General features: G+C 67.7%; 47 protein-coding genes (1 of these 47 running past the window's edge). 17 read left to right on the top strand and 30 right to left on the bottom strand.

What is annotated here, in order from left to right:
• From ACIBCN_RS24585 to ACIBCN_RS24575, 3 genes are all read left to right on the top strand, one after another.
• On the top strand, window positions 1-331 hold the end of the coding sequence (locus ACIBCN_RS24585; RefSeq protein ID WP_396993995.1) for an ABC transporter permease. It extends 386 nt beyond the left edge of the window; only the last 331 of its 717 coding nucleotides appear in the window; its start codon lies beyond the left edge, outside the window; its stop codon occupies window positions 329-331.
• Window positions 332-570: 239 nt separating this feature from the next.
• Entirely contained in the window at window positions 571-1338 is a 768-nt protein-coding gene (locus tag ACIBCN_RS24580) for a PadR family transcriptional regulator (protein ID WP_396993994.1), read from the top strand.
• Window positions 1335-2816, top strand: coding sequence for a DHA2 family efflux MFS transporter permease subunit (locus ACIBCN_RS24575; RefSeq protein ID WP_396993993.1), 1482 nt, complete (start codon window positions 1335-1337; stop codon window positions 2814-2816). Before ACIBCN_RS24580 ends, ACIBCN_RS24575 begins: the two co-directional genes overlap by 4 nt.
• 114 nt (window positions 2817-2930) lie before the next feature.
• Here ACIBCN_RS24575 and ACIBCN_RS24570 read toward each other — a convergent pair whose 3' ends face one another.
• From ACIBCN_RS24570 to ACIBCN_RS24540, 7 genes are all read right to left on the bottom strand, one after another.
• A complete protein-coding gene (locus tag ACIBCN_RS24570) occupies window positions 2931-3581 on the bottom strand; it encodes a Uma2 family endonuclease (RefSeq protein WP_396994373.1) in 651 nt (216 codons plus the stop codon).
• Window positions 3582-3655: 74 nt separating this feature from the next.
• Window positions 3656-5308: a molybdopterin-dependent oxidoreductase gene (locus tag ACIBCN_RS24565; protein WP_396993992.1), complete on the bottom strand. Its 1653-nt coding sequence runs from the start codon at window positions 5306-5308 to the stop codon at window positions 3656-3658.
• A 141-nt stretch (window positions 5309-5449) separates the two neighbouring features.
• The gene (locus ACIBCN_RS24560) at window positions 5450-6106 is read right to left on the bottom strand and encodes a hypothetical protein (protein WP_396993991.1); all 657 of its coding nucleotides are present in this window, start codon (window positions 6104-6106) and stop codon (window positions 5450-5452) included.
• A gap of 194 nt (window positions 6107-6300) precedes the next feature.
• Window positions 6301-8094, bottom strand: a complete 1794-nt coding sequence (locus ACIBCN_RS24555) for an AMP-dependent synthetase/ligase (RefSeq protein WP_396993990.1) — start codon at window positions 8092-8094, stop codon at window positions 6301-6303.
• Between the two features lie 118 nt (window positions 8095-8212).
• Window positions 8213-9127: an alpha/beta hydrolase gene (locus ACIBCN_RS24550; RefSeq protein ID WP_396993989.1), complete on the bottom strand. Its 915-nt coding sequence runs from the start codon at window positions 9125-9127 to the stop codon at window positions 8213-8215.
• A 14-nt stretch (window positions 9128-9141) separates the two neighbouring features.
• Window positions 9142-9972, bottom strand: a complete 831-nt coding sequence (locus ACIBCN_RS24545) for an SDR family NAD(P)-dependent oxidoreductase (RefSeq protein ID WP_396993988.1) — start codon at window positions 9970-9972, stop codon at window positions 9142-9144.
• Window positions 9969-11504, bottom strand: coding sequence for a flavin-containing monooxygenase (locus tag ACIBCN_RS24540; RefSeq protein WP_396993987.1), 1536 nt, complete (start codon window positions 11502-11504; stop codon window positions 9969-9971). The genes ACIBCN_RS24545 and ACIBCN_RS24540 overlap by 4 nt, the downstream gene beginning before the upstream one ends.
• 74 nt (window positions 11505-11578) lie before the next feature.
• Here ACIBCN_RS24540 and ACIBCN_RS24535 point away from each other — a divergent pair, with 74 nt between their 5' ends.
• On the top strand, window positions 11579-12205 hold the full coding sequence (locus tag ACIBCN_RS24535; RefSeq protein ID WP_396994372.1) for a TetR/AcrR family transcriptional regulator: 627 nt from the start codon (window positions 11579-11581) through the stop codon (window positions 12203-12205).
• Window positions 12206-12357: 152 nt separating this feature from the next.
• Here the strand turns inward: ACIBCN_RS24535 and ACIBCN_RS24530 are convergent, their stop codons facing one another.
• From ACIBCN_RS24530 to ACIBCN_RS24495, 8 genes are all read right to left on the bottom strand, one after another.
• The gene (locus tag ACIBCN_RS24530) at window positions 12358-13047 is read right to left on the bottom strand and encodes a hypothetical protein (RefSeq protein WP_396993986.1); all 690 of its coding nucleotides are present in this window, start codon (window positions 13045-13047) and stop codon (window positions 12358-12360) included.
• Window positions 13048-14087: 1040 nt separating this feature from the next.
• Window positions 14088-14489, bottom strand: coding sequence for a contact-dependent growth inhibition system immunity protein (locus tag ACIBCN_RS24525; RefSeq protein WP_396993985.1), 402 nt, complete (start codon window positions 14487-14489; stop codon window positions 14088-14090).
• Window positions 14490-14657: 168 nt separating this feature from the next.
• Window positions 14658-18437, bottom strand: coding sequence for a multifunctional oxoglutarate decarboxylase/oxoglutarate dehydrogenase thiamine pyrophosphate-binding subunit/dihydrolipoyllysine-residue succinyltransferase subunit (locus tag ACIBCN_RS24520; protein ID WP_396993984.1), 3780 nt, complete (start codon window positions 18435-18437; stop codon window positions 14658-14660).
• 161 nt (window positions 18438-18598) lie between these two features.
• Complete coding sequence (locus tag ACIBCN_RS24515; RefSeq protein WP_396993983.1) at window positions 18599-22276, bottom strand: ABC transporter ATP-binding protein; 3678 nt, start codon at window positions 22274-22276, stop codon at window positions 18599-18601.
• 53 nt (window positions 22277-22329) lie between these two features.
• Window positions 22330-23112, bottom strand: coding sequence for an ABC transporter permease (locus ACIBCN_RS24510; RefSeq protein WP_396993982.1), 783 nt, complete (start codon window positions 23110-23112; stop codon window positions 22330-22332).
• Window positions 23109-24113: an ABC transporter ATP-binding protein gene (locus ACIBCN_RS24505; RefSeq protein ID WP_396993981.1), complete on the bottom strand. Its 1005-nt coding sequence runs from the start codon at window positions 24111-24113 to the stop codon at window positions 23109-23111. The genes ACIBCN_RS24510 and ACIBCN_RS24505 overlap by 4 nt, the downstream gene beginning before the upstream one ends.
• Window positions 24114-24186: 73 nt before the next feature.
• Window positions 24187-24918 carry a hypothetical protein gene (locus ACIBCN_RS24500; RefSeq protein WP_396993980.1) on the bottom strand — a complete coding sequence of 244 codons (732 nt, stop codon included), beginning with the start codon at window positions 24916-24918 and terminating at the stop codon, window positions 24187-24189.
• Window positions 24919-25017: 99 nt separating this feature from the next.
• Window positions 25018-26040: a glutathione S-transferase family protein gene (locus ACIBCN_RS24495; protein WP_396993979.1), complete on the bottom strand. Its 1023-nt coding sequence runs from the start codon at window positions 26038-26040 to the stop codon at window positions 25018-25020.
• Window positions 26041-26078: 38 nt separating this feature from the next.
• Here ACIBCN_RS24495 and ACIBCN_RS24490 point away from each other — a divergent pair, with 38 nt between their 5' ends.
• Window positions 26079-26873, top strand: a complete 795-nt coding sequence (locus ACIBCN_RS24490; RefSeq protein WP_396993978.1) for an enoyl-CoA hydratase/isomerase family protein — start codon at window positions 26079-26081, stop codon at window positions 26871-26873.
• Between the two features lie 92 nt (window positions 26874-26965).
• Window positions 26966-28231 (top strand): class I adenylate-forming enzyme family protein, encoded by a 1266-nt coding sequence (locus ACIBCN_RS24485; protein WP_396993977.1) that lies wholly within the window; start codon window positions 26966-26968, stop codon window positions 28229-28231.
• A 7-nt stretch (window positions 28232-28238) separates the two neighbouring features.
• Here the strand turns inward: ACIBCN_RS24485 and ACIBCN_RS24480 are convergent, their stop codons facing one another.
• Entirely contained in the window at window positions 28239-28985 is a 747-nt protein-coding gene (locus tag ACIBCN_RS24480; protein ID WP_396993976.1) for a tyrosine-protein phosphatase, read from the bottom strand.
• A 416-nt stretch (window positions 28986-29401) separates the two neighbouring features.
• Between ACIBCN_RS24480 and ACIBCN_RS24475 the strand changes: the two genes are divergently transcribed.
• Window positions 29402-29881, top strand: coding sequence for a TetR family transcriptional regulator (locus tag ACIBCN_RS24475; RefSeq protein ID WP_396993975.1), 480 nt, complete (start codon window positions 29402-29404; stop codon window positions 29879-29881).
• Between the two features lie 109 nt (window positions 29882-29990).
• Window positions 29991-31196 (top strand): amino acid deaminase/aldolase, encoded by a 1206-nt coding sequence (locus ACIBCN_RS24470; RefSeq protein ID WP_396994371.1) that lies wholly within the window; start codon window positions 29991-29993, stop codon window positions 31194-31196.
• On the opposite strand, the gene ACIBCN_RS24465 is transcribed toward ACIBCN_RS24470, so the two are convergent.
• From ACIBCN_RS24465 to ACIBCN_RS24455, 3 genes are all read right to left on the bottom strand, one after another.
• Window positions 31193-31747, bottom strand: a complete 555-nt coding sequence (locus tag ACIBCN_RS24465) for a DUF234 domain-containing protein (protein WP_396993974.1) — start codon at window positions 31745-31747, stop codon at window positions 31193-31195. The two genes, ACIBCN_RS24470 and ACIBCN_RS24465, sit on opposite strands and share 4 nt — an antisense overlap.
• A 150-nt stretch (window positions 31748-31897) precedes the next feature.
• Complete coding sequence (locus ACIBCN_RS24460) at window positions 31898-35281, bottom strand: AAA domain-containing protein (RefSeq protein WP_396993973.1); 3384 nt, start codon at window positions 35279-35281, stop codon at window positions 31898-31900.
• A gap of 258 nt (window positions 35282-35539) precedes the next feature.
• Window positions 35540-37333, bottom strand: a complete 1794-nt coding sequence (locus tag ACIBCN_RS24455; protein ID WP_396993972.1) for a DEAD/DEAH box helicase — start codon at window positions 37331-37333, stop codon at window positions 35540-35542.
• Between the two features lie 62 nt (window positions 37334-37395).
• Between ACIBCN_RS24455 and ACIBCN_RS24450 the strand changes: the two genes are divergently transcribed.
• Both ACIBCN_RS24450 and ACIBCN_RS24445 read left to right on the top strand, forming a co-directional pair.
• Window positions 37396-38244 carry a carbon-nitrogen hydrolase family protein gene (locus ACIBCN_RS24450; RefSeq protein WP_396993971.1) on the top strand — a complete coding sequence of 283 codons (849 nt, stop codon included), beginning with the start codon at window positions 37396-37398 and terminating at the stop codon, window positions 38242-38244.
• A 40-nt stretch (window positions 38245-38284) separates the two neighbouring features.
• Window positions 38285-38908 (top strand): phosphoribosyltransferase, encoded by a 624-nt coding sequence (locus ACIBCN_RS24445; RefSeq protein WP_396993970.1) that lies wholly within the window; start codon window positions 38285-38287, stop codon window positions 38906-38908.
• Between the two features lie 75 nt (window positions 38909-38983).
• On the opposite strand, the gene ACIBCN_RS24440 is transcribed toward ACIBCN_RS24445, so the two are convergent.
• The 5 genes from ACIBCN_RS24440 to ACIBCN_RS24420 all read right to left on the bottom strand — a co-directional run bounded on the left by ACIBCN_RS24440 (window position 38984) and on the right by ACIBCN_RS24420 (window position 42903).
• Entirely contained in the window at window positions 38984-39508 is a 525-nt protein-coding gene (locus ACIBCN_RS24440) for a gamma carbonic anhydrase family protein (protein ID WP_396993969.1), read from the bottom strand.
• Window positions 39509-39610: 102 nt separating this feature from the next.
• On the bottom strand, window positions 39611-40378 hold the full coding sequence (locus ACIBCN_RS24435; RefSeq protein ID WP_396993968.1) for an ESX secretion-associated protein EspG: 768 nt from the start codon (window positions 40376-40378) through the stop codon (window positions 39611-39613).
• Window positions 40375-41706, bottom strand: coding sequence for a WXG100 family type VII secretion target (locus tag ACIBCN_RS24430; protein ID WP_396993967.1), 1332 nt, complete (start codon window positions 41704-41706; stop codon window positions 40375-40377). The genes ACIBCN_RS24435 and ACIBCN_RS24430 overlap by 4 nt, the downstream gene beginning before the upstream one ends.
• Window positions 41699-42139, bottom strand: a complete 441-nt coding sequence (locus ACIBCN_RS24425; protein WP_396993966.1) for a hypothetical protein — start codon at window positions 42137-42139, stop codon at window positions 41699-41701. Before ACIBCN_RS24425 ends, ACIBCN_RS24430 begins: the two co-directional genes overlap by 8 nt.
• Before the next feature lie 38 nt (window positions 42140-42177).
• Window positions 42178-42903 carry an alpha/beta hydrolase gene (locus ACIBCN_RS24420; protein WP_396993965.1) on the bottom strand — a complete coding sequence of 242 codons (726 nt, stop codon included), beginning with the start codon at window positions 42901-42903 and terminating at the stop codon, window positions 42178-42180.
• Window positions 42904-43072: 169 nt separating this feature from the next.
• Between ACIBCN_RS24420 and ACIBCN_RS24415 the strand changes: the two genes are divergently transcribed.
• Window positions 43073-43999 (top strand): SMP-30/gluconolactonase/LRE family protein, encoded by a 927-nt coding sequence (locus ACIBCN_RS24415; RefSeq protein ID WP_396993964.1) that lies wholly within the window; start codon window positions 43073-43075, stop codon window positions 43997-43999.
• Between the two features lie 3 nt (window positions 44000-44002).
• Here the strand turns inward: ACIBCN_RS24415 and ACIBCN_RS24410 are convergent, their stop codons facing one another.
• Window positions 44003-44974 carry a helix-turn-helix transcriptional regulator gene (locus ACIBCN_RS24410; RefSeq protein WP_396993963.1) on the bottom strand — a complete coding sequence of 324 codons (972 nt, stop codon included), beginning with the start codon at window positions 44972-44974 and terminating at the stop codon, window positions 44003-44005.
• Window positions 44975-45069: 95 nt separating this feature from the next.
• Here ACIBCN_RS24410 and ACIBCN_RS24405 point away from each other — a divergent pair, with 95 nt between their 5' ends.
• Entirely contained in the window at window positions 45070-46215 is a 1146-nt protein-coding gene (locus tag ACIBCN_RS24405; protein ID WP_396993962.1) for an epoxide hydrolase family protein, read from the top strand.
• A 43-nt stretch (window positions 46216-46258) separates the two neighbouring features.
• Here ACIBCN_RS24405 and ACIBCN_RS24400 read toward each other — a convergent pair whose 3' ends face one another.
• Window positions 46259-47143, bottom strand: a complete 885-nt coding sequence (locus tag ACIBCN_RS24400; RefSeq protein ID WP_396993961.1) for a hypothetical protein — start codon at window positions 47141-47143, stop codon at window positions 46259-46261.
• 299 nt (window positions 47144-47442) lie between these two features.
• Here ACIBCN_RS24400 and ACIBCN_RS24395 point away from each other — a divergent pair, with 299 nt between their 5' ends.
• A complete protein-coding gene (locus ACIBCN_RS24395) occupies window positions 47443-48615 on the top strand; it encodes an acyl-CoA dehydrogenase family protein (protein ID WP_396993960.1) in 1173 nt (390 codons plus the stop codon).
• Between the two features lie 9 nt (window positions 48616-48624).
• Window positions 48625-49824, top strand: coding sequence for an acyl-CoA dehydrogenase family protein (locus tag ACIBCN_RS24390; RefSeq protein ID WP_396993959.1), 1200 nt, complete (start codon window positions 48625-48627; stop codon window positions 49822-49824).
• Between the two features lie 39 nt (window positions 49825-49863).
• Here ACIBCN_RS24390 and ACIBCN_RS24385 read toward each other — a convergent pair whose 3' ends face one another.
• Window positions 49864-50391 carry a hypothetical protein gene (locus tag ACIBCN_RS24385; RefSeq protein WP_396993958.1) on the bottom strand — a complete coding sequence of 176 codons (528 nt, stop codon included), beginning with the start codon at window positions 50389-50391 and terminating at the stop codon, window positions 49864-49866.
• 291 nt (window positions 50392-50682) lie between these two features.
• Between ACIBCN_RS24385 and ACIBCN_RS24380 the strand changes: the two genes are divergently transcribed.
• Together ACIBCN_RS24380 and ACIBCN_RS24375 are read left to right on the top strand one after the other, a co-directional pair.
• On the top strand, window positions 50683-50976 hold the full coding sequence (locus ACIBCN_RS24380) for a hypothetical protein (RefSeq protein WP_396993957.1): 294 nt from the start codon (window positions 50683-50685) through the stop codon (window positions 50974-50976).
• 119 nt (window positions 50977-51095) lie between these two features.
• Window positions 51096-51929, top strand: coding sequence for a GNAT family N-acetyltransferase (locus tag ACIBCN_RS24375; RefSeq protein ID WP_396993956.1), 834 nt, complete (start codon window positions 51096-51098; stop codon window positions 51927-51929).
• Window positions 51930-52372: 443 nt separating this feature from the next.
• Here the strand turns inward: ACIBCN_RS24375 and ACIBCN_RS24370 are convergent, their stop codons facing one another.
• The 3 genes from ACIBCN_RS24370 to ACIBCN_RS24360 all read right to left on the bottom strand — a co-directional run bounded on the left by ACIBCN_RS24370 (window position 52373) and on the right by ACIBCN_RS24360 (window position 56383).
• Window positions 52373-53050 (bottom strand): serine/threonine-protein kinase, encoded by a 678-nt coding sequence (locus tag ACIBCN_RS24370; RefSeq protein ID WP_396993955.1) that lies wholly within the window; start codon window positions 53048-53050, stop codon window positions 52373-52375.
• A complete protein-coding gene (locus ACIBCN_RS24365) occupies window positions 53026-54879 on the bottom strand; it encodes a serine/threonine-protein kinase (protein WP_396993954.1) in 1854 nt (617 codons plus the stop codon). Before ACIBCN_RS24365 ends, ACIBCN_RS24370 begins: the two co-directional genes overlap by 25 nt.
• Before the next feature lie 133 nt (window positions 54880-55012).
• Entirely contained in the window at window positions 55013-56383 is a 1371-nt protein-coding gene (locus tag ACIBCN_RS24360) for a serine/threonine-protein kinase (RefSeq protein WP_396993953.1), read from the bottom strand.
• Window positions 56384-56495: 112 nt separating this feature from the next.
• Here ACIBCN_RS24360 and ACIBCN_RS24355 point away from each other — a divergent pair, with 112 nt between their 5' ends.
• Window positions 56496-57266, top strand: a complete 771-nt coding sequence (locus tag ACIBCN_RS24355; RefSeq protein WP_396993952.1) for a deoxyribonuclease IV — start codon at window positions 56496-56498, stop codon at window positions 57264-57266.
• The last annotated feature ends 405 nt before the right edge of the window (window positions 57267-57671 follow it).

The following is a 57671-nucleotide window of genomic DNA, read 5'->3' as shown; positions in this document are numbered from 1 at the left end:
CGAGACGCAGATCCTGTTCCGCGTCGAGGTGCCCAACGCGCTGCCCATCCTGCTCACCGGTCTGCGCGGTGCCACCCTGCAGGTGATCGCCACCGCGACCATCGCGGCCTACGTCAACCTCGGCGGCCTCGGTCGCTACATCTTCGACGGCATCAGCCTCTATCGGTACGACCGGGTGCTCGTCGGCGCGCTGCTGGTCGCCGTCCTGGCCATGGCACTCGACGGGCTGCTCGCCTGCGCGGTCTGGGCCAGCACCCCCGGCACCGGGCGGCTGCGTCGCGCCGGCGCCATGCCGGTGGCTCCTGATCTCAGCGTGCGATCCGCCGACTGAGCTGCCGCTCGATCCACTGGTGACCGGCTCCGATTGATGTCGGGGCCGGTTTGCTGTGCGCGTGATCACCCTTGTGCACGACGGATCGATCTTGCCTCCCGATTGATCCGCGCCGTATATTCCACGTGGAATATTAAGAGCGGAGCATGTCGGAGTGCGGGGCTAACGTTCGCCCCGTCGGTCGATGGCTCCGGCTCGCGCGAGGACCGTGCGCGGGCGATGTGCGGGAGGTGACGGAAATGGCGCAGCAAGCGCGTCAGGCGGTGACGCCCTTGGCGATCGCTGTGCTCGCGCTGCTCGAAGAGCAGCCGATGCATCCGTACGAGATGTTTCAGCTGCTGATCGCGCGCCGCGAAGACGCACTGGTCAAGGTGCGGCCCGGTTCGCTATACCACACGGTGGCGCGGCTGGCCGAGCAGGAATTGGTGCTGGCCGAAGGGGTCGACCGGGCGGGCAACCGCCCCGAGCGCACCACCTATCGGATCACCGAGCGCGGCCGAACGGCGCTGCGCACTCGGGTCGCCGAGATCCTGCGGTCGCCCTCGCCCGAGTACCCGGTGTTCGACATCGGGCTCGCCGAGGCGCACAACCTGCCCAAAGCCGACGTGCTCGCGTTGCTCGGAGAGCGGCTCGCGCAGCTGGAAGGCCAACTCGCCGAAGTCGGGATGCTGATCGGCTGGGCGGCCGAACGCAAGGTGCCGCGCCGCTACGTCGTCGTGCTCCCGTATCGGCAGGCCGTGCTCGGTGCCGAGGTCCGCTGGCTCACGGACTTCCTCGCCGAACTGGCTGGTGGCGACCTGGAATGGGACGAGTTCGACGCCGTCACGGGTGACCGGATCGCGAAGGACCCGCATCACCACACCTGGGTCAGCGGCAACCAGCTCGCGCCGCCGTCCACGCCGCACTTGGAGCGGCTGACGCGCCACCACGACAGCGCGTCCACGCACGCGTCCCACGTTCTTCCCCCCGCACTGGGAACATCCGAGATAGGAACACCGAATCCATGACCACTCAACGCAATCCGTGGCTGGCGCTCACCGCGCTGGTTGTCGGCTTCTTCATGATCCTGCTGGACATGACGATCGTCGCGGTCGCCAACCCGGCCATCATGACGGATCTGCACGCCGACATCTCCAAGGTGATCTGGGTGACCAGTGCCTACCTGCTCGCCTACGCGGTGCCGCTGCTGGTCACCGGCAGGCTCGGTGATCGCTTCGGGCCCAAGAACATCTATCTGATCGGCCTCACCGTGTTCACGGCGGCCTCGCTGTGGTGCGGTCTGTCCGGCACCATCGGCATGCTGATCGCCGCGCGCGCCGCCCAGGGCATCGGCGCCGCGCTGATGACGCCGCAGACCATGGCCGTGATCACCCGCACCTTCCCGCCGGACAAGCGCGGCGCGGCCATGGGCCTGTGGGGTGCGGTAGCCGGTCTCGCCACGCTGGTCGGACCGATCCTCGGTGGTGTGCTGGTCGACGGTCTCAGCTGGAAGTGGATCTTCTTCGTCAACGTCCCGATCGGCATCGTCGCGTTCGCGCTCGCCGCCTGGCTGGTGCCCGCGCTGCCGACCAATCAGCACAAGTTCGATATCCCCGGTGTGCTGCTCAGCGGCATCGGCATGTTCCTGGTGGTCTTCGGCATCCAGGAAGGCAACACCGCGGACTGGTCACTGAAGATCTGGCTGGTGATCGGTGCGGGTGTGCTCGTGCTCGCCGCGTTCGCGGTGAACCAGGCACGCAACACCGGCGAGCCGCTGCTGCCACTGAACCTGTTCAAGGACCGCAACTTCGCGCTGTCCAACACCGCCATCGCGGCGATGGGAGCCACGGTCACCGCGTTCATGGTGCCGTCGTACTTCTACCTGCAGGCGGTGCGGGAGATGTCGCCGACCAAGTCGGCTCTGGTGTTCGCGCCGATGGCCATCGTCACGCTCGTCTTCGCGCCGTTCGTCGGCAAGTTCGCCGACCGGCTGCACCCGAGGATCCTGCCGACCATCGGCTTCGCGCTGTTCGCGGTGTCGGTGTTCTGGTTCTCCATGCTGATGACGCCGGACTCGTCGATCGTGTGGTTCCTGGTGTCGGCCGCACTGGCCGGCTTCGCGAACTCCTGCATCTGGGGTCCGCTCGCGACCACCGCGACGCACAACCTGCCGATCCAACAGGCAGGCGCGGGCGCGGGTGTCTACAACACCACCCGACAGATCGGTTCGGTACTCGGCAGCGCGGCGATCAGCGCCCTGATCGCCGCCCGGATGTCGGCCAACGGCCTCGGCGGCGGCAAGGTCGCCGAAGGTGGTGCGGGCCAAGGCCCCATCCCCGAGTTCGTCAAGGACGCCTTCAGCACCGCCCTCGGCCAGTCCACCCTGCTCCCCGCGGGCATCCTGCTCATCGGCGTCATCGCCTCCGCCCTCTTCATCCACCACGGCAAGTCCGCCGCACCCGGCCCGAAGGACAAGCTCGCCAAGGAGCAGTCACTGGTCGGCTGATCAACGAAAGCACTGCGCCCCAAGGACCTTCATTCATGGGGTGCAGTGCTTTGTGCGGACCGACACGTCACACCAGCGAGTTGCTCATCACCGAGGCTGCCAGGGCAGAGATTGTCAGTGGTCAGGGCCAGAAAGATGGTCCCAGTCGATCCGCGTCCGGAGAAGCCCTTCGATTACGGTTTCCAGATTGCCTGGCCGCAGCTGATGATGTGCACGATATTGCCCGAGTAGATGATCGAGCACGTAGATCTCGATGGACGTCACCTCAGTGTCGGTAACCCATACGATCCAGTACCAAGGGATTCCCGCCATCGCATACATCGTCTTCTTGGTGAGGGCATCGACTTCCGATATACCGTCGGACACGACCTCGACAACGAGCTTCACCTGGTGCGCGGGTAGTGGTAGCAATTCATGACGTGGTCCGCTTAGCAGGGCGGCGTCCGGTCGTCTGATCGTTGCCTGCGGTTCTGCCCATAAGACAATGTCGCAGCCTGTGTGCACGTCCAGCGGATAACCGTTGTGCTGGTGGCGATCTGCAACCACGGCGATACCGATCACGTCGGCGATTCTGCCTACTGCCTCTCGGTGAATCCGCGTCGATTCCCGCGTGCGAATGATGTTTCCGTTCGTCACTTCGACAAGCTGACGGAAGTCCTCGTGGAGCTGCTGCCAAATCTCCACCGTGACCGGTTCCGGTTGGAGGTTTTCGACTCGGGCCCAATCGAATACGGCAGACATCATTCCCCTCTGGTAGCGATTCATCTTGGGCACGACGCCGTCCGCAGCAGCGTAGATCGGCGATCGTGGGCGAGCCTAGGTGGCTGTCCGCCAGTGGTTCAGCTGACCTGGATGGTGAGGGTGGGGTAGCCGGTGGCGCCGTCGGGGACTACGTCGGCGCGGTCGGCGGTTTGGTTGGCGCCGGAGCCGTCGGTGCTGCGGGCGCGGAGGGTGTGCGGGCCGGGGGTGGCGTCCCAGTCGTAGGTCCATTGGCGCCAGGTGTCGATGGAGAGCTCGTCGGCCAGGCGGGCGGGTTGCCAGTTGCCGTTGTCGATCTGGACTTCGACGGCGCGGATGCCGCGATGCTGGGCCCAGGCGACACCGGCGATGGTGTTGCGGCCCTGCTTGATTCGGCCGCGGGCGTGCGGGGTATCGATGCGGGTGCCGGTTTTGATCGGGCCCATGGCGGACCAGCCGCGGCGGGTCCAGTAGGCGGTGGCGCGATCGAAGCGGGTGATCTCGAGTTCGGTGACCCATTTGGTGGCGGAGACGTATCCGTAGAGACCGGGGACCACGAGCCGGGCGGGATAGCCGTGCGCGACCGGGAGCGGTTCGCCGTTCATGCCGACGGCGAGCATGGCGTCGCGGCCGTCGGTGAGCACGGACAGCGGGGTGCCCGCGGTGAAGCCGTCGGTGCTGTGCGAGAGCATCATGTCCGCGTCGGGATGCGGGCCCGCCTCGGCGAGCAGTTCATCGAGCCGATAGCCGAGCCAGCGGGCATTGCCGATCAGGTCACCGTTGACCGGATTCGACACACACGCCAGCGTCACCAGCCGCTCCAGCACCGGCCGATTCGCCAAATCCGCCCAGGTGAGCCGGATTTCACGATCCACCATGCCGTGAATGCGCAGCGACCAGTCGTCCTTGGACAGCTGCGGCACGATCAGCGCGGTGTCGATGCGATAGAAGTCTTCGTTGGAGGTCAGATAGGGCGTCAGCCCCGGCACCCGGAGATCGGCCCCCGGTGCGATCGGCACCTCAGGCGCGGTCGGCTGCGGCAATTCCACCGCCGCCCGCTCACCCGACACATCCCGCCGTCGCATTCCGAGCAACCGCCCGCCAACGCCGGTGACAACGGCCAAACCGCCGACCACCAGCAGACCTTGCAACACCTGCCGCCGTTCCGGTGCCGCGGCTGCCCGTCCAGCTTCGGCCGGATCAACGGTGACTGTGGCGGCGTCGGGACCTGTTCCGGTGCTGCGAGTTTCGTCTGAAACCGCAGCACGATCCTGCGATGCGGCCGAGTTTTCCGCGCGGGCTTCAGCAACGGCTTTGTCGGATACCTCGACGGCCTCGTCGATCCGGCGGGTCAGGACCCGTAGGGCGTAGATGCCGACCGCGACACCGATGATGGTCGGCAGCGCACCGGAGGCACTCGTGCGGCCGACCGCGACGATCGTGGCGATCACGCCGAAGATCGCGAGCACCGTCGAACCCGCTGCGCGCGAGGTGCGTTCGAGCGCACCCGCGAGTCCGGCGACGAGCACCGCGACCACCGCCATGCAGGCATACAACACGGTCTTGTCGCTCGTACCGAACGTGGTGATCGCCCATTCGCGCACACCGTCGGGCGTGTGATCTACCACGGTCGCGCCGAGGGCATTGAGGGGCGCGCTGTCGGGGCCGAAGAACGCCGCGAGCAGTTCCGCGACGCCGAGCGTCACAGCTGCCGAGACGATCCCAGCCGCCACCCGCGATCGCAGATCGGCCATGATTCCGAGCCTACTGCCCACAAACCCCCAGGATTATGACCATTCAGTGACGTCAAGGGCCGCGTCAAGATCATGGGGAACTGGTGCAGGCGGCCTCTCGCGCGACGCCTACATCAGTTCCCCATGATCTTGTAGACCGCGTCAGGCGCCGAACTCGTCGGCGAGGGTGTTCCAGAACATCAGTTCGTAGCTTTGGAAGAGGCGGGCGTAGAGGTGGGCCTCGTCGCGTTTCAGGCGTCCGGAGTCGAGTCCGGCCTGGATGGCGCGCAGGGCCTGCTGTTCGATCTCGGGCACGTCGGTGGCGTAGAAGTCGAAGAACGCGCAGGCCGCGTCGTCGAAACCGTAATGCTCGCGCATGCCGGCGGCGACGTCGCGGCAGTACGCACCGAACGCCGCGAAATTCGCGTAGATGCCCGCGGCGACCGAGGACGATTCTCCGTTCACCGCCAGCCAGGCCACATACGCCGGGTACGCCTGGCATCCCGCCCTCGGCAGTTCGGTGCCCGGATCGGCTCCGGCCGCGGCGAAGAGCGCGTCCAGCATCACCTGTGCCTGCTGCTCACCCGGCGCGAGCATGCCGAAGAACGCGCGGGCCTGCGAGTCCGCCGCCCGCGCCGCCATCTCATGAAAGCTCCGCCAGTCACTCCCGGTGATCCGCCACTCCTCGGTAGCGATCGCGGCGAACACCGACCGCGCCGCCTTCCCCGAGGCGATTAGCGGAACCAGCCGATTGTCCGCATCCTTCGGCGCCAACTCCGCCTGAATCTCATCGAGCAATTTCTTTGCGCCGTCAGTCATAGCTCCGCCGCCTCTCCGCGTCTTCAGGCCAGACTCATGTGCCGCGGTAGTGGCGATGGCGGCTGGCGGTCGACCAGCTGGCTAGGTGAGCCGGTACCCGGCGAGTTACCCATGTTCTCACGAAATCAGGCGTCTGGTCGAGTCGAAATCGCTGTCGGCGAAGGGAACTCGGGTGCGGCGCTCAAGACTGCGTCTCAGCTATAGATCTTCGCTACATCGTCCGCATGCTGCTTCATCACGACCGCACGCTTCAGCGACAGCTTCGGCGTGAGCTCGCCGGTCTCCTGTGTCCAGTCGATCGGCAGGATGCGAATCTTCTTGATGCCCTCGGCATGCGAGACCTTCTTGTTGGTCTCGGCGACCGCGGCCTCGATGTCGGCGACCAGTTCCGGGTTCTCGATCAGCTTCTCGATCGGGGTGTCCTCGGGCACGTTGTGGCTCTTCTGCCAGCTGGGCAGCGCCTCCGGGTCGAGGGTGATCAGGGCGGCGACGAACGGCTGGCCGTCGCCGACCACCATCACCTGGCTGATCAGCGCGTTGGACCGCAGCGAGTCCTCGAGCAACGCGGGGGACACGTTCTTGCCGCCCGCGGTGACGATGAGTTCCTTCTTGCGGCCGGTGATGGTGATGAACCCGTCCGCGTCGATGGCGCCGAGGTCGCCGGTCTTGAACCAGCCGTCCTGGAACGCTTCCTTGGTGGCGTCCGGGTTGCCCCAGTAGCCGTCGAACACCACGGAGCCGCGCAGCAGCAGCTCGCCGTCCTCGGCGATCTTGGCGCCATGGCCCTCGATCGGCTTGCCCACCGAACCGACCCGGATGTTCTCGGGAGTGTTCACGGTGATGGCCGCAGTGGTCTCGGTGAGCCCGTAGCCCTCGAAGATGGTGACGCCGACGCCGCGGAAGAAGTGGCCGAGGCGCGCGCCGAGCGGGCCACCGCCGGAGACCGCGGCGTCGCACTGGCCGCCGAGCGCGGTGCGCAACTTGCTGTAGACCAGCTTGTCGAACAGCGCGTGCTTGAGCTTGAGCACCAGTCCGGGTCCGCCGTTGTCGAGCGACTCGCTCCACGCGATGGCGGTTTCCGCGGCCGCGTCGAAGATCTTGCCCTTGCCGCCGTCGTGCGCCTTCTGCTTCGCGCTGTTGAACACCTTCTCGAACACCCGGGGCACCGAGAGGATGAAGTGCGGCCGGTAGCTGCCGAACTGGTCGACCAGGGTGGACCAGTCGGAGGTGTGCGCGACGGTCACCTTGGCGTCGAACGCGACCAGCGCGACCGCGCGCGCGAAGACGTGCGCCAGCGGCAGGAACATCAGCGTCTTCTTGCCCGGCCTGATGAAGGTGCCGAGGGCGATCTGGTCCGACCTGGACTCGGCGTACAGGTTGGCGTGCGAGAGCATTACGCCCTTGGGCCGTCCGGTGGTGCCGGAGGTGTAGATCAGGGTGGCGGGGGAGTCCGCGTTGACCTGCTTGCGCCGGTCGTGCACGAGCTGGTCGTCCAGGTCGGTGCCGCGGCTGATCAGCTCGTCGACGACGCCCTTGTCGATCTGCAGGGTCTCCTTCAGATCCGGCAGCGCGCTCGCGTCGATCTCATCGATGATCGCGCGGTGCTTGTCGCTGTCCACGAACAGCAGCTTGGTGGCGGAATCCTGCAGGATCCACTTGGCCTGCTCGGCGGCCGAGCTGTCGTAGATCGCGACGGTGCAGCCGCCGACGGCCCAGTTGGCGAAGTCGAGCACGGCCCACTCGTAGCGGGTGGGGGCCATGATGGCGACGCGGTCGCCGAGTTCGATGCCCGCGGCGATCAATCCCTTGGCCACCCCGGTGACGGTCTTCGCGAACTCCGTGGCCGTCACGTCCCGCCAGCCACCGCTACCGTTCGGCACGTTGAACAACACCGCGTCGGGCGACTGCTCGGCGTGCCGGAAGACGTTGTCGGAATTGTTCGCGTCTTCCGGAATGGTGTAGGAAGCCGGGACTTCGAACTCTCGCATCAGTGCCCTTCCACGTGGGTTTACTCGCCAGTAATCTACGACACCTGGATCAGGGCCGTGAGGTCGACCACCAGAAACGGATCCGTGCGTAACACCCGAGGACGGACCCGCTTCCCGATTATCCTAAGTCCCGAATATCGACCGGTTGAATCGCTTCCCGCAGGAACGCCGCCAGTTCGCTCAGCGCCGCTGCGGCGGGGGCGACCAGCGCGGCTTGCAGTTGCGCGACATGCCACAAACCCGTGCTCTCGGTGAATCGCACCGGCACACCCGCCGCACGCAGCGCGGCAACCAGATCACCGCATTGCCCGTGCAGCAGCTCGCCGACATCGACCTGAACATAAGTCGGCGGCAGCCCGACCAATTCGCCGGTGAGTGGCGCGTAACCAGGATCACTCGAATCCCCACCGCCGAGGTAGGCGGCGGCGCAGGCGCGCGACCACGGCCGATTGATCACCAGGTCGCTGTCGCGTTCCGGGATCTGGTTCGGATCGGTCCACGGCGCGATCAGGCCGAGCGCGGCCGGGGTGTGCCCGTGCCGCGCGACCAGCCGCTGCGCGGTGGCCAGCGACAAGCCGCCGCCCGCCGAATCGCCGGAGAGAGTGATCTGGTCCGGGCGGTAGCCCGCGCTTTCTACCAGTTCCAGGAACGCCGCCTCGGCGTCGTCGAGCGCGGCGGGGAACGGGTGCTCCGGTGCCAGCCGGTAATCGGGCACGTAGACGGTGGCACCGGTTTCGTGGGCCAGCCGGGCCGCGAGGGACCGGTGGGTGGCAGGCGAGCCGACCGCGTAACCGCCGCCGTGCAGATAGAGCACCGCCCCGTGGGGTGTCGCGGTGGCGGTGATCTTCTCGGTGGGCGTGCCGCCGAGCCGAATTCGATCGATGGTGGTGCCCGCGGGCACCAGTTGCGCTGCCGAGCTCACTTCGAGTAGCAGGCGCTGCATCCGCCACGGCGCCCGCTTGTTCAGCGTGACGCGGAAGATCGGACGCAGCACCGCTCGCACGACGGGCAGCGGAAGATTGATGTCCCGCATGGATTGAACTCGAATCAGGGTAGGAATGGGCGGTTCACGACGGCGGCGATGCGCTGGTAGCCGGAGGCGGTGACGCGGACGAACACGTCGAGCAGCTTGGCCTCCCAGCCGATCAGCACCCGCCCGTGTCCCTTGCGCACGCCCTCGGTGATGGTCTGCGCGGCCATCTCGGGGGTGTGCATGGCCAGCTTCGCGTCGAACATCGAGGCGGCCTTCTTGCCGTCGATGCCCTCGGCCCAGGTGGCGTTGCGCGCGACGGCGGTCTTGATGCCGCCGGGGTGCACGCAGGTGACCTTGACCTTGTGCTTGCCGACCAGCATCTCCTGGCGCAGCGACTCGGTGAACCCGCGCACCGCGAATTTCGCTGCGTTGTAGGCACTTTGGCCGGGCACCGCGATCAGGCCGAACAGGCTGGACACGTTGATCACGTGTCCGTCACCGGAGGCGATGAGGAACGGCAGGAACGCCTTGGTGCCGTTGACGACGCCCCAGAAGTCGACGTCCATGATCCGCTCGATGTCCTTGAACTCGGACTTGATCACGTCACCGTGGTAGGCGATACCGGCGTTGTTGTAGATCTGGTGCACCTTGCCGAAGTGGGCGTTCACCGCGTCGGCGTACAGCAGCACGGCCTCGCGCTCGGCCACATTGATCCGATCGGACTTGACCTCGGCGCCGAGTGCTTCGCAGCGGCGCACGGTCTCGGCCAGGCCCTCGGTGTCGATGTCGGACAGCGCCAGCTTCGCGCCGCGCTTGGCGAGGTTCTCGGCGAGTGCGCGCCCGATGCCGGAGCCGGCTCCCGTGATCACACAGACTTTGTTCTCGAAGTAAGCATCTTTGCTCACTGTGCTGCCCCTACTTTCAACTCGGCCTTGGACTGGTCGGTGGTTTGGTACGCGGCTACGTCGAACGACCGCGTGAGCCTACGGAATTCGAAGGTGAAGTCGGGCCACAGCGTGGTGTTGTTGCCGTGCTTGTCCAGGTACCAGCTTGCGCAGCCGCCGTTGAGCCACACGCTCTTGCTCAGTTTGCGCTGCAGGTCCTTGTTGAACTCGTCCTGCACGTCGCGGCGCACCTCGACCGTCTGCAAGCCGAGCTTGTCGACCGTGGCCAGCGCGTCGGCGACGTAGTTCAGCTGCGACTCGATCATGTACACCATCGAGGTGTGGCCGAGGCCGACGTTCGGGCCGAGCAGGAAGAACATATTGGGGAAGTTGGCGATGGTCGCGCCCTTGTACGCCTGCTGGCCGATCTCGTCGAAGACCTCGCTCAGCGTGCGTCCGTCACGGCCGGCGATGGTCTCGTAGGTGGGCGAATCGGTGACGTGGAAGCCGGTCGCCACGATGAGCGCGTCGATCTCGCGCTCGGTGCCGTCCTTGGTGACGATCGAGTTCGCGCGCACCTCGGCGATGCCGTCGGTGACCACATCCACGTTGTCGCGGCTGATCGCCGGGTAATAGTTGTTCGAGATCAGCATGCGCTTGCAGCCGATCCGGAAGTCCGGCGTGACCTTGGCGCGCAGCTCCGGGTCGCGGACCTCGGCCCGCAGCTTGGCCTTGGCGATCAGCTCGAACGCCTGCATCAGCGGGGGGAACTTGGCGAGGCCGACGACCTGGGTCTCGCGCGCCGCGTAGATGGCCGCGCGGGACAGCCGCTGGAAACCGGGCAGGTGCTTGAAGGCGAGCCGCTCGATCTTGGTGTACGGGCGATCCATCCGGGGCAGCAGCCACGGCGCGGTGCGCTGGTAGACGTCGAGATGGGCGACCTTGTCCGCGATCGCGGGCACGATCTGGATGGACGAGGCGCCGGTGCCGATGATCGCGACGCGCTTGCCGGTCAGGTCGGCGTCGTGGTTCCAGCGGGCGGAGTGGAAGGTCTCGCCCTGAAAGTCGTTGATGCCCTTGATGTCCGGCAGTGCGGGCTCGCACAGCGCGCCGACCGCGGAGACGACGGTCTCGGCGACGAAGCTGCCTTGGGAGGACTCGACCTGCCACCGGGATGTGTCGTTGTTCCAGCGTGCGCTGGTCACGTCGCAGTCGAAGATGTGCTTGTCGTACACCTGGTACTGCTTCGCGACGCCCTGGATGTACTGCTGGATCTCGCCCTGGCGGGAGAACGAGCGCGACCAGTTCGGGTTGAGCGCGAACGAGTACGAATACAGGTGCGAGGGGACGTCGCAGGCCGCGCCGGGGTAGGTGTTGTCGCGCCAGGTGCCGCCGACATCGCTGCCGCGCTCGAGCACCAGAAAGTCGTCGCGTCCCTGCTGACTGAGCCGAATGGCTAGGCCGAGGCCGGAGAACCCGCCGCCGATGATGATCGTCTTGACACGGCGAACGGGCCGGTCGCCGACAGCTTTGTCTGTAACCTTGCGACTCATATACGCGAGCGTAGAGGCTTATTGAGCATCAGTCAACAGTATTGAATCACGTTCAGTAGGATGTCGGTGTGAGTATCAGTCGTTCCGGTTCGGGAGAGACCAAGCGTGTCCGGCTCAGCCCGGACGAACGCCGCCTGCAACTGATCACCCTCGGTGCCGAGATGCTCGCCGAGCGGTCCCTCCAAGACATCTCCGTCGACGACATCGCCAAGCAAGCAGGCATCTCACGCGGCCTGCTGTTCCACTACTTCGCCTCGGTGCACGAATTTCACGAAGCGATCGCGCGGCACGTCAGCGCGGAGTTCCTGGCCGCCACCGCCCCCGATCGCAGCCTGAGCCTGTTCGACATGCTCCGCGACTCCGTCGAACGCTACGTCGACTACGTCGAGCAGAACCGCGCGGCCTACCACACGATCCTGCGCGGCCCGTCGAGCTACAACCCAGGCATGCTCACCTACGTCAACGAATCCCGCAGCGCGATAGCCGAACTCGTACTCACCGAGGTGCCGATCCCCCCGGACGACCCCGACCGGCCGCGGCTCTCGCTCGCCATTCGTGGGTGGATCGCCTTCGTAGAGGAAACGATCCTCACCTGGATGAGCGAAAAGCCCATCCCGCGTGAACAACTCATCGACCTGCTAGTGGAATCCCTACCGGCCCTTGCCTTGAGCCCGGCGCTCGCCGCGGCGCTACGCGACTGAAGTTTTCCGGCTGTCCCGGTCCTGCGATCGAAGCGGTGAGCAGTCTCCGATGTAGAGCATCCTTGCGTCGACAGCCACGAAAAAGACCCGCCCTCATCAGATGCGATGAGGGCGGGCCCTTTTGACCAGTGAATCGCCTGGTCAGCTGATCATTACTGCAGGACCTGCGGGATCACCTGCGGGGCCGTGGCACCGAGGATTGCGCCGATCACCGCGGCGAACACGACATAGCTGATGCCGCTGGCGATAATGCAGGCGAAGTAGCCGACGATGAAGACGATCAGTGCCGGGATGCACAGGATCGCGGCGATGCCGAGGCCGACCATGGCGCCGGCCGCGAGACCGTTGGCAACCGGGTCGTGGTTCTGCGCGTCCGGGTTGGTCGCGATGGGCTTCAGGTCACCGGTCGCGGTGGCCTTGTTCAGCTCAGTAGCGACCTCAGGGGTCACCTGCGGGGTGACGACCAGCGTCTTCCCGTCCTGGGAAATCTGCGGAGCCAGCGCGATCGTGTTGCCCGCAACCGTCTTCATCGACATCGGGAACTCGGTGACCTTCGCACCGGTGGCCGATTCCACCTGCACCGCCGACGAATCCGCGGTCAGGGTGAACTTGCCACTGTTCAGCACCGTGGAGATCGTCTTCAGGTCCGGAGACGTGGTGGTCTTGTATTCGACGCCCTGCTCGGCACCCGTCGCCGTCAGGCTGTCGGCCCACCGAGCCTGCTGGTCCGCCAGCTCGGTCGCGGACGAAGTGCCCGCGCTGGCGAGGGTTGCCACTACCGCGAAGGGCAGCACGACCGTGAGGATGTTGCGGCCTGCGCGCATGACAGTCTTATGGAACATTTAGGCTTTCTCTCCCGCCCCCGACCGCTATGGAACGCCTTGTCCCCCAGACGAATCGAAGCGTTGATATTGATCGACAGAGATATTCATATCCGAAGCACCCCCATAAGCCGAACTTATATGACGAGCGTCACACCAAGCCCCGAAATGAACCTTTTGTCCCGAATCATGCACCCCGCAAACGCGCTGGTGAACCCGCTACCGGCGCCTAATGCGCCCCTTCTCCGAAGTAGCCGGTCGAGTAGACCCCCGACACCCGGAGCAGGCGCCGTACAACAGCTTTCAAGGACACGCCGCCGCTGTCCACTGAGCCACGGAGCCCAACGCCCCGCGCAAGCTGTTGCGCCACATCAGGATCGACCCGCCTGACGCACGGAACATGCTCTTGACGCATGCTGCAACCTCCGTCAAGAGTCAGCTTCGTGCGTCAAGTCGACTGGGACAGTGTGGTTGTTTTCGTAGATCGTTTGCGGGCGTTGGGTATGGCTTCGACGGCTGGCGAAAGCTGATAATTGTCGTCGGGATATGTTCCCGAGGGTGATCGTTGTTATGGGGTCGGTTCTGTGTGCGATGCGAGTAGGTCCGCTAGGGGCGGCCCTGAGTTGGGAATTCGATGCCACCACCATGGGGCGGCAGACAGACCTTCGTCGATGAATTGCTTGATGAGATGGTTTTCGTCGTCGATGGTAATCGATCGGAACTGCTGATCGAACTCTTCGGTCGATGCGACCACCTTGCTGCGCACCGGCTCGGCAAGCCGGTCGAGGCAGCCCCTGCGGGAAGTCTCGTAGCGACAGTGCGCCCACGAGGTCGTAACCGCCCCAAGCGCGAATATCGGAAGGCTGCGCAGTCCGGTCGGTATCAATCTTCGCCACGTTGTGCGCCCACCCGGTCAGCAACTCGAGTGTCCCGAACGACTTGTTTTCATTGATGGCGTGACGAATGGAATCGAGCTCTGAAAACTCTGATTGGCTGAACTGCTGCGATATGGGCTGGGTCGGTGTTTCGTTCATTCGATCACCTAGGTACTACTTGCGCGTCTAGTTGTTGGTTTCGGCACGGAAGTTATGTATCGCTTTCCAAATTACTTCATGTGGTGCGAAACGCTGACCTAAATCGCCCATGTGTTCGATATTCTGAATTATCTCGGTTATTGGCGCGGCTGTAATTGAGTTACCGGACCAGTGGCTGGATGGGATACCGAGAACCGCAACGAGTAGATCGCCGGGGTAGTAGTCGCCTTCTGTGAGTGGATCTTGCGCGAGCAGTTCGAGCGCGCGAGGCAGCAGCGCTGGAACTCCTTCGTGCTGCCGGATCAAGACCCTGAGGTCCTCCGGCGTCAGCTCCCGAATCGGCTTGCGGCGTAACGCGTGCACGGTTTTCACTAGTCGCGTCGCATCCGTTGGAGGGTCTGGCCACGATGTCGCCTCGATCTGCTCCACCGAGAGATCCTCGCTCGGGGACGGGTCCGCCCCGTTTCCGCTCATGACATCGAACGCTACTCGTCTGACGCGGGCTGCCACCCGGGCTCTCTTCAGCCTGGACAGCACGACGCCGGGTCGAACCAGTTCCGATCTGGAAGTGGTTCGACCCGGCGTCAGGTCAGCGAACTAGGTGGTTGGTTCGAAGGCTTCGGCTACGATCTCTGCCTGTTCCACCGCGTGTACCTTGCTGGAACCCGAGGAGGGGGCCGACATGGCGCGGCGGGAGATGCGGCGCAGTTTGCCGAGGCGGTCGGGCAGGACCTCGGGGAGGTTGAGGCCGAAGAAGGGCCAGGCGCCCTGGTTGGCCGGTTCCTCCTGGACCCACGCGATGTCGGTCGCGTTGGGGTAGCGGTCGAGGGACTCGTTCAGGCGGTAGGTGGGCAGCGGGTAGAGCTGCTCGATCCGCACGATCGCGACGTCCTCGCGCTTCTGCTTGGCCTTCTCGGCGGCCAGCTCGTAGTAGAGCTTGCCGCTGGTCATCAGGACCCGTTTGACCTTGCTGCGGTCGCCGATGCCCTGCTCGTAGGAGGGCTCGTCGAACACCGAGCGGAACTTGCTCTCGGTGAAGTCCTTCAGATCCGACACGACGGCCTTGTTGCGCAGCATCGACTTCGGGGTGAAGACGATCATCGGGCGACGGATGCCGTCCAATGCGTGGCGGCGCAGCAGGTGGAAGTAGTTCGCCGGGGTGGACGGCACGGCGACCGTCATCGAGCCCTCGGCACACAACTGCAGGAAGCGCTCGATGCGGCCGGAGGTGTGGTCCGGACCCTGACCCTCGTGGCCGTGCGGCAGCAGCAGCACGACGTCGGAGAGCTGACCCCACTTGGCCTCACCGGAGGAGATGAACTCGTCGATGATGGACTGCGCGCCGTTGACGAAGTCACCGAACTGCGCCTCCCACAACACAAGTGCGTTCGGGTTGCCCAGCGAGTAGCCGTACTCGAAGCCGACGGCGGCATATTCGCTCAGCGCCGAATCGTGCACCGCGAACCAACCGGGGTTGGTGCTGCCGATGTTGTGCAGCGGGGTGTACTCCTCGGCCGTCTTGCGGTCGATGATCACCGAGTGCCGCTGGGTGAAGGTGCCGCGGCGCGAGTCCTGACCGGTCAGGCGCACCGCGCGGCCCTCGTCGATCAGCGTGCCGAAGGCCATCAGCTCGGCGAAGGCCCAGTCGACCTTGCCCTCGTAGGCCATCTCGCGGCGCTTCTCCAGCACCGGCTTGACGCGCGGGTGCACGTTGAAGCCGTCGGGCACGTGCAGGAAGGCGTCGCCGATCCGCTGCAGCACCGCCTTGTCCACGGCCGTCTGCACGGTGGTCGGCACCTTCTGGTCGTCCTCGACGGACTCGCTCGGCTCCGGCGTGTACTTCTCCAGCTCGCGGACCTCGTTGAACACCCGCTCCAGCTGACCCTGGTAGTCGCGCAGCGCGTCCTCGGCCTCTTTCAGCGAGATGTCGCCACGACCGATCAGGCTCTCGGTGTAGGCCTTACGCACCGAGCGCTTGGTGTCGATGACGTCGTACATCGACGGCTGGGTCATCGACGGGTCGTCGCCCTCGTTGTGGCCACGGCGCCGGTAGCAGACCATGTCGATCACGACGTCCTTGCGGAACTTCTGCCGGAAGTCGACCGCGAGGCGGGCCACCCAGTCGCAGGCTTCCGGGTCGTCGCCGTTCACGTGGAAGATCGGCGCGCCGATGAACTTCGCGATGTCGGTGGAGTATTCGGTGGAGCGGCTGTTCTCCGGCGAGGTGGTGAAGCCGATCTGGTTGTTCACCACGATGTGGATGGTGCCGCCGACGCGGTAACCGCGCAGACCCGACATGTTGAGCGTCTCGGCGACCACACCCTGACCCGCGAACGCGGCGTCACCGTGCAGCATGAGCGGCATCACCGAGTAACCCTCGGGGCCGTCGCCCTTGTCGAGCAGGTCCTGTTTGGCGCGAACCAGGCCCTCGAGGACCGGGTCGACCGCCTCCAGGTGCGACGGGTTGGCGGTGAGCGAGACCTCGATCTCGTTGTCGCCGAACATCTGCAGGTAGGTGCCGTGCGCGCCGAGGTGGTACTTCACGTCGCCGGAGCCGTGTGCCCCGGCCGGGTTCATGTTGCCCTCGAACTCGGTGAAGATCTTCGAGTACGGCTTGCCGACGATGTTGGCGAGCACGTTCAGCCGGCCACGGTGCGGCATGCCGATGATGACCTCGTCGAGCGAGTGCTCGGCGCACTGGTCGATGGTCGCGTCCATCATCGGGATGACGGCCTCGGCGCCTTCCAGCGAGAAGCGCTTCTGCCCGACGTACTTGGTCTGCAGGAAGGTCTCGAAGGCCTCCGCCGCGTTGAGCCGGTTCAGGATGTACTTCTGCTGTGCGACAGTCGGTTTGACGTGCTTCTGCTCGACCCGCTCCTGGATCCACTGCAGCTGCTCGGTCTCCAGGATGTGGGTGTACTCGACACCGACGTGGCGGCAGTAGGCGTCGCGCAGGACCGAGAGGACCTCGCGCAGCTTCATCTGCTCCTGGCCGTGGAAGCCGCCGACATTGAAGGTGCGGTCCAGGTCCCACAGCGTCAGGCCGTGCTGGGTGACGTCGAGATCCGGGTGGCTGCGGAACTTCTCCTTGACCAGCCGCAGCGGGTCGGTGTCGGCCATCAGGTGGCCGCGGTTGCGGTAGGCGGCGATCATCTCGAGCACCCTGGTGCTCTTGTCGACGCCGCGTTCGCGAATGTCCTTGCGCCAGCGCACTGGCTCGTACGGCACGCCGAGGCCGTGGAAGATCTCGTCGTAGAACTCGTCGGAGATCAGCATCTGGTGGATGGTGCGCAGGAAGTCGCCGGACTCCGCGCCCTGGATGATGCGGTGATCGTAGGTGGAGGTGAGCGTCATCAGCTTGCCGACACCGATATCGGCGATGCGCTCGTCGCTCATGCCCTGGAACTCGGCCGGGTACTCCATCGCGCCCGCGCCGATGATGGCGCCCTGGGCCGGCATGAGGCGGGGCACCGAGTGCACCGTGCCGATGGTGCCGGGGTTGGTCAGCGAGATGGTGACGCCGGCGAAATCGTCGGAGGTCAGCTTGCCGTCGCGGGCGCGGCGGACGATGTCCTCGTAGGCGGTGTGGAACTGGCCGAAGGTCATCGCCTCGGTGCCCTTGATAGCCGCGACGACCAGCGAACGGTTGCCGTCCTTGCCGGGCAGGTCGATGGCGAGGCCGAGGTTGGTGTGCGCGGGGGTGATCGCGTTCGGCTTGCCGTCGATCTCGGCGAAGTGCCGGTTCATGTTCGGGAACGCGTTGACCGCCTTGACGATCGCGAAACCGAGCAGGTGGGTGAACGAGATCTTGCCGCCGCGGGTGCGGGCCAGGTGGTTGTTGATGACCAGCCGGTTGTCGATCATCAGCTTCGCCGGGATGGCGCGAACGCTGGTCGCGGTCGGGATGGTCAGCGACGCGGCCATGTTCTTGGCGACCGCGGCCGCGGCACCACGCAGCACCTTGGCCTCGTCGGCCACGGTCTCCGTCTTCGGGGCGCCGGAGGTGGGCGCCGCGTTGGAGGTGGGCGCCGGGGTGGTCTGCGGCGTGCGCGCGGTGGCCTTCGCCGGGGCCTGCGCGGGGGCCGCGGGCTTGGCCGGTGCGGGCGCGGCGGCCTTGGGCGCCGCATTCGCCTTGGGGGCCGAGTTCACCGACGCGGGTGCCGGAGCCGGGGTCGGCGCCTGCGCGGGAGCGGCCGGAGCGGCCGAGCTGTTACCGGAATCACCCGTGGTTTCGGGCGTGTAATCGGCGAGGAACTCGTGCCAACTCTCATCGACCGAAGATGGATCTTGCTTGAACTTCTGATACATCTCATCGACTAGCCACTGGTTCTGTCCGAACTGGGAAGTTGAGCTGCTCACAGCAGGTGTTCGCCTCATTTCGTTCTTCGCGCTGCGACGTTTGTGACGTGCCCGGCACTGCGTAGCGACTGCTTGCAAGTCGCTCGAAAAGGCCAGCATCAGCGGATGTGCGCCGATGCGCCCTATCTGAGGATAGGCCCAGCAGCAAACCGACGGAGCGACTGACCACCCGGCAAACCTCACCTCATAAAGGACGACTTGTCTGTCACCGAGAATATTCCCCCGGTTTCACGTGCCGCTGACCACAGTCTGGAATACGGTCCGCCCGCGGCGAGCAGTTCGACGTGGGTGCCGATTTCGGCGATCCGGCCGTGCTCGACGACGGCGATCCGATCGGCTCGCGCCGCCGTACCGAGCCGGTGAGCGACGAGGACGGTGGTCCGGCCGCGGGTCAGCGAACGACTCGCGGCAAGCACCGACGCCTCGGCGTCCGGGTCGAGGGTAGCCGTGGCTTCGTCGAGCAGCAGCAAGTCGGGGCGAACCAGCTCGGCGCGGGCCAGCGCGATGAGCTGCCGCTGACCCGCGGACAGGCCGCGACCACGCTCGCCGACCGGCTGGCGCATGCCCTGCGGGAGCGCGGCGATCATGCCGCTCGCACCGACCGCAGCTGCGGCTTCGGCGATATCGGCGGCGGTGGCGGACGGTTTTCCGAAGGCGATATTGCCGGCGACGTCGCCGCTGAAGAGGTGCGCTTCCTGCGGCACGATGCCGAGGCGGGCGCGGTAGTCGGTGAGACGGTAATCACGGATATCGGTGTCGTCGACCAGGATCGCGCCGGTGCCGTCGGCGGGCAGGTCGTAGAGGCGGGCCAGCAATTTGACGATGGTCGACTTGCCTGCGCCGGTCGGGCCGACGAGGGCGAGGGTGCTGCCCGCGGGAATCCTCAGCGAGACGTTGTCCAGAGCGAGCGCCTCGACCCCGGGGTAGTGGAAGCGCACGTCGTCGAGGACGACCTCGCCGCGCAGCCGTTGCTCGATCGGGACGGCGTCGGCTCGATCGTTCGCGATCGCCGACGGCGTGCGCAGCAGCTCGCCGATCCGGCGCAGCCCGACACGCGCCTGCTGATATCCGTCGAACACCTGCGACAGCGCGAGCACCGGCGCGAACAGCAATTCCAGATACAACACGAATGCGACCAGCGTGCCCGCCGTGGTCGTACCGGCGGCCACCTCGCGCGCGCCGACGAAGACCACCGCGGCCAACGACACACCCGACCAGGCGGTGACGAACGGGAAGTACAGCGCGATGGAGGCCTGGGCGCGCATCCGGCTGCGCCGATATCGATCGGAGTATTCGGCGAAGCGGCGGGCCGCGACGGGCTCGTGTCGATTGGCCTGCACCGCACGCAGTCCGGCGACGTTCTCCTGGAAGTGGGCGTTCACCGTGGAGACGTTCTCCCTGGACACGGTGTACGCGGTGGACGCGAAGCGGCGGAACAGCGCCGTCGCCAGGAACAGCGGCGGCAGCGTGGCCAGCACCACCAGGGCCAGCGAGACGTCGATCACCAACAGCGCCACCGCGATTCCGACGAAGGTCAGCCCGCCGATCAGGGTGGTCGCCAGCCCGGTCTGCAGGAACGTGGACAGCGAGTCGAGATCGGTGGTCATCCGCGTCATGATCCGGCCGGACAGTTCCCGCTCGTAGTAGTCGAGCCCGAGCCGCTGCAGGTGCGCGTAGCTACGGATGCGCAGGCCGTACAGCACTCGCTCGCCGGTTCGAGCGGTGACCAGGGTGTTCGCCGCGCCGACCAGCCAGCCCGCGGCGACAAGCAGGAGGCCGAGCCCGGCGGCCAGGCCGAGCGCACCGGCATCGTCGCGACCGACTCCGGTGTCGATGGCGAATCGCACGATCGGCGGGAAGGCCACCCCGACCAGCGCGTCCAGCAGTAGCAGCGCGATCGCGGCGATCACCAGCGTGCGCACCGGTCGCAACAGCCTGGTCAGCCGGAACTCCGGATCGGACTGTCGCAGCCGTTGGTCGTCCAGCTTCGGCTGCTCGGTGGCGGGCGGCAGTAGCGCGATATTCCGGCGCAGCTCTGGGGTTTCGGTGAGATCCGCCGCCGCCGCGGCGGAGGTGCGGCCCGCACTGCCGTTGGCGACGGTGGTGGGGATCGCGGCGGTCGCGCGGTGCGCGGGCAGGTGCGCGCCCAGCGGCGCGGGTAGCCGGATGACCCGATCGGCGTGCGCGAGTGTCGATTCGCGATGCGCCAGGATCAGCGTGGTGCGCCCGGCCTGGTCGGACAGCGTGCCGAAGATCGCGGCCTCGGTGATCGCGTCCACCGCCGAGGTCGCGTCGTCCAGCACCAGAATGCGCGGCTGCGCGAGCAGCGCCCTGGCCAGCGCGATGCGCTGGCGTTGCCCGCCGGACAGCGTCAGCCCGCGCTCGCCGACGACGGTGTCGTAGCCGTCGGGGAGTTCGCCGATGAAGTCGTCGGCCGCGGCGGACTTCGCGGCCCGCCGGATCTCGGCGTCGGTGGCCTCCGGACGGCCGATCGCGATATTGGCCGCGATGGTGTCGGAGAACAAGAACGGGTCGTCGAACACCACGCCGATCGCACCGCGGAGTTCGGCGGCGCGCACCTCCGCGATGTCGACCCGCTCGGCCGAGTCGTCGGTGCCGAACAGGCGAATAGTGCCCGCGTCGGGAGCGTAGAAGCGGGGGAGCAGCAGCGAGAGCGTGGTCTTCCCGGAGCCCGCCGGCCCGATGATCGCCACCGTCTCGCCGGGGCGCACGGTGAGATCCAGCTCCCGCAGCACCGGCTGTTCCGGGTCGAATCCGAAAGTGACCGCATCGATCTCGATGCCGAGCGGCCCCGAGGGCAGTGGCTTGGGTTCGGGCGGATCGGTGACCAGCGGCGCGGTGTCGATCACCTGGTACACGCGTTCGGCGGCGGCGCGGGTCAGCTGCGCGAGCACCAGCGCACCCGCCATGATCCGCGCCGTCGCGGTCATCGTCGCGACATAGGCGGCGAACGCGACGAAGGTGCCGATCCCGATCGTCCCGTGCAGCGCGAGTAGGCCACCGAGCACGATGACGCCGACCATGCCGAGCTGCGGAATGGCGGCCACCGTCGGCGCGAACCGCGAGTCGACCACGGCCGCGCGCATTCGTTCGGAATACAGGGTGCGACTGTGCTTTTCGAGCACGTCCACCATCCGGGCCTCCTGCCCGAACCCCTTCACCACGCGCACGCCGGTGACGGTCTCCTCGACGTGCTGCGCGACATCGGCCGCGCGCTGCTGCGCCGACCAGGTGGCCGCGTACAACCGCGGCCGAACTCGGAAGACCACCACCGCGATCGCGGGCACCACCAGCAGCGCGAGCACCGCGAGCGGCGGCGACAACCACATCATCACCACCGCGGCGAGTAGGAACTCCAGCACCGCCATCCCCGACAGCGGCACCATCGCCAGCAAGCCCTGCACCAACTGGAGGTCGGTGATCGACCGCGACACCACCTGCCCGGTCCGGATCGCGTCCTGGCCCGCCCCGTCCAGCCGTTGCAGCGATCCGAGCAGATCCACCCGCAGCGAGTGCTGCACGTCCAGCGACAGCTTGCCCGCGAGCAGCCGTCGCCCGAAGCCCGCCGCGAATCGGCCGAGCGCCAGCAATAGCAGCAGCACGGCGACCACCGCGATGACGCCGGTCTCGCCGATCCCCGCGGCGTCGACGGCGCGCTTCGTCAGCAGCGGTCCGGCGATCTCCACCACCGCGCCCGCCAGCACGGCCGCGCTCAGCCCCGCCAGCGTGCCCCTGTGCGACCGGCTTTCGGCCCACAGCCGGCGAATCCAGCCGGGACCGCCCGCGTCGCGCTCAGGCGACGCGGTGGGTGTGCTCGCTTCGACAACGCCGCCCATAACCATCCACGGTAACGACGCTCACCGACACGTAATTTGTTCCCGGAGGGGGTTCAGAGATCGAGGCGGCGCAGGTTCCACCAGCCCGCGGCGCCGATGCCGATGGTCCACAGCAGCAGAACCACGACGGCGGCGGGGGTGGGGGCGAGGAAGTCGCTGTCCTCGTACGAGCCGACCATGACGGTGCTGAGGGTGGCCGAGCCGGGGAACAGGGAGACGAGGCCGGTGGCGCCGACGCCGTTGGCGATCAGCCAGAGCAGGGGCTCGGCGATGACCAGCCAGCCGAGCACGACCACGATCGCGGTCGAGGACGAACGCAGCAGCAGGCCGAGTCCGGCACCGATCAGCGACCAGCAGACCGCGGCGAACAGTCCGCCGCCGAGCACCGATGCCAGGTTGATGCCGAAGTCGAATTTGCCTCGGCCGAAAGCGAAGAGCGCGACGACGGCGACCACCTCCACCGCGAGCGCGGCGGCCAGCGCGAATACTCCGGTGACCAGCAGCTTCGCGGCGGTGAGCCGATCGCGGTCGGCGGTGAACAGTGCGGTCACCGGCATGGTCTGATGTCGGTACTCGCCCCCGCTGCCGACCGCGCCGAACACCGCCGCCGCCAGCACCACCAGCGCGAGACCGACGTACAGGCCGATCGTCGCGGCGCCGGTGGCGGGTTCGCTTTTCGGATCGGTCTTGCCTGCCAGCAGCCCGCTCGCGAGGCAGGCGAGCAGCGCGACCGCCACCGGCACTCCGGCGAGGATCCGGTTGAGCGGCAGCGTGGTGACCTTGCGAACCTCGGAGTTCAGAGAAGGCACCAGGTCCGGGGGCACAATCGTGATCATCGTGGAATTCCGTACGGCGTCGGCGTCGGATGCTGCGCCGCTCCGGCCAGGCCGGGGTAGGGCGAGACCGTCGGGGTCGGGGGTTTGGTGAGCGAGGCGAGCACCCGGTCGGGATGGATCAGGTCGGGGATGATGCTGTCCAGCCGCACCTGCGCCGCGGTGGCAGCGTCCCGGATATCGGCTTCGGTCGCCTCGGCCACCGCGAGCCGCCCGTCCGGCCGGATCACCGCGTCGGTGAACCCGCGCGCGGCCAGCGTGGTGGCCAGCGCGATCGGGGTGGACGCGGCGACAACGAGCCGATCGGGATGGCCGCGACGCAACCGAGCCGGACTGCCCTGATACACCACCGCGCCCTCGCTCAGCACGATCACGCTGTCCGCACCGGGCAGCACTGCGGCGAGGCTCTCGCTGGTCACCAGCGCGCTACCACCGCGCTTGGTATGCCTGCGCAGAAAGTCTTGCAGCCAACCACGTTCCGCGGCCTCGAGGCCGTCCATCGGCTCGTCCAGGATCAGCAACGGCGGATCGCCGAGCAGCGCGGTGGCCAACGCCAGCCGCGTCTGCTGCCCGGCCGAGAGCGCACCGCCCTTCGATCCGGCCGCCTCGCCGAGCCCGACGAGGTCGAGCACCTCCTCGACGCGCCCGTCCGGCACGTCGACCGCGGCCGCGTAGATCCGCAGATGGTCGCGTGCGGTCCGGCCGGGTTGCAGTCCGCGCGGCGCGAGCACCCCGCCGATGACCCGGGCCGAGCTGACGTAGCGATCCGCGTCGCCGCGGGCCCGACCCGCCCCTGGCCCGCCGACCGCCGCCGTCCCTGAGGTCGGTTCAAGCAGCCCGAGCAGCGTTCTGACAATGGTGGTTTTGCCCGCACCCTGCGGCCCGACCAGGGCGGCGGTGGTGCCGGACGCGACGGTGAAACTCACGTTCTCGACGGCGGAAACCAGACCGTAGCGCTTGGTCAGACCGCGGACGGAGAAGGCGAGCGCAGACACCGCAGTCACAGCTCCACCTCGCTGGCGCTCGGTTCCACTGCGCCTGATGGTGCTGCGTTCATGGTTCCCTCGCTGCGCTCGGTCACGACGGCTTGGTGGGTGATTGCGGCTTCGTCGGGTCGATCGCGGTGAGCGGATCGGCGTCGACGATGAGGTGCCGGTCGGCCGGCCAGATCACCGGCGCGGGACCGAAGGCCGCGCGCGCGTTCTTGATCGTGGTCTTGCCCATCGCCCGGTTGCCGACGCCGCCGATCACCGCGCCGATGCCCGCGGGCACGATCTTGCCCGCCATCAGGGCCGCACGCCGGGTGATGAAGCGGACGATGAACCGTTTGAGCAGCGAGTCGTTCATCGACGAGAGCCCGGGGATACGGTTGGCGAACACCGTGCCCCAGTTCTTCGCCGAGGTGCCGACGGTCTTCTGCACGATGTCCATGCCGCCCTCGCCGAGCACGACGGCGAGCACCAGCGCCCGGCGCTGCTCCTTGTCCTCCGGCGAGATGCCGTGCACCGCGGCCACCGCGAGGGTGAACACCGCCGAGGCTTCCATGAAGAAGGTGGTCTCCGCGCTGACCGCGGCGATGGCCGCGACCGTGCCGACGCCGGGCACCGCCGCCGTCGCGCCGACGGCACTGCCGCTACCGGTCACCGCGAGCAGGTACTGGTTCTCCAGGCGCTCGATGATCTGCGCGGGGCTTTCCGACGGGTGGGAGCGCCGGATTCGGTCGACGTATTTGGCGACCGCGGGGGCCTGCAGGCGAGACCCCGTATCGAGTAGCTGGACCACCGTCTTCTCGAACGCGCCATTGAACATCGGCGGCACCCTCCTCTTCCGGTCTGCTGGGTTGAACTGTAGTGGTACGTCCACCCTCAGCTCGTCATGACAACGATGTACCCAGCCTGATCGGTTCCATCAGCCCGGTTGGTGCGCGGCGGGCACTCGTTCGGCCTCGACCGGCGGGGGCGGCGGGGTGCCGTCGCCGAACGGGCGGCCGCCCAACGACTCTCGGCCGTGCGGGGTCAGCCAGTTCGCCAGGTCCGGCCCCTTCGGCACGATCCCGGTCGGGTTGATGTCGCGGTGCACCACGTAGTAATGCTCCTTGATCTGCGCGAAGTCGGTGGTGTCGCCGAATCCGGGTGTCTGGAAGAGGTCGCGAGCGTATGCCCACAGCACCGGCAGCTCGCTCAGCTTGGATCGATTGCACTTGAAGTGGCCGTGATAGACCGGGTCGAAACGGGCCAGCGTGGTGAACAGTCGCACGTCGGCCTCGGTGATGGTGTCGCCGACCAGATAGCGTTGCGCCGCAAGCCGTTCCGAGAGCCAATCGAGTCGGTGGAAGAGCCGGTCGTAGGCGGCCTCGTAGGCGTCTTGCGATCCGGCGAAACCGCAACGGTAGACGCCGTTGTTGACGTCGCGGAACACCGCGAGGTTCACCTCGTCGATCTCGGCGCGCAGCGCTTCGGGATACAACTGCGGCGCGCCCGGCCGATGGAACTCGGTCCACTCGGTGGCGAAATCCAGCGTGATCTGCGCGTAGTCGTTGGTCACCACCTGGCCGGTCGCCACTTCCACCACCGCGGGCACCGTGATGCCGCGCGGATAGTCCGGGAACCGCGCCAGATAGGCGTCACGCAACCGGGGGATGCCGAGGACGGGGTCGACGCCGCCGGGATCGAGGTCGAAGGTCCAGCTGAGCTTGTCGTGCGTCGGCCCGCACAGGCCCAGCGAGAGCACGTCCTCCAGCCCGAGCAGGCGACGCACGATCAGTGTGCGGTTCGCCCACGGGCAGGCCCGCGCCGCGATCAGGCGGTAGCGGCCCGGCTCGACGGGATAACCGTCGCGGCCGTCGGCCGTGATCCGGCTGGTGATGTAGTTGGTGTCCCGCTTGAACTCGCCGGGCTCGACGTAGGAGCCACTTTCCACCGACTCGGTCACTTGGACAGTCTTGCAGACAGAGGACCTAGTCTGGCCGAATGACTGAATCGAAGGCCACCCGCCTGGAACGCGAAATCACCGACGGCGGCGCGGAGGTAGCGATCTTGACGCTCGCCAATCCGCCGCTCAATCTCTTCGACCAGGCCATGCTCGACGCCCTGGTCGAGGACTTCGCCGACCTGTCGGCCAACCCGCCGCGCGCGCTGCTGCTGCGCGCCGAGGGCAAGCTGGTGTCCGGCGGCGTCGACGTGCACGTCTTCGACGGCTTGTCAGTGGAGCAGGGCGCCGAACTGTGGCGGACCCTGTTCGCACAGATCATCCACCCGGTCGAGGCGCTGCCCTGCCCGGTCGTCTTCGCCGCGCACGGGCTCACCCTCACCGCGGCCTTCGAGATCGCGCTGGCCTGCGACATCATTCTGGCCGCGCCGAAGGCGAAGTTCGGTCTGGTGGAGACCGTGGTCGGCCTGACGCCGTCGATGGGCGGCCCGCAGCGGCTGGCCGAACGCGCGGGCTCGGGCCGGGCGCGCGAGTTCGTGATGACCGGTGACCTGTACGACGCGGCGACCATGGCGGAGTGGGGCGTGGTGAACGCCGTCCACGACGATGTCGACACGGCCGCAAGGAAATTGGCGCATCGCCTGGCCGAGGGCCCGACCGTGGCGCATGCCGCGACCAAGAAGATCATCGAAGCGTGGCGCTCCGGCGGTGTGGCACACGCGGATTCGGTGACACCCGAGGTGTCCGGCGCGCTGTTCGACACCGCCGACCTCAAAGGCGCGGTGCGCAGCTTCCTCGAGGTCGGGCCGGGGAAAGCGACCTACACCGGCCGGTGACAGACAGGACACGTTCGTCGCCTCTCCCGGCTAGAGTGTGACTCGCGTCATATAGTCGCAGTGCCTGCTGACTCGAGGCGCGCGGAGGACGAATGTCGCAGTTGCTCGTCGAATACCCCCTGACCCGCCCGTATGCCAGCGCTAACCCGCTGGCGCGCGGGGCCGATGGCGTGCTGCGCTACGGCAACCTCACCCCGGCGCTCACCGAACTACTCGACCTGCAGGTGCACGCGTTCTCCACCCGCGAGGCCGTGGTCGAGATCGGCGGCCCCCGGCTGACCTACCGGGAGCTGTGGCATTCCGCGTCGCGCATCGCGGGCGGATTGCAGGAACACGGCATCGGCTACGGCGATCGGGTGGCCGTACATATGCCCGCGGGCGTCCGTTGGGTGCAGGCGTTTCTCGGCGCGCTGCTCAGCGGCGCGGTACCGGTGCTGGTGCACGACGGCTTACCGGACGCGGTGGCCGAGCGGGTGATCGCCGACAGCAGTGCGGATTTCGTGCTCGGTCGCGAGATCGCCCGCGGTGCTGAACTGCCCGACGGTGCCGCGTATATCGATGACGGTGCGGCACTGGGCGATCTGGCCTTGCTCAGCTACACCAGCGGCACCCCGCTCAGCGCCACCGCCGCGCCCAAGGGGGTGGAGCTGACCAACGAAAACCTGCTGTCGGCAATACGTTCGGTGGTTTGCGCGCTCGATCTGCCTGCCGACGGCCTGCGCAATCTGGTGCTGCTGCCGCTCGCCCATGCCAGCGGCTGCGTCGACCAACTGCTGCCGACCTTGGCGGTCGGCGGCACCGTTGTGCTGGCCAGGGACGGTCGCGGACTCGCGGAAGCCATTGTGGCCGAACGGATCGACATGATGTCGGCGACGCCGCGGATCTTCGCGGGCCTGCTGCCCGAACTCGCCGCGCTGCGCGACGACGGTGTGCGCACCGAGCGCATTGTGCGGCTCAGCAAGGCCGGGCACCGGGGCGAGCGGGCCTCGGCCCCGGCCACACCCGCGGATCTGGCCGCCGAACTGCGCGAGATGTTCCCGGCCGCCCGGCAATGGTCGATCTGGGGAGCCACCGAAACCAGCGGCATCGGCCTCGCCGTCGACGACGCGGAGTCGGCCGCCGACGCCGACGCCGTGCTCGGATTCCCTTTCGGCGGTACGGAATTGGCGCTGTGCGGGCCGCGCGCGCAGGCGGGCCACGGCGAACTGCTGTGCCGCGGCCCGAACGTCTCCCCGCGCTACTGGAACGACCCGACGACCACCGCGGCCCGGTTCACCGGGACCTGGTTCCACACCGGCGATCAGGTCACCATCGATGCCGACGGCCTGGTGCGCCGCGGCCCGGTCCAGCACGAATGATCCTGCGTCACTCCAGCATTCGCTCGCGCAGCCGAGCAAGCAGGTCCGGGGTGATTCCCGCGTTCGTCAGGTAGGTGTCCACGTCACCGTGCAACTCGTGCATCGAAGCGGTAGCGGTACTGAGGTATTCCTCGCGCACGCCGAGCAGGTCGATCGAGAGTTCTTCGCCGCCGAGAAGTTTCGTCGTCATCATGGCGCGAAGCGCCGGGACGGCGCCGTTGCTCTCCAGGTAGTCGGCCTTGACGTCGGCCTCGGTCACCCCGACCGCGCGCAGCAGCGTGGCGATGGCCCAGCCGGTGCGGTCCTTGCCCGCCGCGCAGTGCACCAGCACCGCGCCCTCGCCGCGCGCGATCGATTGCGCGAGGGCGGTGATCGCGGCGTGCGCCTCGGGCAGCGCGGGGAACATCCGGTAGACCTCGAGCATGTGGGTGAACGCGCCCTTGGCGTCGGTGTGGTGCGGCGGCGCCTCGGCCATCCGGGCGTCGAACGGCGTGACGTTCACCCGGACGCCCTCGGGTACCCGGTCGTGGCCGATATGGTCGATCTCGCGCTCGCCGCGCAGGTCGTGCACGTCGCTGACGCGCAGTTCGCGCAGGGTGGCCAGGCCCGCCTCATCGAGCCCGGTCAGCTGCGCCGAGCGCAGCAGCACGCCGGGACGGATCTTCGCGCCGTCGACGGTGCGCAGTCCACCCAGGTCGCGGAAGTTGAAGGTGCCGGAGATGAGGTACTGATCGGCTGGCGGCGAGAGAGTCACCGACCAAGGCTATCCGGCCGCGGGCGTCGAGCGGGTGGCGTTCCCGGATCGAACCGCCCGCGCGTAGGTGACCGATTTGCGCGGTTCACCTGTGTGATCGGCCACAGGATTCGGGGCGCGTTCCAGCGCGCCCGTACAGTGGACGATGGTCTGCTTTCCAGCCGGGCAGGGCTGAGAGTGACCCCCAGGGAGGGAAATCCGGGCAGGGCGGAGTGGTACCCCCACTATTCCGTTTGGGTAACAAAACATTCTTTCAGTCTGGAATTACCCACTGAACCTGTTCTCAAACCCCGGAAACCCTCTACCATTGATGAACGTTGGACCGGGCAGCCTGGGTTTTCCAGCGATGTGCCCGCCATGTTCGACGAGTCGCGCCGACGAGGGTGCGCGAGATCTTTTCGCCGAGGGAGTCGTCGTTGAGCGTACGAGGAGACACCGCAGTGGTTCGGCTGCGGCCGACCATCTGCGAGGCCGTCGAAAAGGCGGCCGCGTCACTAGACCACGGAGGTGTGCGCGCACTACGGGTGCTACTGCATGCCGGCGTGAGCGCGTACTGGCCTTTGGTCAAGGCCGCACCGGCCAAGCAGGTCCAGGCCTACGAGGCGACACTGCAGGCATTACGTCAGCGTTGGGCAGCGCAGACCGACTGCATCGCCGACCCGGCCGCGACGGCGGCCTACCGAGAGATGGACACCGAGGTCGCCGCGTTCCTGCAGCTCTGCGCCGATCGTTCGGGCGCACAGTGGCTGGAGCCGGTGGACGCCATCGCGGCCTACGCGGTCTCGGTGCTGCAAGGCACCGTGTTGCGCTGGCTTGCCGACTGCAATGACGAAACAATGCTGGTGGTGCTCGACGATCTGGTGAGCAGCCTGGCGACCCGGGCCGCCGAGCTCTAGCGGCCCCCTGAGTGCGCGGTGACCTCGGGAAACGAGGAGCCGCAAATGCTGGACGTTTGACCAGTTTGATGGTTGAGTGGAATCCGTGAGCGAGCGCAGCGAGCGAACCATCAGCACGGCGCCCTCGGGCAGCACGACGAGCGAGACGTCTCCGATCGCGGGGCTGCACGCGGCCACCGCCGAGCTGGATCCGCCCCTGGCCGCCCTCGACCTGGCCGCATTGCGCGCGAACGCCGCCGATCTGGTGCGCCGCGCGAACGGTGTCCCGGTGCGGGTCGCCAGCAAATCCGTGCGCTGTCGCGCCATCCTCGAAGAAGTACTCGGCGACGAGCTCACCGCCTCGGGCGGCTTCGCGGGCATCATGTCCTACTCCCTGGCCGAGGCCATCTGGCTGGTCCGTCGCGGCGCCCGCGACATTCTGCTCGGCTACCCGACCGTCGACCGGACCGCGCTGGCCGAACTCGCCGGCGATGAGACCCTGCTCCGTTCCATCACGTTGATGATCGACGACGTGGCTCAGTTGGACCTCATCCGTGCCGCCATCGGCAGCGACTTGGTGCGCCCGCGGGTCTGCCTCGACGTCGACGCCTCCCTGCGGATCGGCCCGATCCACCTCGGCGTCCGCCGCTCTCCGGTGCGCACGCCGGAACAGGCCGCCACCCTGGCCGGGGCGGCGTTGCGCCGCAAGTTCGAGGTGGTCGGCGTGATGACCTACGAGGCGCAGATCGCCGGAATGCCCGACACCAATGCCGCGCTGCGCCTGATGAAGCGAGCCTCCGCGGCGGAAATCACCAAGCGCCGCAAGCGAGTTCTCGACGCCGTCCGCTCGGTCACCGGCAAGCTGGAGATCGTCAACAGCGGCGGCTCCGGTTCGATCGAGGTCAGCGTCGCCGACCCGGACGTCACCGAGGTAACCGCCGGTTCCGGCCTGTACGTGCCGACCCTCTTCGACCACTACCGGTCCTTCACGCCGAGGCCTGCCCTCTTTTTCGCCACCTCGGTACTGCGCCGCCCAACCCCTTCCATCGCAACGGTTTTCGCTGGCGGCTACATCGCCTCCGGCCCCACTGGCCCGTCCCGTGTCCCGAAACCGGTGTGGCCCACCGGCTTACGCCTGATAGGTACCGAAGGCACTGGCGAGGTGCAAACCCCACTCACCGGCGCCGCGGAACTCCGCATCGGCGACCGAGTATGGTTCCGCCACGCCAAAGCAGGCGAACTCTGCGAGCGCTTCGACAAGCTGCACCTTGTCGAGCCGGACGGCACCCGAACAACAGTCCCCACCTACCGCGGCGAAGGAAACTGCTTCGGCTAGCGCCAGGCGTCGACGAGATCTTCAGGGCCCCAGTGCGTTGCCAGTGGCAGATCGGGTACCACGCCGCAGCGTGATACGGCTACGAGTGGGGTGCCGATATCGGTGCCTGGCACTGACAGGATTGTTCGGGTGAGGGCGTCGTAGTCGTGGCGGTCGAAGCTGCGGTCGTCTTGCCATTTGATGGAGCCGATGAACTGGATGGCGGTGGCGACAGGTTCGCGGTCGGCGCCGATGAGGTCGATTTCCGGGTTGTTCTGGCGGTTCCACCAGCCACCGATCGCTTCGGTTTCGGGCCATCGGTCGTTGGGCAGTAGACGCAGCAGTGATTGCCGGATGAGTGGTTCGACGGCGCGTCCTCGCCATGCGGGCCAGGACCGTTCGATGCGGGCCAAGGCGAGATCGCCGCGCCCGCGTTCGATGAGCGGAATGCCTCGCTGCAGGAACGCCAGCCAAAAGCGTAGATAGGGATCGGCGATGCGATAGCGCTTGTTCTTGGTGTCGGCTTTGGTGGATAGCGGTAGGTCCGCGGCGATAGTTCGTTTGGCTTGCAAGGTGTTCAGCAGCGGGGTGAGGGTTCCCGCCGGCAGCGCCCCGGAGCCGCCCGCTTGTGTGCTCTGCCTGCGAACTTCATGGAGGCTCCGTTGTAAACCACAGTGGTTGGCGATCCATCGGAACCCCTGATCGCGCCGGACCGGCCCGTCTTAAATCCGTGGTGAGGCGGACAGTCGCAGGAAGCCGGCCAGGTCTGGCATCTCTTCCGGGGACGCGGGTAAATACTCGCTCAGTAGGGGGGAGCGGATGATGATCGCTTTCCACATGGCGCGGCACAGGGCGGCGTGGATCAGGGCGCGGGACAGTAGGAATGGCATGCCGTAGGGGGCGTCGGCGGGGGTGGATGTGGTCATCGAGAGCAGGACTACGGCGGCTTCGCGGCCGCGGAAGCGGTCGGGGGTGCCGACTAGTACGTCCTCGATCCGGGCGCGGGCGAGCAGGGTTCGGATTCGGCCGACCTGGGCGGCGTACGGTGCGACCACGAAGATGTCGTGGGGGTGCAGTCGCCGGGTTGTCGCGCCGATGGTCCAGTTCATGGTGAGCAGGGCGCGCACGCGGCGGACCACCTCGCGTGCCTCCGCCGCGGATTCGGTGGCATTGCCGTGGTGCGGGACGAGGACGGTGCTCACGCCGGCGGCTTCGCCGTCGAGTTCCCTTGCCAGGGTGACGGTTTCGTTGGCGCGTAGGCGTCCGTCGTAGTACAGCCGGGAGATCGGGTCGCACACCTGCGGATGCATCCGCCAGGTGCGGTCCAGGAAGTAGCCGCGTTCACCGGGCAGCGTGTGCCGTCCCTCGGCGAGCCAGCCGAGCACCGATTCGCCGACCGGTTCCGGGTGCGCGCTGTGCGTGGCCGGTGGCACCGGATCGCCGAGCAGCAACAGGTTTCGCGCGCTGACGCCGACCGCGACGGCGTCGGCCAGCGGGAACCGGCCCGCGTCGGCGATCACCAGCAGGTCGAGTCCCTCGCGCGAGATCATCTCTTCGTTCGCGAAATCCGTTGGGGTGCCGCCGAGTACGCAACCGCTGATGGCGTTGTCCAGGAACCGCGCGTACCGGGAGGCGTCGATGACGACCCATTCCGGCGCCACCGACTCGACGTCCTTCTTCGCGACGAGTTCCGGCAGCACGCCGACCCGCACGACCGCGTCGAGGAGGTTCTCCACGGTCGAATGTGTCTGTCCGACAATGCCGATCCGCCATTTGTGCCGGGTTACCAGGCGCTCCAGTACGCGGGCGGCAGTGGAGGTCTTGCCGGTGCCCGACGGGCCCTGCACCGCGAGGTAGGAGTTGTCCAGTTCGCGCATCGCGGCGGTGATCGCGGCGGCATGATCGCCGTGCACCTCGGGCAGCGCGGCACCGGTGCGCAGCCGGGGCGGGCGGCGGGCGAGCAGGTCGAACACGGCGCCCGCCGGAATCTCCGGGAGCGCGACAAGCAGCTGCTGGGCGGCGAATTCGACCGCGGTCTCGGCGTTCCAGTCCCAGGCGGGTAGGCCGGGTGCGATCGCGGTCGGTAGCTCGTCGTAGGGCTCGCAGCCGTCCGGCAGCAGTTCCTCCAGGCGGACGGCGTCGTCGAATTCGGCGTCCACCGAGCAGCCGAGCACGGTGGCGACGGCGGTGGCGCGGCGTCCGATGGCGGTCACCATGCCCGCGGCCGCGGGCCGATCGTAGAAGGTGTAAACGGTGGCGCCCGGCGTCAGCACGGTGGCCGGACCCGGCCCGCCCGCACTCCAGCTCGAACCGATCCGGCCGGTCAGCGTGAGATACCGGCGCATGGTCGGCCGGTCCGGACTGCGATGCCACTTGGTGTCGACGGTGCCCCATTCGGCGACCAGAACCCCTGGGGCGTCGGCCCATTCGTCGACCGGATGACTGAGCCGATCGACGTGCGCCCACCACAGCGGCTGCCGCTCCCGCCGGTGATACCCGAGCGCCGCGGCCATCATGGCGGCGGTGTGCCGCGGTTCGTCCTGCGCCGCGGCGTATTCGGCGAGCGCCGCCTCGAACGAGGAGGGCCGCGAGGGCGGTATCGGCTCCAGCTCGTCCGGACCTGCCACCTGACACCACGACCCGGCCCGCTCCAGCGTGATCGCCTGCGGGTCGATGCGCTGCTCGGCGGCCCGGTCCAGCAGCCAGTCCCGGAGCCGCAGCACCGTAAGGCAATCCCGTTCGGCGGCGGGCGAATGCGCCGCGCCGGGCAGCAGCCGCGCCAGCCGGTTCAAGCGATAGGACCGTTCACCGACGATCAGCGCGTTGCGCACGATGGGATACAGATCGACGAGCACACCGTCGCACAGCAACTCGTCCACGATCTCCTCGCCGACGCCGGTGCTGCCGGTGCAGTGCAGCAGGGCGCCGCGCACCGCGGAGGTGTAGTGATAGACGTGCATGTCCGGATACATCCGCCTGCGCTGCGCGAGATAGTCGAGTACCTCTTCCAGCGCGCGCCGCTGCCCGGCCGCCTCGCTGCCCGGCTCACCCTCGATGCCGAACGGCCCGCGGAAGGTGAGGTGCACGGTGCCGGGACCGCCGACGTCCACGGCCAGCGGGGAACGCCCGCCACCGTCGACGGTGAGCGAGAGGTCGCCGGGGGAGGGTGGCGGTAGTGCGCCGAGCGCGATCGGGTCGATCAGGCTGTGTGTCGGCAGGCCGGAATCCTCCCGGCGCAGCTGGATTTCGGCTTGGCGGCGCAGCGCGGTGAAGGTGCGCGGCGGCACGCCACGCACGGTGCTCTCGGTGCTGACCAGCCGGTCGATGGTGCTCACGCCCGCTTCGCGAAGCCGGGCCCGGGTCGTGGTCGGCATGCCCGCGACGAGCAGCAGGTCCCGCGCGGCCGCCGAGGCCGTCGTGCAGGTCCCGCAGCGTCCGCAGGCGAGATACCGGGGATCACCCCACTGCACGGGTAGCAGCTCGCTCAGCTTCTCGTCCAGGATGTGTTCGACTCTGCGCCTGCGGGATCGGTACACCGGGATCTGATCGCTCAGCGCGTACGCGGTGTTGTCCGCGCCGAGATGCAGCCGGATCAGCGGGCCGGTCAACGATCCGCTGTGATCCACCGCGTCGGCGCAGGCGGCGAGTTCCAGTGCGGTGCCGACCCGGTCGGCCTTGCCGTGCGCGGTGCCGTGCACGGTGTAGCGCACCCGATGACCGGCACGCACCAGGAAATCGCAGGAACAGTCGAAGGCACCGTCGAAGAAGGTGGCGCCGTGGATCACGTGCACCCCCGCGCGCAGCGCCGCGATAGTTTCCGCGTGCGCGGCCGTCAACGCGGCGATCAGCGTCTTCGGGCTGTCCGACTTGTGCTGCGGGCGTTGGATCTCCACCATCGAGCTGCCGAACCGGTCGCGGAAGTCGCTGAGCCTGCGATCGCGCGAGTCGTCGAACCAGGTGCGTGGCTCGGGCGCCCATTCGGCGGTGGTTTCCGGATCGGCCGCGACGGTGCCGAGTTCGGTGTCGAGGGCGCGAAGCAGCGCGAATTCACAGCGCGCCGCGCGCACGAGGTCGACGGCGGAGCAGACGACACGATCACCGAACACGAACAAACGCGGCCCTCCTGTGTCTTGCGGGACACCCGCACCCGGTCGGTGACGATGAACGGGCTGCGCAATTGTCGCCCATCGACGCCTCGGGTCGATACGGGACACCCGCACCCGATCGGCATCGATGAGCAGGCTGCGCCATTGTCGCTCATCACGTCTCGAGTTTGCGCGGGACACCCGCTGCCGTCGGCACTAATTACGTACGGACGGCAACACTGTAGCTAGCGCGTTTGACCTCGGCGTACCCTGCCCGGCTCAGGAGCGGGGCTGACGGCGCTCCGGCCGCTTCGCATTCCCGCCCTCACGGCGCGGGCCGCGGGTGAAGGAGCGCTGTCCCGGCGGACCCTGATCGGGGGTCAGCTGGATGAGGACGCCGCTGATCCTGGTGCGCCGCAACGCTTCCAGCGTCTCGGCGGGCAGGTTCGCAGGCAGTTCCACCAGGCTGTGGTCGGGCCGGATGCTGATGTGCCCGAAGTCGCTGCGGCGCAGGCCGCCCTCGTTGGCGATGGCGCCGACGATCGCGCCGGGCACCACGCGGTGCCGCTTGCCGACGCTGATCCGATAGGTGGCGAGCTCCTCGCCGGTGGCCCGTTGGTGCGAACCGAAACCAGACCGATCATCGTCGCCTTCGAACCTGCGCGGTGCGCGCTCGGGGCGTTCGCGGCGCTCGCGCACCGGCTCCGGCGGTTCGGGTTTCATGAGGAAGTTCTCGCCGTCACGCGACAGCACAGCAAGCGCCGCCGCGATGTCGACGAGCGGAATGTCGTGCTCGCGTTCGTAATCCTCGATGAGCCTGCGGAACAGCGCCAGGTTCGAGGAGGTCAGGCTCTCGGTGATGTTGTCGCCGAACTTGGCGACGCGCTGCGCGTTGACGTCGTCGACGCTGGGCAGCTGCATTTCCTGCAGCGGGTGCCTGGTGGCCCGCTCGATCGACTTGAGCAGGTGGCGTTCGCGCGGCGCGACGAACAGCAACGCCTCACCGCTGCGCCCGGCCCGGCCGGTACGGCCGATGCGGTGCACGTAGGACTCGGTGTCGTGCGGGATGTCGTAGTTGACCACGTGCGAAATACGGTCCACGTCGAGACCGCGCGCGGCGACATCGGTGGCGACCAGGATGTCCAGCGAACCGGACTTGAGCTGTCCGATGGTGCGCTCGCGCTGGTTCTGCGCGATGTCGCCATTGATCGCCGCCGCGGAAAAGCCCCTGGCGCGCAGCTTTTCGGCCAGCTCCTCGGTGGCCTGCTTGGTGCGCACGAAGATGATCATCGCCTCGAACGACTCGACCTCGAGCACCCTGGTCAGCGCGTCCAGCTTGCGCTGATGGGAGACCTGCACCCAGCGCTGGGTGATGTTCGTCGCGGTGGAGGTCTTCGACTTGACGGTGATCTCGACCGGATTGTTCAGGTACTGCTTGGAGATCTTGCGGATGGCCGCGGGCATGGTCGCCGAGAACAGCGCGACCTGCTTGGTGGACGGCGTGTCCTTGAGGATGCGCTCGACGTCCTCCTGGAAGCCCATCTTCAGCATCTCGTCGGCCTCGTCGAGCACCAGGTACTTCAGCTGCGACAGGTCGAGCGTGCCCTTCTCCAGGTGATCGATCACCCGGCCGGGCGTGCCGACCACCACGTGCGTGCCCCGGCGCAGCCCGGACAGCTGCACGCCGTAGGCCTGGCCGCCGTAGATCGGCAGCACATGCAGCCCGGGAATATGGGTGGCGTAGCGACCGAACGCCTCGGCCACCTGGATCGCGAGCTCGCGGGTCGGCGCGAGCACCAGGGCCTGCGGGAGTTTGCCGGAGGTTTCGAGACCCATCAATATCGGGATCGCGAACGCGGCGGTCTTGCCGGTGCCGGTCTGCGCGAGGCCGACCACATCGGCGCCGCTGAGCAGTGGCGGAATCGTCGCAGCCTGGATCGGCGACGGCGACTCATAGCCCACATCGGCGATGGCCGCGAGAATGCGGTCATCGATCCCGAGATCGGCGAAGGTCGGGTCGTCGGTGTCCCTGTCGTTGTCGCCAGGAACGCTGTCGACCTGATTGGTACTCATTGACCAGGAGTTTACTGCCTCGTGCTGGCCAGCCCAGCCACCGCCCCAATACGGTGAGACGTATGCAACTGGATAGCTCCGATACGAATCAGACCCCAGCACCGAACCCGCTGGACGTGGCGGTCGTCCAGTTCGCCCCCGGCACCGATCCGTCGGCCAACCTTTCCGCACTACGCGAGCACGTGCGCGCCGCGCGCTACCGGGGCGCGCGAGTGGTGATCGCACCGGAATACTCGATGTTTGCCGTCACCCGGCTCGATGAGCGCGTCGTTGCCGTCGCCGAACCCCTGACCGGGCCGTTCGTCACCGGACTCGGCGAGATCGCCCGCGAATTCGGCGTGCATCTGGTCGCCGGAATGGTGGAGCAGGTCGCGCCGGGCGGCAGTCGGATCCACAACACGCTCGTCGTCCTCGGGCCAGACGGAACCCTCGTCACGAAGTATCGGAAGGTGCACCTCTACGACGCCTTCGGCTTCCTCGAATCGGAGGTCGTCGAGGCGGGCGCGATCGAGCCGCCGGCCACCTTCGATGTGGCGGACGTGACATTCGGCTTGCAGACCTGTTTCGATCTGCGCTTCCCGGAAGGCATCCGCCGGGTCGCCGCCGTGGGCGCCCAGGTGCTGGTGCTGCCCGCCCAGTGGATTCCCGGCCCGGCCAAGGTCGATCAGTGGACGACGCTGCTGCGCGCCCGCGCCATCGAGAACACCGTCTACGTGGCCGCCGCCGATCAGGCCGCGCCACGCGGCGCGGGCGCGTCGATGATCGTCGATCCGACCGGTGTGGTGCTCGCCGAACTTGGCGATGAAGAAGGTGTGCTGACCGCCGGGATCGACCTGGCCCAGCTTGCCGAGGTTCGTACGACCAATCCGAGTCTCGCGTTGCGGCGATTCGCGATCGCCGAGCGGACGTAGGCACCACGGCGCTCCCCGATTGGGCGTAGCGTTTTGCGGGATGATCTACACAGATCGGACATCGGCCGGTCGCGCGCTCGCCACGCATTTGGCGGCTTTGCGCGCGGCACATCCGCTGCTGCTCGGCCTGCCGCGGGGCGGGGTTCCGGTGGCCGCCGGGGTGCGCGAGATCATCGGCGGTGACCTCGACATCCTGCTGGTCCGCAAACTCGGCGTGCCGTGGCAGCCGGAGCTGGCGATGGGCGCCATCGGCGAGGACGGTGTGCGGGTGCTCAACTCGGATGTGTTGTCGCACATCGGGATAACCCCGCAGGAGTTCGCCGCGATCGAGGACAGCGAACGGGTGGAGCTGGACCGGCGCCGGACGGTATGGCGCGGCGCGGTGCCACCGATCCCGTTGGCCGGGCGCACCGTGGTGATCGTCGACGACGGCATGGCGACCGGTGCGACCGTGGTGGTCGCCTGCCGGGTCGCCCGCCTGCATCAGCCTGCTCAGCTCGTCGTCGCCGTACCGGTCTCTTCGGCGGAGGCGCTGCGCAGAGTCGCCGCGGAAGCCGACCAAGTCGTGTGTCCCTTGGTTCCGGAAAGCCTCGGTGGCGTCGGCACCGCCTACGAGGACTTCCACCAATTAGCGGACGAAGAAGTCACCACGCTCCTCGCCTGAGGGCCACCCGTCCTGCTCCTCCGCACACGGAATCGCCTGCGAAACCTGGTGGCGGGAAACAAGAAATGGGCGTGGTCAGACCTCGGTGATGCCTTTCCGGTGGCGCTGCGCGAGCTCGGCATAGAAGCCGGGGTTGAGCTTGATCCATCCCTCGGCCGGGGTGCCTTCGATGGGGCGCTTCACCACGGCGGGGGAGCCCGCGGCGAGCACGCCGTCGGGAATCTCGGTGCCCGGCTGGACCAGCGAGTGCGCGGCGATCATCGTGCCCGCACCGATTTTCGCCATGTCCAGCACCGTGGTTCCGTTGCCGACAATGGCTTCCGCGCCGACGAACGCGCCGTGGAACACCACGCTGTGTGCGATGGTCGCGCCCGGCCCGATCTCCATCGGCACGTCCGGCGGCACGTGCAGCACGGCGTTGTCCTGGATGTTGGCGCGTTCGCGAATGGTGATCGGCGCGAGGTCCGCGCGCAGCACCGCGCCGTACCAAATCGACGCGCCCGCCTCGACCCGTACATCACCGATCAGGGTGGCGGTCGGCGCGATGAACGCCGTCGGATCGACTTGTGGCCGTTTGCCTTCGAATTCATAGAGGGGCATGTGGACACCGTAACGCCGGGGAGTTACCGGTTGCCGTGCGTTCGGCGTGGGTCTGGTCGTCCCCGGCGGGTTACCCAGGTACTTGCGAAGATAGGTGAATTTTCACCAGCGGTCGGCGTAGGCGCTGGCCCGTTCGGCCGCGGTGACCATCGGGCGCAGCTGCGCGATGAACCCGTGGGCGGTCACCGGAACGATGTCGACATCGGTGCCGGTGCGCACCGAGTAGCGGCCGTCGTCGAGCACATCGATCCAGCAGAGCACCCCGAACGGGCGTAGCTCGCCCTCGCCGCGGCGCGCGGACACCACGATCTGACCGATGCCGTCCCTCGGCTGCCGCAGCAGCCTGCGGATGCGGGCGGGTACCGTCGGCCCGGCGACCGGGACGGTGACCAGGTCGCGGCTGTCCTCGCCGACCCTGGTCAGCGGCGCGGTCAGGCGCGGCGTTGTCCCGGGGGTCTGCTCCGGCAGCATCGAAACGACCCGGGCGGTCAGGCTTTTCACACTCCCGACGAACAGTCGGATGTCACCGCCGCGGTCCGCGGTCGCACCGGGTCGCTGCGCGGCCACCACGGCGACATTGCCCGCCGCCGCGCCGAGCACGCGCACCGGACGGATCGCGTCGGAGCCCGGCGCACCGTCGCGCTCGCCGAACACCTCGATCCGCAGTACCGGCGCGCCGAGCACGCGCAGCGCCGCCTCGAGGTCGGCGTCGAGCACCCGATCGCACCAACTCTGCAGGGCCGGTAGTTGGGCGTCCCGCTCGGCGGTGTCGCGCGCGGACAATCGGACGGCCAGCGGATAGGGGATCCGATCGCCGTCGGTGCGCGCCCATGCCAGCGCGAACTGGTCCGGCGTCAGCGTCCAATTCACTCCAGCTCGGTCCACTCGCCGAGCACCGGCGGCGTGGTCGGATCGATCGAGCCGATCAGTTCGCCGTTGTCGTCGGACGGTTCGAGGTAGGTCGGGAGGTCGTCGAAGTGGAAGTCGTCCTCGTCCTCCTCGTCGAAGCGCGCGTTCGCTGCGGTGGCCGCGTTCGCGGCGACGCTGGATCCCTGGCGCGGTGCGTCGCCTGCGACCATCGCCCCACCCATCAGGCCGCCCATCGCGCCCGCGCCGAGCCCGCTGACCGCGTCGCTGCCGCTGTTACCGCTGCTGCCGCGTCGCTCGTCGCGCTTGCGCTGCTCGTCGGGTGTGTTCGTGCCCGCGCTGCCCGGTGCGGTCGGGACAACGACCGGGTGGGCCGACGCGGTGGTGGTGCTCGGTGTCGCGACGGCGGGCATGGCGGGCGCGGTGGGCAGCCTGGTCGCGGCCGGTGCCAGGGACAGTGGCGTGTCTGTCGCGGCCGCGGCGACCCGCGGTGCTGCGGGGGCGGCGGGACTTCCCGCGCCCGCGTCGGCAGCCCCGCCGACGGCGGCAATCGTCGTCGCGGGGGCGGTTTCGTCCTGCTGCCGCTCGGGTGCGACCTGCTCCTCGGCCGGTGCATCGGCCGCCGGTGCCGCGACCGGTTGCGTCGCGGTCGACGAGGTGCTCAGTGGAATTGGTTGCGCGACAGAGGTTCCCGCGTCGGCGCCGGGCCCGGTCACATTGGCGACCGGTGCGGCGCTCGGCGTGGCCGGCGCGGCACCGAACTGCTCGTCCAGGAACGCGGGCACGTCGGTGCCGGTCGGGATGAACACCCCGGTGTAGATGTCGTTCATCGCCCGCACGATGTCCTGACGGGTGTGCTCGGTCGTCTTCTGGTCGGCGACATTGCTGGTGGCCTGGGTCGGATCCAGCAGCGCGGCACCCAGGTCGGGCGTCTTCCCGGACGGCGTGGACACCGCGGCCCGCAGCGCCTCCGCCGCGTCGCCAGCCTGACCGAGCCGCTGCGAGACGACGGCGAGCACGTCCGCGAGGTCCTGACCGGTCTGCTCGAATCCGTACACGGCCTCGGCGGCACGTTGCGCCGCGCTGCCACGCCAGCCGTCGGCGATGGCCGCCCGAATCTCGGTGTGCGCCTGGGCGACCGCGTCGGCCAGCCCGGCCGCCGCGTCACCCCAGGCCTGCTGCCCGCCGGTGAGCACCGCGGGCTGCATCAGCTGGACCTTCTCGTGGATCTCCGGATGGGTCATGCTGTCGAAGATCTCGACGGTCGGCGCGTACGGCGGGTCGTTGCGCCTGTTGGTCGTCCGTTCAGGCGTGTGCGGCAACTTACGCATGGGTCGCTCCCTCCGCGTCGATCCGGCCGACGGCCGACGCGAGCACGTGGTCGGCGCGGTGGTAAGCCGCCCCGGCGGCGCGGAAGGTCAGCGCGAGTTCCCTGGCCGCTTCGGCGTATTCCCATAATCGGGTGAGCGCGCCGTGCGCCTTCGTCTCGAAGCCCGCGCGCAGCGCGTCACCGGAGGCGAACCCGCCGAACCCGGGCAGCGACGAGGCGGCGTTGAGCGATCGAATCTGGTCCTCGATCTGATTGGCCAGTTGCTCGTAGCGGCGCGCGCATCGTTCGTGCACCCCGCTCGCCACGAGCACGCGGTCGATCCACAGCTCCCCGTCGCTCACCGCGGTGTGTAGCCCGGCGGCGCTGACACCGGGCGCCGTGAAATCCGACAGATCCGGGCTCGCGACCCCATTGGCGTTCTCGTTAGATGGCACCTGACGTCCCCCTTCCTCATCTCTGAGCGAGGCTCAGTTCACGGGCGCCGTGCCAACCCCACGACGACACCCTGCATCCAGTCCGCGATGTCGGCAGCGACCCGCGCGTGCACCGGCTCGTGCAGAAGATCATGCCCGGCATCGGCGTACTCGCGTAAATCTACCGATTCGTGGCGCTGAGTCCATACCCTGACCGCATCAATCGGTGCTCGCCTGTCCTCGACACCGTGCACCGCGAGGATCGGAAGGTCGCGCGGCAGTGGTGTTCCCAGCGCGCCGGGCACGCCCCCACCAAGCGCCCGCTTCGAGACTCCGGACAGCACCACGCCGGTCACCGCGGCCGCGGGAATGGCGGGCCGCAGTGGGTAAGCGCGCTGCACAGCGGTGGTATCCGCAGCAGCCCCGCCCGTTTCCGGCGCCGCGGCGCCGAGCATGCCGAGCACGGTGACCGCGCCGAGCGAATGGCCCATCAGGATCAACGGCGGTCGCGGTGCGGTCGCCCGGACGATGTCGAACAGCCGCACCGCGTCCGCGACCAATTCCGCCAGCGTGCCGGGGTTGCCATGATCGCCCTCGCTGAGCCCCTGTCCGGAGGTATCGAGCGCCCGCATTTCGACGGCGGCGGTCTGCAGTGTCCTGGCGAATCGGTGATAGTGGCCGCTGTGCTGACCGAATCCGGGCAGCAACAGTACTGTCGCAATACTGTTTTCGATCGGCCACCGTCGATAGTGCATCCGGCCGCGTTCACCGTCGAAGAATGGCATGTGCTGATCTTGCCAAAGATTTTGTCGCTCAGAGTGCTTCGCGATGCATCCGGTCGGCCGCGTCCCGTCTTCGCCCCGGCCATGCGCGGTGTGAGCACGGACCTCTTCTGTTCAGGTGGCTAGACTGCCAGCCGATCGCAGTATCGGCTTATCGAGACCGAGGTGCCCGTTGAGAAGACTCCGTCGCCCAGGTTCTCTACTGTGGCCCGCCGCGCTGATCGCCCTTGCGGGCACCGCACCGGTCGCCACCGCGGACCCGGCCGCAGCGCAGCCGATCGCCTCGTGCGCGCCCGCGCTCGCCGCGACCGCGGTGCCCGCCGGAATACCGATGCTCGACTGGTCGGAGAATGTCGGCTACGACGTCGCGGGCAACCTGTGGGTCTCCCGGGTGTACCGCAACGTGGTGCAGCGCTATGACCGTTCCGGCGCGCTGACCGCGACCGTTCCGGTGGACTTCCCCGGTGCCGTGCGCAGTGGTCCGGATGGCTTGCTTTATGTCGTCTACGGCGATACGCCGACCAGCCTGGTCAGTCCCGGCGGGGTGGTCCGTTTCGACCCGACCGCGGCCGACCCGAAGCCCGAGGTCTTCGTCTCCGGGGTGCGAACCATGCCCAACGGAGCGGCCTTCGACGAAGACGGCTACCTCTACCTCGGTGCGTCGCTGTCCGGCGTCATCCGGGTGCGCCCGGACGGCACCATCGACACCGCGTGGACCGACCAGGCCCCCAAGGGAAGTGCGAACGGCGTCGTCGTGCGCGACCGCACGCTCTATGTCACGACCAACGGCGGCCCGCTCGGCCGGATTCTGCGGATCCCGATCGATGCTCCCGGCGACGTGTCCGTCGTCGCCGACGTCTCTTCGCCGGTGGCCGGTGTGCCGGACTTCACCGATGATCTCATCATCGATTCGGCCGGAATCCTTTACGTGACCACAGTTTTCGGCCAACTCGTCCGCGTCGATCCGGCCACCGGTGCCGCCTGTGCCGTGCTGAGCGGTGAGCCGATGACCTCGGTCGTTGCCACCCCGGGACAGCCCGATCAGCTGATCGCGGGGACCGAGGGCGGCGCGGTCCTGCGAATTCAGTTGCCTCGCTGAGCCTCAGCGCGCCTGGCCGCCGACGGCGCGGTCGATGCGGGCGGACACCGTGCGCAGCCGCCGGATCAGCTCCGGCGGTTCGTGCACCTCGAAATCGGCACCGAGGGCAATCAGCCGGTGCGCCATCCACTCCGGGGCGTCGTCCCGGCGGGTGTCGAGGCGGCAGGTGTTCTCATCGACCACGATGACCTCGCCCGGTTCGTCGCCCAGCCGCCCGGCGATCCGTCTCGCGGGTGCGTGAATGGTGACCGAGAGTTGGAAAGTCGGTGTACCCCAGTCGGTTCGGCGTCCAGACACATATGCGGCGGGATCGTCGGCGGGTAGTTCGCGCGGGGTGAAGCGAGCGGCGGTCGGCTGCGGGCGTTCGATGCGATCGACCCGGTAGACGCGCCAGTCGTCCCGGTCGACGTCATAGCCGACGAGGTACCAGCGATGCCGGGACGGGACCAGCCCGGCCGGTTCGGCATGCCGCCGGGATTCCGTGCCGCCCCCGTCGCGATACGTGAAACGCACGCGCTCGCTGTTGGTTACGGCAGCGGCCAGCGCTGTCAGCACCTCCGGATCTACCAGCGGACTCGTATCGGTGGGCAGCGCCAGCGCGGTGCCGAGCACCCGCACCCGGCGGCGCAGCTTCGCCGGCAGCACCTGCTCCAGCTTGGCGAGCGCGCGCACCGACGCCTCCTCGATGCCGGCCACCGCGTATCCCGCGGCGGCACGCAGCCCCACCGCGATCGCGACCGCCTCGTCGTCCTCGACCAGCAATGGTGGCAGCGCGGAGCCCGCGACCAGTCGATAGCCGCCCGCGGCGCCCATCGTCGCGTCGACCGGATAGCCGAGTTCACGCAGCCGATCGATATCGCGGCGCACCGTGCGATCGGTGACGCCGAGCCGTTCGGCGAGTTCGCTGCCCGGCCACTCGCGCGGGGTCTGCAGTAGGGACAGCAGGCGCAGCAGCCGGGCGGGTGTGGCGTTCATGGATTCGAGGATTCCAGATAACTAGGACGTAGATGGTCCTACATGACTCCTAACGTGGTGCCTAGATCACCGGATCGACACAAGGAGCAGCACCGATGACCGACAATCGCACCGCAGTTCGCCCGTTCCGCATCGACATCGCGCAGGCCGACCTGGACGATCTGAACGATCGGCTGCGCCGCACCCGCTGGTCGGCACAGCTGCCCGGTTCGGGACGGGACCGCGGTGTACCGGTCGCCTACCTGCGCGAGCTCGCCGACTATTGGCGGACCGAATTCGACTGGCGCGCACAGGAAGCGGCACTGAACGAGTTTCCCCAGTTCCTTACCGAAATCGACGGCCTCGACGTGCATTTCGTGCATGTGCGCTCGCCCGAGCCGGATGCGGTGCCGCTGATCCTGACCCACGGCTGGCCGAACACCTTCGTCGAATTCAGCAAAACCATCGGCCTGCTCAGCGATCCGCGCAAGCACGGTCTCGACCCGGCGCAGGCCTTCCACGTCGTGGTGCCGTCGGTGCCCGGCTTCACGTTTTCGGAGGGGCCGCACGAGTTGGGGATGACGCCGCGCCGGGTGGCCGAGATGTGGCTCGTGCTGATGGACCGGCTCGGCTACCAGCGGTTCGGCGCCCAGGGCGGCGATCTCGGCGCGTATGTCGCGCCGGAAATGGCGATCGCGGCGCCGGACCGGGTGATCGGCGTGCACATCGACGGCGGCATCGGCATGCCGACCGCGGCCGACGTGCCGACCATGACCGCGGACGAGCGCGCCGAATGGGAGCTGATGCAGAAGTGGATGACCGGCGTGAACCACCATGTGCTGCTGCACGCCGCGCCGCAGACCTTCGCGCACGCGTGGACCGACTCACCGGTCGGCCTGCTCGGCTGGCTGATGCACAAGTTCAACGAATTCGCGCCGCTCGCCGATCAGGCCGAGGATGTCATCGACCGCGCCCACCTGCTGACCAACATCAGCCTGTACTGGTTCACCAATACCGCGGCCAGTTCATCCTGGCCGATGTACAACGGCCTCGGCGACAACGGATTTGCCTGGCCCAAGGGCCAAAAGCGGGTTCCGACCGGCGTTTACGGCGGAGGTTCGGCGCTGATGCTGCGGCTTGCCAAGCGCGACAACGACATCGCGCACTGGCCGACGGGCAATACCGGCAATCACTTCGTCCCGATGGAGCTGCCGCGGCAGCACGTGGCCGACATTCGCGCCTTCTTCGCCAAGATCAGCTGAATCCTGTGGTGCGGCACCGCCATCGTGGCGGTGCCGGGGCGGGCTAGTTGGCGGGCTTGCTGAATTCGCCGTGCACTGCGGCACCGGCGGGCACGCTAGGAGTGGTCGTGGGTGCCGGGGCGGGCGCGGGTGCCGGAACAGGCTCGACAGCTGCGGGGGCAGGCGCCGGTGCCGGGGCAGCAGGCGCTGGTGCGGGCTGCTGCTCGACGGTCGGTCCGGGCGCCGGTCCGACCTCTGTGCCGTTGGGTCCGGGCGCGACCAGCCCCGGCGCGCCGGTGTTCGACGGCTTCGGCTGGATCACTGGCTGGTCCGGAACCATGAAGGTGCCGACGGTCGGCGTCATCAAGCAATGCGCGAACGGGTAGTCGATGATGCCCCACATCGAGGCGATCACCGTGCCCGGCCCGCTGTTCACCGTCTTGGACAGCGACGGCAGGCCGTACTCGGTCATGTCGTCGAGCGGGTCGATCCCGCTGGCGCCGTTGTTGATGTTCACCCAGGCCACGACGAGGCCCGAGGCCAGCGGCGTGCCGGAGTGCGCGGGGGTCGCGCTGAACCGCAGGGTGCCCGGCGCGATATTGAGGTCCTGGCTGTTGCCGATCCCGTCGGTGGTCGCGGCGGCGATGATGGTGGTGACCGGCCCGATGCTGCCGCAGCCGAAAGTGGGTGCGGCATAGGCGAACGGGGTGAAGGCGCTGGTGACATGGCGCAGTCCGGCCACGTCGGCGAGCTTGGTGTATTCGGTCAGCGCGCCGACACCCGCCTGCACGGCGGGGTCGGGACCTGCGGTCTCGGTGAGGTGGGCCAGCCCGGCGTCCAGCGGTGACGGTTCGGGATCGGCGCCCGCCGTGCTCCCAATGGTCAGCGCCGCGCCGATGCCGAGAGCTGTCACGGCCGATGCGGCGCGTGCGATGGTCCTGCCGTTCACTCGAACTCCTCGATACGCAAAGTCTCGGGGTCCCCAACCCACGTGCAGCAACGTACCAGTTCGTCTGGAATACCGCCCAGGTAGCACAGACTTGGCCTGATTACGGAGACACGCTGGCAGGACTGTTCGCTGAGATCACTTATCGGGACTGTCTGCTGAGATCACCTATGAAGGGCCGGAAGTGCGACACAGTTGCAGGTAAACGCGGAGAGTGGGACACAGTTGCAGGTAAACGCGGAGAGAGGATTACTGGGGAGTAGTTTGGACTCAGACGTTACGAGACACAGACGGAGCTGCGTATGAAAATAAGCCTGTCCCCAGACGAAGTCGCGTTCCGCGACGAACTGCGAAACATCTACCGCACCGAGATCCCCGCCGACATCCGTGAGCGCTTCAAGTACGGCCAGGAGCTGTCCCGCGACGACATCGTCCGCTCGCACAAGGCCTTGAACGACAACGGACTCGCGGTGCCGAATTGGCCGGTCGAGTGGGGTGGCAAGGACTGGACCCCGATGCAGCGCCACCTCTGGCAGGACGAGATGCAGCTCGCCTCGGTACCCGACCCGCTGACGTTCAACGCGCAGATGGTGGGTCCGGTGATCGCGCACTTCGGCTCGCAGGAGCTCAAGCAGCGCTTCCTGCCGCCGACCGCCGCGCTCGACATCTGGTGGTGCCAAGGCTTTTCCGAGCCCGACGCGGGCTCGGACCTGGCCTCGCTGCGCACCACCGCGGTGCGTGACGGCGACTCCTACATCGTCAACGGCCAGAAGATCTGGACCACGCTGGCCCAGTACGCGGACTGGATCTTCTGCCTGGTGCGCACCGATCCGAGCGCGGCGAAGAAGCAGGCGGGCATCTCGTTCCTGCTGTTCGACGTGAAGTCGCCCGGCGTCACCGTCCGCCCGATCAAGCTGATCGACGGCGGCTACGAGGTGAACGAGGTGTTCTTCGAGAACGTCCGCGTCCCGGCCGATCAGCTGGTCGGCGAGGAGAACATGGGCTGGACCTACGCCAAGTTCCTGCTCGGCAACGAGCGCACCGGCATCACCGGCGTCGGCCGCACCAAGGTGAAGCTCGGCATCGCGAAAGAGTATGCGGCGCAGACGAAGTCGGGCGACGGCACGCTGCTGGGCGATCCGCTGTTCGCGGCCAGGGTCGCCGAACTGGAGAACGAGCTGCTCGCGCTGGAACTCACCCAGCTGCGGGTGGTCTCGAATTCCTCGGACGGCAAGCCGAATCCGGCGTCCTCGGTGCTGAAGCTGCGCGGCTCGGAGCTGCAGCAGGCCGCCACCGAGCTGCTGATCGATATCGCGGGCCCGGACATGGTGCCGGTGGGTGCCGACGAGATCGCCTCGCCCGGTTGGGCGCAACGCAGCGGTCCTAGCTACCTGAACTATCGCAAGACAACCATCTACGGAGGCTCCAGCGAGGTGCAGCGCACCATCATCGCCTCCACGATCCTCGGATTGTGAGGCGCCGCCATGGATTTCGATCTCACCGATGAACAGGAAATGCTGCGGGACACGGTACGTGACCTGCTCGCCCGCAACTACGACCCCGAGACCAGGCTGAAGGTGACCGACACCGAACTCGGCTGGAGCCGCGAGGTGTGGCAACAGCTCGCCGAACTCGGTGTGCTCGGACTGACTTTCACCGAGGAGGACGGCGGCGTCGGCGCAGGCCCGGTGGAGACGATGGTGGTGCTGCAGGAGGTGGGGCGCAGGCTGGCGCCGGAGCCGATCCTGGACGCGGTGCTGCTGCCCGGCGCGCTGATCGCCCGCGCGGGCACCACCGAGCAGCGGCAGCGGGTGCTGCCCGAGGTCGCGGCCGGCAACAAGCTGCTCGCCTTCGCGCATGCCGAGCCCGGTGTGCGCTGGCCGTCCACCGAACTCGCCACCACCGCTGTGGCTGTGTCTGATGCGGCATCCGCGGGGCCCTCCGTGGTTACGCGGGCTGCCTCCTCCGTGCCTGACGCTCCCGCCGGGGGTGATTCGTACGCGCTGACCGGCGTCAAGAACCCGGTTACCCACGGTGACTGTGCCGACGACCTTGTGGTCAGCGCACAGCTGCCAGGGGGCGGGACCGGGCTGTTCCTGGTCGCCGCGGACGCGACGGGCGTGACCCGCAAGACTTACCGCACGGTCGACGGGCAGCGCGGCGCACAGCTCGAATTCGACCAGGCCACCGCCGAACTGCTCGGCGGCGATGCCGACGCGGCCGAGGCGATTCAGTCGGCGCTGGTGCAGGCGCAGGCGAGCCTGTGCGCGGAATCCATCGGTGCGATGGAGGAGGCGCTGCGGTTGACCACCGATTACCTGAAGCAGCGCAAGCAGTTCGGGGTCACCCTGTCGAAGTTCCAGGCGCTCACGCACCGGGCGGCCGACATGTACGTCTCGCTGGAACTGGCGCGCAGCATGAGCCTCTACGCCACCGCCGCCGTCGCGGATGACGCGATCGACCCGCAGGTCGCGTCGCGGGCCCGCCTCCAGGTCGGTCGCTCGGCGCGGCACATCGGTCAGGAAGCCATCCAGATGCACGGCGGCATCGGCGTCACCGCGGAATACCCGGTCAGTCACTACGTGGCCAGGCTGACCGCGGTCGAGCGCACGCTCGGCGGCGGGCTCGAGCACCTGCGGGTGCTCAGCGCGCGGGTCGGCGAGTACGGGCTGCCCGAGCTGTAAGCCCTTGCGGTGGTGTGCGTTCCGCGCACCACCGCAAGGTCACTCGTCGTCGGTTGATTGCCCCGAGTACGGGCTGCTGCCGTACGGATGCGTTGTCGGCTCGTCCGGAGTCGTCGTGGTCGGTCGCGGCCGCGTTGTCGTCGGCCGGGTGGTGGTCGGCCGCGTCGTGGGCGCTTCGGTCGTTGTCGGCGACTCGGTCGTGGTGGGTCGAGCGTCCTCGGAGGGACGCTCGTGCGGCACGTTGCCGTTCGGCAAGGCGCCCGGTGCCTCTTCCGGCGGCGGCGTTTCACCGGATGTCGTGGTGCTGAATCCGGTGAACGGCGTCGCGTGCGGCGCCTGGTAGGGCGCGATCTGCCAGGTCGGCGACGGGGGAATCGCCACCCTCGGCACCGTGCCGCTCGGTCCCTCGTGCGCAACGGGTGCGACGTTCGGGTCCGATTGCAACGGCGGGGGCGCGACGTAGGTGTCCTGCTTGCCGATCCCGCAGGCGCCGATGAGGACGAGCCCGACGGAGATCGCCCCTGCGGCGATCGCCGGACCTGCGATCTTGGTCCTGATGCTCTCCATCGGTGATCACTCCTGCTGCGGTTCGAGTCGGGATCACCTTACTCGAGCGCGGTCCACGCGGCCAGACGAAGCGGTCGCCCTCGGTGCGTCCGAGAACCGGGTTTTAAACACACGTAATTCAGATATCGAATTGATTTCATCGGCGTGTCGTGGGCACGTGTCGCTGTCATACGGCGGGGCATGGTCGTAGCGTGTGAGCAAAGTTACGCGTGAGACGCCTGTACCCAGATGAGAGAAGCGTTGTGTGATGAACGCGGCATTGGTTCTCTGATCGGCGTCATCGAGGAGTAGATGATGGGAGCTTACTCGACAACGTCGCCGCGGGAGTCGTCCGCAGCCGCCAAGGATGCGGTGTCGGCTACTTCGCAGCACCTCGTGTCGAACAAGTCAGCGCGCTCGCTGTCCACGGTCATTTCGCGGATATTCGCCTGGCTTTTCTTCGTCGGTGGAATCGTCGGGGCTGTCCTCGGCATCGCCGGCTTACACGTCGAGATCACCGTCGCCGGACTGATTCTCGCGTGCACCGCAGGGCTGATCCTGCTCAAACTCCGCACAGGTGGCAGTGGCGGCAACGAAACGGATTGACGCCGAACCCGACTGAGGCCATGGCCAACCGGACTACTGGTCGGTCGGTCACCGAGCGATCACCGCTGGTCACCGAAAAATTCGGGCGCGCAACGCTTTAGCCGCCTACCGTGATCATCATGAGGATCGAGATCACCACGGATGCGGCCGAGTTCCGCTCGCGCACTGAGTCGTTCCTGCTCCGTGATCCGCTGCGGCACACCGTGATCACCACGAGCATCGCCAACCAGGTCGAGGGCGTCCAGACCCCCGACCGCGCCGCGCGGTTCCTATCGGTACATGCCGACGACGCCACCGTGGTCGGCGTCGCCATGCGGGCGCAACGCTGGGACGTGTATCTCGGTGAGCTGCCCGAGGGCAGCGCGGCCGCGGTGGCCGACGCGCTGGCGGAGGTGGTTCCGGAAAGCACCGGCGTCGAAGGGATTGTCGCCGACGCGACGGCCTTCGCACAACGCTGGAGCGACCGATTCGGCGTCAGCTTCCGGCCGTCCTTCGGCACTCGGCTGTACCGCCTCGGTGCGCTGCGCATCCCCGACGTCCCCGGAACACCGCGCCGGGCAACCGAATCCGAGCTGCCGATGTGCCTCGAATGGGCGGCGGCCATGCACAACGATGCCGGGATTCCCGCCATCGCACTCGACAAAGCGGCCATCGGCAAGCGGGTCGCCGCGGGCATGATCTGGTTCTGGGAGCGAGACGGCCGGCCGGTAAGTTTTGCCGCCCACCAGATCCCGGTACACGGCTGGTCCCGCATCGGGCTCGTCTACACCCCGGCGCAACACCGCGGCCACGGCTACGCCAGCGCCGTCACCGCCCACATCGCGCAGGTCCTGCGCGCCGAGAGTTTGGACGTCTGCCTCTTCGCCGACACGGCCAACCGCACCGCGGGCAAGATATACCAGGCCATCGGCTTCCATCCGACGCACGAATTCGTGCATCACGAATTCAGTTAGACGACTGCGTGTTCCGCCGCCCCCACGAACTCAGTTCAGCGGGGCGGCGGTCCACCACTCCATGAATTCGGGGTAGGTGGCGATGAAGCCGACGCTGTACGTCGTTGTCGAGCGGGGGTGCCGACCCAGGAGCGTAGGAGAAACAGCCCGCCTTGTTGTAGCCCGTTCCGGCCTGAACCAACTGCCGGGGCGTGGTTTCCGGCAGCATGGCGGCGAACTCGTTGCTCAGTGCCGCGGCATTCGCGCCCACCTGGCTCGGTCCGGCGTCGGGCGCGCCGAGGCCGACGGCTTGGTGCTCGGCGTTGCGCCGCTGGTACGGGTCGTAGTCGGCGCTGTGCTGGTCGGGGACACCCTGACGGTAGTGGTCGACCCGGCGGAACCTGTTCCGCCGCGCGAGAATACGACGACCGAGGCGATGAGTCCGAGGACAAGCAGAACGGCGATCACGCCACCGGCCATGACGTTGGGCTGGGAGCGGCGGCGGTCGCCATCGAGAGCCGCGTCGAGAGCGGGGTTTTCGGTGCCCCGGTCGTGCTGAGGTGTCGCCGCGGGCGGCTGGTACACCACCGTGGTTGGCTGATTCGGCACGAATTGTTGCGGTGCGGTGAGCGCACGCCATGCGGCACCGGCAAATGATCGAGCAGCGCACCGGACAGCTGCTCCGGCGATGCGTATGCCAGTGTCGCGGTGAACGTCCCGGTCTGCGTCAGCCGTCCGGTCTCGTCGCGAAAGCGCGCGATCCCGAAGTCGGTGAGCAACACCCGCTCACCCGCACCACCCGCGCCTTCGAGCAAGATGTTGGCGGGCTTCACATCTCGATGCAGAATCCCTCGGCTGTGTGCGAAGTCGAGCGCCTTGGCCGTCTCGCCGATGATCTGCACCGCCCGCCGCGGCGGCAGCGACCAGGCGTCCACCGCGGCGGCATCGGTGCCGTCGATGTATTGCATCGAGATCCACAGCTGCTCATCTGCGACGCCGCGGTCGAACACGGTCAGGATGTTCGGGTGGTCCAGCCGGGCCACCAGGTCGGCTTCCCGAGTAGCGATCCGATCAGCGTGGTGGTCGGGCGACGGGCGGGCCCGCTGTGCGGCATCGGTCAGTTCAGCGGTGCCGAGCGCCACCAGCGCAGAGTCTGGTCGATGGAGCCGATGCCGTCGGTGAACATCAGGTACTGGGCGCGGTCCGGATCTCCGGTGAAGGCCGTGACGATCTTCGGACCGCCGGCATCGAATTTATAGTTGGTGTAGGACTTTCCGCCGTTGGAGTCCATCGACTTGCTGTTGGCTGGCAGCGACTTCACTACCGACTGCGCGTCGGCGGCGGACTTGTAGACATAGATGCGGTAGAGCGGATCCGAATTGTCGCCGCCGCCGTAGCAGCGCCACTGCCAGGCCCAGGCGCCGAACTCCGGGTCACCATCGCTGGGCGAGGGCGTGTAGCTGGTGTCGGTTTCCCAGCATTTGGCGCCGTTGTAGCCCACCTGCTCGGTCTTGGTCGCGGGCACCATGCGCGGGAATTCGGCGCTGATCGAGTCCGCGGTCGCGGCCACGGTGGTGCCGGGCCCGGCACCGTGCGCGGTGGTGGTCGTGCTGCCCGCGGCCGACCCCGAATCGCTGACCGCGCCGATGATGGCGAGCGTCACGACGATGAGCACCACGACCGCCACACAGATGCCGATGATGAGGCCGACATTGGACTTCTTCGGTGGTCGTCCCGCGACACTGACCGGGGACATGGGTGGCGGTGGGGTGTAGTTGTATCCGGGGCGCGGCCCAGAGTTGTATCCGGATTGCGGCCCCTGGTACGGGCTGGTCGGCTGTGGTGCCTGTCCGGTCCCGTGCTGTTGTGCCACCAGTGTGGCCGGGGGTGGTGTCGGGAATTGCGCTCCCGCAAGGTAATTCGGCCCGCTCTGCGGCTGACCCTGGCCGTGTGGCCCTTGATAGGGCGGGCCGCCGGTCGGGGTCGGCGGTCCGGTGGTCGGGCGCGGTCCGGTGGTCGGGCGCGGTCCGGTGGTCGGGCGCGGTCCGGTGGTCGGGCGTGGTCCGGTCACCGGCGTCGGCGTCGGCGGCGCGGTGAACGGCCGCGGGCCGCCGACCACCGGCATCGACGGCACGCTGGGATTGGTGAGCGCGTGCCGGGCGGCCGCGGCGAAGTCGGCGCAGCTGGGATACCTGTCGTCCGGTCGCTTCGCCATCGCCCTGGCCAGCACGTTGTCCAGCGCGTACGGCAGGCCTTGGCGGTGGCTGCTCAATGCGGGCGGCGCGCCCTGCAGGTGACCCTGGATGACCGCCGCCGGATTGGTCGCGGAGAACGGGCCGGTTCCGGTGAACAACCAGAACAGCGAGCAGGCCAGCGAGTACTGATCCGACCGGTGGTCGAGCGCCGAGCCGGTGAGCTGTTCGGGCGAGGCGTAAGCCAGTGTGGCGGTGAAGGTTCCGGTCTGCGTGAGGTGGCCGGTGTCGTCCCGGAAGCGGGCGATGCCGAAGTCGGTGAGGTACACCCGCTCGCCGCGCCCGCTGCCGGAGCGGGCCAGCAGAATGTTCGCGGGCTTGACGTCGCGATGCAGCACGCCGATGCCGTGCGCGTAGTCGAGGGCGTCCGCGGTTTCCTTGATGATCTGGATGGCGCGCTCGGGTGGCAGCGCCTGTGGTTGCACCGACGCGGCGTCGATGCCGTCGATGTACTGCATGGAGATCCACAGCTGCTCGTCGTCGAGCCCACGGTCGTAGACCGTGACGATATTCGGGTGATCGAGCTGGGCGACCAGATCCGCCTCCCGTTCGAACCGCGCCCGCACCTCCTTGTCGAAAAACATCTCCCGGTTCAGCAGCTTCAGCGCGGTCAGCCGCGGCAGCCGAGGATGTTTCGCCAGGTAGACCGAACCCATGCCACCGCGACCCAGTTGCCGCTCGATGACATAACCGGCGAAAACGTCACCGCTGGCCAGCATGTCTGCTCCACTTCCCGCCGCCCGTCGGGACCCACCGACGAACAGGCGCACAGCATAAGAACACGTGACCCGGCACGGGCCGGACCACGGAAAACATCGAAACCATAGCAGTAGTCACTGAACCGACAGCCCCTCAGCGAAAGCGAGGCAACGCCAGCGACATTCGATAGCGAACAGCTATCGGCGGAGGCCGCGCGTCCGGCGGCGGCTGCTGCCGACGAGCTGCCGAACCGGGACGCATGGGCAGGTCCGGCAGCTCGATAGTGCCGCGCCGAACAGTCCGCCGCGGCGGCAGAAAGGTCGGTGGCGGCACCGATCTGCGCGGCGGCGCCGGTGGTGGCACGGATGTCGTTGGCGGCGGCCCTGATTCGTTCGGCGTCGGCGCGGCGGTGGGTGTTCCGCTGCCCGGCGGCATGGTCTGGTTCGGCGGGTGTGGATGGCTCGGTGGCGTCGTCGAGTCGGACGGGCGGTCCGGTTGAAACGTTAAGTGGTGCCGTCGGTCTGGGGGGAATGTCGAGTGGTGTGGATGGTCCGGCGGCGTCGTTGAGTGGTGCGGACCGTCCAGGGGGAATGTGCGTGTCGGGGGAACCGGCGCGGGCCGTGTGTTGGGTGTGTACCCACCGTGCGCGGGTCCGGCTTGGTGCCGGGGCCTGCCGACGGCGAGCGCGTGGCGGGCCGCCGCGGCGAACTCCGCGCAGTCGGCGAACCGGTCGGCGGGTCGTTTGGCCATCGCGCGGGCGAGCACTCCGTCCAGCGTGGGCGGCAGGTCGGCCCGCGTCCGGCTCAGCATCGGCACCGGTGCGAACAAATGGCTGTTGACTACGGCGGCCGGATTCACACCGAGGTAGGGCGCGGCACCGGTCAGCAACCAGAACAATGTGCACGCGAGTGAGTACTGATCGGCCCGATCGTCCAGCGGCTGCCCCATCAACTGTTCCGGCGCGCCGAACGCCAGCGTCGCGGTGATCGAACCCTTCGAGCTGAGCGTGGTGTCGCTGCCGCGCACGCCCGCGATGCCGAAGTCGGTGAGCAGTACCCGCTCCGGCTGCCCGATCGGGGCCTTGGCCAGCAGGATGTTGGCCGGTTTCACGTCACGGTGCAGCACCTCGTTGGCATGCGCGAAATCGAGGGCGATCGCGGTATCGCTGATGATCTGCACGGCACGCCCAGGCGCGAGCACATTCACATCCGCGCAGGAGGCGTCCGCGCCTGGCACGTACTGCATGGAGATCCACAGCTGCTGGTCCTCGGCGCCGCGGTCGAACACCGTGACGATATTGGGGTGATCGAGTTGCGCGACCAGATCGGCCTCCCGCTCGAAGCGGCGGCGGATCTCGACCTCGCTGTACAGCTCGCGTTTGAGCAGTTTGAGCGCGGTCAGCCGCGGCAACCTCGGGTGCTTGGCCAGGTAAACGGTGCCCATGCCGCCATGGCCGAGGACACGTTTGATGAGATAGCCAGCGAAGACCTCGCCGGTCTGCAACACGGTGTTCACCCCCGTCATCAGGTCGAGCGCGCGGATACTACCGATGTATCTCGCAGGGCCCGCGCGATGCAACAACCCCCCGTCCGGCATCCGTGGATTGCTGTCGGTGGTGGTCGTTAAGCTGGCCCCCATGCGCATTGGAGCACACGTCCGGCAGGACGGCGACCCGATCGGCTTCGGTGAGAAACTCGGTGCCGATGTCATCCAGATGTTCGTCGTCGATCCGCAGAGCTGGGACAAGCCGACCCCGCACCCGCGGACCGAGGAGATCGTGGCAAGCCCGATCGACGTGGTGGTGCACTCGTCCTATCAGATCAACGTGGCGAGCCTGAACAATCGGCTGCGGATGCCCTCCCGCAACGCGGTCGCCCAGCAGGCGAAGGCCGCCGCCGATCTCGGCGCGTTCGGCCTGGTCGTGCACGGCGGTCACGTGCGCTCCGACGCCGAACTCGAGACCGGAATCGACAACTGGCGCAAGCTCTTCGAGCGCCAGCAGGACAAGGGCGGCTTCGCCGTACCGATCCTGATCGAGAACACCGCGGGCGGCAACCACGCCATGGCCCGGCATTTCGACTCCATCTCCCGATTGTGGGACGCCGTAGGCGATTTCGGCGCAGGCTTCTGCCTCGACACCTGCCACGCCTGGGCCGGCGGCGAAGAACTGATCGGCGTAGTAGACCGCATCAAGGCGATCACCGGCCGAATCGACCTGGTGCACTTGAACTCCTCGCGCGATGAGTTCAATTCCGGCGCAGATCGCCACGCCAACTTCTCCGACGGCACCATCGACCCCGAACTCCTCGCCGAAGTCTGCAAAACCGCAGGCGCCCCAGTCATCCTGGAAACCCCCGCCGAGGGCGTCGCCGACGATTTGGCTTACCTCCGCGAGCACATCGGCTGAGTTGTCGGGCGTCTCTCCGGGTGGGAGTCTGGGGTGAGCTGTGTAGGGAGTGGGCGGGTGCTTGCGCACCCTGTGGGTGGGTGTAGTTGTGTAGGGGTGGGTTGGTGCTTGCGCACCTTGGGGGGTGGGTCGGTGGGGATGGGTGCTGCGCACCCACCTGCGGTGGTGAGCATTGAGGTGAGTCATGTGGCGGCTTAACGATCTTGGATGGCAGCCTTTTGACTCACGTCAATGCATATGCAGGCCCGGGCGTTCATCGAGGTGAGTCTTATGGCGGCTTAACGATGTTGGGTGGCGACCATTTGGCTCGGTTGATCTTGAAAATGTTCGAAACGTCACCACAGCCAGGTGACCACCTCGGGAACGTGAGTTCGCGCGCCTGACGTGCACCTACAGCCGGGTACG

It is taken from the genome of Nocardia sp. NPDC051052 (genome assembly GCF_044456045.1).
GTDB lineage: Bacteria > Actinomycetota > Actinomycetes > Mycobacteriales > Mycobacteriaceae > Nocardia.
The sequence above is the reverse complement of the archived record's forward strand: the minus strand, read 5'-3'. Positions and strand labels throughout refer to the sequence as shown.

Bases quoted from the DNA above. Each gene is read 5' to 3' on its own strand.
- ACIBCN_RS24385 (WP_396993958.1), bottom strand. From the start codon at position 50,391: ATGGAGAGCATCAGGACCAAGATCGCAGGTCCGGCGATCGCCGCAGGG.
- ACIBCN_RS24580 (WP_396993994.1), top strand. From the start codon at position 571: ATGGCGCAGCAAGCGCGTCAGGCGGTGACGCCCTTGGCGATCGCTGTG.
- ACIBCN_RS24410 (WP_396993963.1), bottom strand. From the start codon at position 44,974: ATGAACGCCACACCCGCCCGGCTGCTGCGCCTGCTGTCCCTACTGCAG.
- ACIBCN_RS24570 (WP_396994373.1), bottom strand. From the start codon at position 3,581: ATGAATCGCTACCAGAGGGGAATGATGTCTGCCGTATTCGATTGGGCC.
- ACIBCN_RS24430 (WP_396993967.1), bottom strand. From the start codon at position 41,706: ATGCGTAAGTTGCCGCACACGCCTGAACGGACGACCAACAGGCGCAAC.
- ACIBCN_RS24550 (WP_396993989.1), bottom strand. From the start codon at position 9,127: ATGCGGGACATCAATCTTCCGCTGCCCGTCGTGCGAGCGGTGCTGCGT.
- ACIBCN_RS24500 (WP_396993980.1), bottom strand. From the start codon at position 24,918: ATGTTCAATGGCGCGTTCGAGAAGACGGTGGTCCAGCTACTCGATACG.
- ACIBCN_RS24485 (WP_396993977.1), top strand. From the start codon at position 26,966: ATGTCGCAGTTGCTCGTCGAATACCCCCTGACCCGCCCGTATGCCAGC.
- ACIBCN_RS24440 (WP_396993969.1), bottom strand. From the start codon at position 39,508: ATGCCCCTCTATGAATTCGAAGGCAAACGGCCACAAGTCGATCCGACG.
- ACIBCN_RS24405 (WP_396993962.1), top strand. From the start codon at position 45,070: ATGACCGACAATCGCACCGCAGTTCGCCCGTTCCGCATCGACATCGCG.
- ACIBCN_RS24450 (WP_396993971.1), top strand. From the start codon at position 37,396: ATGCAACTGGATAGCTCCGATACGAATCAGACCCCAGCACCGAACCCG.
- ACIBCN_RS24365 (WP_396993954.1), bottom strand. From the start codon at position 54,879: ATGCTGGCCAGCGGTGACGTTTTCGCCGGTTATGTCATCGAGCGGCAA.
- ACIBCN_RS24560 (WP_396993991.1), bottom strand. From the start codon at position 6,106: ATGACTGACGGCGCAAAGAAATTGCTCGATGAGATTCAGGCGGAGTTG.
- ACIBCN_RS24490 (WP_396993978.1), top strand. From the start codon at position 26,079: ATGACTGAATCGAAGGCCACCCGCCTGGAACGCGAAATCACCGACGGC.
- ACIBCN_RS24380 (WP_396993957.1), top strand. From the start codon at position 50,683: ATGATGGGAGCTTACTCGACAACGTCGCCGCGGGAGTCGTCCGCAGCC.
- ACIBCN_RS24455 (WP_396993972.1), bottom strand. From the start codon at position 37,333: ATGAGTACCAATCAGGTCGACAGCGTTCCTGGCGACAACGACAGGGAC.
- ACIBCN_RS24520 (WP_396993984.1), bottom strand. From the start codon at position 18,437: ATGAGGCGAACACCTGCTGTGAGCAGCTCAACTTCCCAGTTCGGACAG.
- ACIBCN_RS24360 (WP_396993953.1), bottom strand. From the start codon at position 56,383: ATGACGGGGGTGAACACCGTGTTGCAGACCGGCGAGGTCTTCGCTGGC.
- ACIBCN_RS24510 (WP_396993982.1), bottom strand. From the start codon at position 23,112: ATGATCACGATTGTGCCCCCGGACCTGGTGCCTTCTCTGAACTCCGAG.
- ACIBCN_RS24395 (WP_396993960.1), top strand. From the start codon at position 47,443: ATGAAAATAAGCCTGTCCCCAGACGAAGTCGCGTTCCGCGACGAACTG.
- ACIBCN_RS24375 (WP_396993956.1), top strand. From the start codon at position 51,096: ATGAGGATCGAGATCACCACGGATGCGGCCGAGTTCCGCTCGCGCACT.
- ACIBCN_RS24390 (WP_396993959.1), top strand. From the start codon at position 48,625: ATGGATTTCGATCTCACCGATGAACAGGAAATGCTGCGGGACACGGTA.
- ACIBCN_RS24445 (WP_396993970.1), top strand. From the start codon at position 38,285: ATGATCTACACAGATCGGACATCGGCCGGTCGCGCGCTCGCCACGCAT.
- ACIBCN_RS24420 (WP_396993965.1), bottom strand. From the start codon at position 42,903: ATGCCATTCTTCGACGGTGAACGCGGCCGGATGCACTATCGACGGTGG.
- ACIBCN_RS24575 (WP_396993993.1), top strand. From the start codon at position 1,335: ATGACCACTCAACGCAATCCGTGGCTGGCGCTCACCGCGCTGGTTGTC.
- ACIBCN_RS24530 (WP_396993986.1), bottom strand. From the start codon at position 13,047: ATGTTCCATAAGACTGTCATGCGCGCAGGCCGCAACATCCTCACGGTC.
- ACIBCN_RS24540 (WP_396993987.1), bottom strand. From the start codon at position 11,504: ATGAGTCGCAAGGTTACAGACAAAGCTGTCGGCGACCGGCCCGTTCGC.
- ACIBCN_RS24515 (WP_396993983.1), bottom strand. From the start codon at position 22,276: ATGGGCGGCGTTGTCGAAGCGAGCACACCCACCGCGTCGCCTGAGCGC.
- ACIBCN_RS24555 (WP_396993990.1), bottom strand. From the start codon at position 8,094: ATGCGAGAGTTCGAAGTCCCGGCTTCCTACACCATTCCGGAAGACGCG.
- ACIBCN_RS24565 (WP_396993992.1), bottom strand. From the start codon at position 5,308: ATGGCCGATCTGCGATCGCGGGTGGCGGCTGGGATCGTCTCGGCAGCT.
- ACIBCN_RS24355 (WP_396993952.1), top strand. From the start codon at position 56,496: ATGCGCATTGGAGCACACGTCCGGCAGGACGGCGACCCGATCGGCTTC.